The following is a 48,752-nucleotide window of genomic DNA, read 5'->3' as shown; positions in this document are numbered from 1 at the left end:
CGCTGCGAGGGTGTCGGAGCTGAGTGCTGCAGCATTCATACCGATGGCGACAGCCACATCACCGGAGGCCTCGGAGAAGAGACCAAGAGCCATGGCATTGGCACTTGTAGCGCGAGCGGATTGACCAACGGCGGTGGTGTTGCTGGCACTGGCGACAGCATTGACACCAATCGCCATGCTGTCTGTAGCTGAGGCATTAGCAGCTGAACCAAAGGCCATGGCGCCATCACCTGAGGCATTGGCAGCTGAGCCAAAGGCCATGGCGCCATTAGCGGAGGCATTGGCATTGGTGCCAAAGGCAATGGCATTGGTGCCAGATGATTTGGAGAGAACGCCGATGGCCATGGCATCATCGCCTTGGGCATTGGAGCTGCTGGCGATAGCAACGGCATTGACGCCTGATGCATTGGCATTAACACCAAAGGCTTGAGCGTTTTGGCCACTGGCTTTGGAGATCACGCCAATGGCGATGGAATTAGCACCGTTGGCAATGGCACCTGGTGCTACCGCTGTGGCATTGGTGTCTGTGGCTTGTGAGAGGGTGCCAAAAGCCATGGCACTGGTGCCAGTGGCGCTTGCTTGTACGCCAAGGGCAACAGCATTGGTTCCTTGGGCATTGGCTTGGAAGGCTAAGGCGGTGGAATTGGTACCGTAGGCATTGGCGCCAGCACCAGCGGCAAGACTGTTAGCGCCGGTGGCGATGGAATTAATGCCAACAGCGGTGGTGCTTGTACCAATGGCTTGCGCATTGGTGCCAAGGGCCATGGCGCCTGCTTCTTTGGCATAGGCCTCTACGCCAACCGCAGTGGCATTGACGCCATTGGCCTGTGATTTAACGCCAATAGCGATGGAATTGGCTCCATAGGCATTGGCAGCAGCACCAAGAGCACCAGCATTGACGCCACAGGCTTGCGCAGCAGCACCAACAACAAAGGAGTTGGGTTGATCGGCGAGAGCACCAGCACCAAAAGCGAGAGCATTGGTGCCGCTTGAGATGGAATTGGTACCAACGGCAATGGCATTGGTGCCGCTCGCGGTGGCGTCAACACCAAAAGCAGCTGAATCAATGCCAGAAGATGTTGCACCAGTGCCAAGAGCAAAGGAGCTTGTGTTACTGGCAGTGGCGCCAACACCAACAGCCATGGCATCAGTGCCTGTGGTTTGAGCCTTCGTGCCAATCGCGCCAGCATTGACACCTTTTGCGACGGCTTTCGTGCCAAGCACGAATGAATTGGCGTAACTGGCTGCGCTGTCGTATCCAATCGCGATTGCGTTTGCACCGGATGCATTGGCGAGACTGCCTAGAGCAATCGCCCCATTGGCCGATGCATTGGAACTTGCGCCAAGAGCAATGGTATCTGGCGCGGCAGCTCTTGATAATGCACCGATGGCAATTGCATCATCAGGGTCTGCATCGCTTTCTGTTAATGCCTCGACTGTTGCATATTCGCCAATGGCGATAGATCCAGACGCTTGTGATGATGATCGTGTTCCAAGGGCAATAGCATCTGAGCCTGTAGCTTCTGCTCCGGTGCCGATCGCCATGGCTTCTGATGCGCTTGCATTTGCGCCAGCACCGAGAGCAATTGTCTCTGATGCGCTTGCACTTGCTTCAGCGCCAATAGCAATCGCTTCATTTGCAGTCGATGCAGCTGCTTTACCTAAGGCAATTGCACTTTCTCCTTCTGCTTTTGCATCTTCTGAGCCAATTGCAATGGAGTTATCTCCACTTGCTGATGCGCTTACCATCGCCAATGCATCTTTGCCACTTGCTTTGGTATAGGCCCCGATACTTATTGCGCCATCTTTAGTTGAGTTTGAGTTGTCGCCAATTGCAATAGTTGAATCACCTACAACAGCAACATTGTTGCCCATCGCAATTTGATTTTTACCTAGAGTTGCACCTGCACCATTGCCAATAGCGATGCTGCCAGCTGCCTCAACTCCAACACCCGCACCATTCCCCATGGCGATCGCACCTGATGCGCCCTCACCGACTGCAGCTAAATTGCCAATAGCAATGGATGTTGTTGTGGCTCCAACAACAGCAAGATTGCCAATGGCGACATTCATTGCGCCTCCAGAGCCGACTGCGTTGCCTAGAAGTACGTTATAGCTGCCTACATTGAGAATATCATTTCCCATAATTAGGTTGTTGCTTCCAATAGTGTTTGTCACGTTATTTCCCATTAAGATATTTTTATCACCTGATGTATTTGTGACTGTGTTGCCCTGAAGCATGTTGCTATTGCCTGATGTATTTGTAACTGTGTTGCCCTGAAGCATATTGTTGCTTCCAGCAACGTTGTTCACGTTGTTACCTGATAAGATGTTTTGATTGCCTTCCCAATTGTGATTATTGTTGCCTTCAATCAGGTTGAAATCACCTTTTGAATTACTGATTCCATAGCCCGAAGCAAATACGTTTTCTCCGTTGATATACATGTTTTCTCCAATTCCAACCGAATGAGGGCCAGTAATGGAGATGTCGCTGCCAAGAGCCATGCTGCCTATCGATTCTGGATCAATTATTTTTGCGTTAGAGCCAATAGCGATACTTTCTGCTCCCATTGCTGATGATTTCAGGCCTAGGGCAATTCCTGCAGTTCCTCCAGCGTATGAACCCGAACCGATAGCAAGGGCACTTGCTGCACTAGTTGCTGTAACAGCATCTAAGCCAAGAGCAAGACTGCCTGCTCCCCCGGATGCTGCAGAATCACCTAAAGCGAGACTTGATACACCACCAGCTTTTGAGTCAGTTCCAATAGCAACTCCGCCAATAGCATCTAGGTAAGTTTTTGCTTTCACTCCTATCGCAACACTGCCTGAGGCTAATCCTTTCGCTTCTGCTCCTAAAGCAATCGCAAATTCAGCATCCTCACTCGTAAGCGCTTTGTCGCCCACGGCAATGCTTCCACCTCCAGTTGCTTCAGCGGGGCCAACAGCAACCGCCCCCATTCCTGAAAATCCACCAAGAGTTGCGTAGCCGTCACCACTGCCACACTTCGCCATGACAACAGGTTCGGTTCCATCAACCCCTGTGGAAATGCTGAAAGGGCCACCTGGACCTGTGATAATTCCAGCGAGATCTGTTTTTGCAGTCCCTTTTCCTGTTCCTGTTCCTTCCCCTGTTCCTCCCCCTTCCCCTGTTCCTTCTTCTGCTCCTTCGACAGTCACAACCCCTATACCTTCACCAACCGCCTCAACCGCTCCTTCTTCAGCTGTTTCAACTTCTACATCTACAGTTACGTTTACAGTTGTGTTTACTTCTAGCTCGTTGGATTGAGTCCCTTTAAGGGTGAATTCTTCAAAAGTGGTTTTTCCTGCGATTTCAGCTTCGCCAGTGCCACACATTCCATACACTTGAGCAGCAGCTGGATTGCAGGAAAAGAGAAGTAATAAAAAACCTGCATTTTTCAGTAGGAATGCTGGCCTAAGAGTGGTCAGAATATTATTGAGTGAGGCCTTCTCTTGCGGCATCTCATGGGTTGAGCCATGTTGACCCTTGGGATCCTTCTGCTTGTGATCACAATTGCCGCTCATCCTTGTTCCTCTTGATTGCGAAAAGCGAATAGTGACCCTCAAAAATAGCATGATTAATCACTATTCCATTTCTATTGACTGTTTGTAGGATGTTTGTACTTGTGCATGCATATCCCATCACCCAGCCATCCTTTTCACGTTGTCTAATTGTAATTGCTATTAGCATAAAACTGTGATACTGAAGATTGGCTGGAGCTGTTCGGGATGTTCTGCCGTTGAAGTGTATGCATTCAATAGATCCAGCTTTTCTTTGATCGTGATAGCAATGTTCTGCTTTAGCTGTCTGTCGTAGGGCTGTACTAACTGGCCTTGTTGTTTTCAATGCAAGCTAGGTAGAGCAATTTAGGGGTGTCTTGAAATCTGCCAGCATTGTGCTCAGAGATGTTTGCTTTGCCTTGTTGTAGCGAGGAAGTAGGCATCAACTGATGTGTTGCTTTAGGCCTGTTGGTTTTGTCCTGCTGCCTGCATGCGTTCAGTTTTTCCTTCTAGTTTTCCCGGCCGGATCAGCTGATTGGTATCGATTTTGCTGGATGAAGAGAACGCCTGAATGATCGGGCCTGTCTGACAACTCTCTGCCTAGAACTCGCTTGCCTAGGGCTGCTGATCAATAGCAACAGGACGAGCGACTGCTGAAATCTTTTCCTCTTTCCCTTCAGCGATTGGGCTGTTGATTTTGCGCAGCAAGATGTTGATTTGAGCCTGTTGTGATTTGAGGATCAGCCGCTGCTCTTTCAATTCATCACGAGCTTCCTGGCGATCCTGGCGTGCTTCGTTTGTTTATGGCGTGGTTTCTCTTAAATGGCTTTTGTTAGCAATCCTGGCTTGACTTTTGTGTTGTTTAGGATTGAATGTATTATTATTTTGCTGTCTAGAAAGATAAGAAGAGTGGTTAGTTGGTTGCCCCCCTATTAGCCTTATTAGGAAAGTTGCCGCCTTAATTACTGCTCAGTCTATTTAGTGCAGGCTTGCTATTGGGAGATTTTCTTCGAGGCTTGTTTGATTTTTTCGGCGACTTCAAGTTCTGTCGCTGGCAGATTTTTCGGACAAACCGATGAGGCTCTGACGAGAATGTTGCCTGCAATCCAATTCTTTAAGCCTTTGGCTGTGTTCGCAGTCGCAGGCATGCCGCTCACTTTCCCTTTGTAGCGTTCAGTGATCAGCTTTGTCATCGCAGCTACTGATGCTGTAGCTACTGGTTGGTAATCGACTTTCTGCGATAACGAATAGCATAAATTCAAGGTGGTCACATCTCTCAAGTCTCTGAATTCAGCGAGTCCAATTGTTGTTGAGCCAATGCTGCTCAAAGGGCGTGTCTGTGTGATCATCTCCCCACCTTTAATCTTTGCTGCATGGGCACTATTGATTGGAATGAGAAGGGTTGTAAGTGCTAGCGCTGTAAATGTAGATTTGCTTGACATACTTTAGCCTTAGTGTGGGATTGATCTTTTGGGGTAGAGGCTAGCATGAGTCTTATTCGCCTGTTCTTGAAGCATTGCTAATGCTAGCGATTCTGATCAATTGATCACCTTTTTTGCCCTGAGTATTTACCTGGCTTTTTCCATCAGGGCTCTTGTTCTTTTCATCATGCAGCCTGTGGCTTACTTCCAGTATCCTTGAGTTGTTAAACCTTGCTTCTGATGCCCCTCGCTGAGGTCCCTGTTGGTTGGTCTGCTCATAATCAGCCAAGTGCTGGGCTTGATCATTTTTACCAGTTTCTTCTCGAAGGTCAGGCTCAGACAGTTTATGATGAGCTATCGCTTTGTGCACTGCAATCTCTGAATGGGGAGGAGGCTTATCTGCTTGGCCTTTCTTCTCATATTTTAGGTTTTCATCAACAGGCACTTGACTGTTTCGATTTGGCCGAAAAGCAAGACTTTCTATCTAAATTTGTTATCTTTAATCGCGCCAATTCACTGCGTGCAATCAATTCATATGATTTGGCATTAGAGGCTTATCAAGCTGCCTTGAAGATCGATCCTGAATTTGTTGAATGTCGACATAATTATGCCTTGGCATTGTATGAATATGAACAATATGCGCAGGCCGAAGAGTGTATGCGCAACTTGCTTGTTGACGTTCCTGATTATTACAAAGCATCGTTTGCTTTGGGCAACCTACTGCGCCATTTCAATCGCCTTCCAGAAGCTTGCGAGGCTTACCGTCTTTGTCTGCAGGTTCAGCCAGCTTATCCAGATGCCTTAAATAATCTTGGCCTATGTCTTGCGGGCTTAGATCAGAAAGAGAAGGCCATCGCGACTTATCGTTTAGGACTGACTGCAGATGCGTCTTCGGATCATTGCCGCCAAAACCTTGCTCAGGCACTGGTCACTGTCAAAAAACATGACTTAGCTATTGAGGAGTTTGAGAAGTTTCTTGAGCTTCCGATTGACCCTATGCAACGGGCAACAGGCATTCAAGGCTTGATGAGTTGTTATTTGGAACTTGGCCTCCATCAACAAGCCTTTGCGTTTGCAGAAAGTCTTGAAGACAAACGCTTACAGACGATGGTTAGTCTTTATATCTTGCCGATTGTTTATGAATCGGAGCACGACGTTAATCAGTGGAGATCTCGTTATAATGATGTTCTTGATTTACTGTTAGATCAGCTTGATGGCTTCAGCCAAGACGATCCCGTTTACGAGGATATCTATTCCCATTGTTGGGGATTAACGAGCTTTTATCTGTCTTATCAGATGGAGGATGATCTTCCTCTTCAGATCAAGCTTGCAGAGATTTTTAAACGCATTCTTAAACCCAGGCTCGCGTCATACATGCTTCCCCTTGAGCCTCATCAAGGCGATGGCTCAAAGCCTTTACGTGTAGGTGTTCTTTCACCTCACCTACGCAATCACAATGGCACATTCTGGGCGCTTGGTTGGTTGGACCCTCTGCGCGATAACCCTGCTTATGATGTTTATGCCTACAATCTAGGTGACGATGAGGATGAAGTTTCCCAGCGATTTGCTGCTCTTGGTTGTTACCGCAAATTGTCGTTAACACCAGAAACTGCCGAAGCAGTTGTGCAACAGATCCGTGCTGATGATCTGGATTTTCTATTGATTCCAGATGTTGGGATGCATCCTGCTAGTCGTATCGCGGCCAGTGTTCGCTTGGCCCGTTATCAGGCTGTTGGTTGGGGGCATCCGATCACGACGGGATCGGAATGTATTGATTACTACCTCAGTGGCGCGGGAATGGAATCGGCTGATGCCGCCTCTCACTACAGCGAGCGATTGGTGTTACTACCTCGTACTGGTCTGAATTATCCAGTGCCACTGAGTGTGCATCAAGGCGATGACCTTCGTAGCCGTTTTGAGCTTCCAGCAGATCGTCCTTTGCTGTTGAGTCTGCAGAGCACGTTTAAATATCATCCACGCAACGATTGCACGTTTGTTGAGATCTGCCGCCGCTTCCCGGATGCCTTAATTCTGTTTGTCGCTCATATGGGTCATCCCTCCGTTTCCGATCGTCTCTATCACCGTCTCAAGATTCGCTTTGCTGATGTAGGCCTTGATGCGGATCAGCACCTTCGCTTTTTACATCGGCTTGAGTACGCCGATTATGTGGCGTTTTTTGATATCGCTCATCATTCTCTAGACACGATTGATTGGAATGGTGGCAATAGCTCATTTCAAGCATTCTCTAGGGGTTGTCCTGTTGTTTCGATGCCAACAGCTTTTATGCGCGGCCGACACACATTGGCGATGCTCGAGGTTCTTGAGTTGCCTGAGCTGATTGCTTCTTCAAGAGAAGAGTATGTGGAGATCTCTGTGCGCTTGCTTGAAGACGACGACTTCGCCAATCAGATGAGAGCTCTGATCAACGAGCGTTCGCAGCGCTTATTTGCTGATCAAGAGGTAAGCGACTGTTTTGTTGACTTCCTTGCTGCTCTCCCCCAAGAACAATTAGTGAACTGATCCTTGAGGCGGGCTTACTGCTGATGACGGTTTCAGGGTTTGATCCGTTCAGCAGTAGCATCAGCGCAATTCCACCCTCAATCCGCCAGACTTCTTCGTGACTGTTTCGAATTCATGCTGATCAGCATCCTCACGGGCTTCGCTGCTGGAGCCCTTCATGTGGTGGGTGGTGCTGATCATCTTGTTGCCATCGCACCCAGTGCCTTGCGTAAGCCGGCTATGGCATTACGCAGTGGCCTTGCTTGGGGGGTCGGCCATTCAACAGGTGTTCTGGTTCTTTCAACCATTGCCATTGTTTTGAAAGACCTCGTCCATATCGAGCGCATGTCCTCCTGGGCCGAATTCTGCGTGGGAGTGGCGTTGCTTGTGGTTGGAGCGATGGCGATTCGTACTGCTCTTGGCCTGGATATCCACACCCATCAGCACACGCATCAGCAAAACTATGGTCACGCCCATGACCATCAACATGTGCACCTGCATCTGCGAGGGCGACACAAGCACGGGCGACATGCTCATGCAGCAACCAGTCTTGGTCTCCTTCATGGCTTGGCTGGGGCCAGCCATCTGCTTGCAGTTATTCCCGCGCTGGCCTTGCCTCCTCTCGGGGCTTTGATCTATATGGCGGCTTATCTGTTCGGTTCCATAGCAGCGATGGTCGCGGTTGTTTGTGCGATTTCATTAGCCACATTGCGAGTGGGGCGTCGTGCCTTGCCCTTCCTGGTGGGATCAACCGGTGGGCTATCGATCATCACGGGCTTCTTTTGGTTGCAGAAAACATCCCCTCAGCTTCTTTGATTGCCTAATTTGCTGGGCACTTATGCGCTGAAGGGAACACGCCATACGCATTCAGCGATGCCAAGCAGGTTGTCGCGATTCACCAAACCGAAATGCCGGCTGTCTGTGCTTGCGTGCTCGTTGTCACCGCGTAGTTCCAGCCCGGAATTGTTGATTGCAATCAGGCGTTTGATCAGCAGGGTTGCTGGTTGCAACGGATGACGGACAACCACAACACAACCAGGCTTGAGCTGCTTGTCATCGCTGGTGATCGGTTGAAAGATCACCAGGTCGCCAGGGGCAAGGCTGGGGCTCATTGAGTCTCCATCGACACGAGCATGGCGACGAAGACCTGAAAGCAGCAGGAACAGCGAACGCCAGTTCGCTGTTGGCATCATGCTTGTTGGCTTAACTGGCTCTCACCCAGGCGTCATTACGACCCTTGGATTTCCAGAACATCGTGTGAATGGCTTCCACAGCTTTGATCAGTTCATCTGCCTTGGATTGATCGATGTTGACCTTGCAGGCGCTGCATAGCTTGGCCGCTTTCCAGAAGATGTCATGCAGATTCGGGAAAGTTGCCAGATGCTCTGGCTTGAAATAATCCGTCCAGAGGATCAGTAGCTCGTTCTTGGTTTGCTGAGCTTGTTCTTCCTTGATGGCGACGAAGCGGGAGAAGGTGTTGTTGTAAGCCGCCCAAGCAGCCGGATCGTTCCCTGAGGGAGGCTGCAGTTCGAGCAGCTTTTTGGTCATCGATACGACGGCTTCAGCTGAGACTCTTGCCGAGGCGGGATCGTAAACGCCGCAAGGGCCATCACAGTGAGCCTGGACCAAAGAGGCCGGCAGGTTGCTGTGAAGTGTGGAAAGTGCCGAGCGCAACATCTGGCAGGTAGAGAAAGCCAAACTGAGCCTACCCAGGCTGATTGCTAATTGGGTTTGCTTTTGATTTGATTTTCTATTCAGCCTTTAAATCATTTGATGCCAAGTAGTTCGACTTCGAAAATCAACGTTGCGTTGCCAGGGATGACACGGCCTGCGCCGCGGCTTCCGTAGCCAAGCTCTGGGGGGATGACCAGCTTGCGCTTGCCGCCCACCTTCATGCCGGCAACGCCTTCATCCCAGCCTTTGATTACGCGTCCAGCACCGAGGGGGAACTCGAACGGCCCACGTTTGTAGCTGCTGTCGAATTCCTGGCCGTTTTCCAGTGTGCCGCGGTAGTTAACGGAAACGGTTTGGCCTGCTGTGGCTTCCGGGCCATCGCCGATCTTGATCTCAGTGATGCTCAGACCACTGGCAGTCAGTTGGGATGGTTCTGCTTCGATTGGGCCGCCAAGGGCTGAGGCATTGGCTTGCATGGCATCGATTTCAGCGGCATCTGCCTTGGAGCCGTTGATCGCCATCTTGAACAGTGTTGGGTTGGGATCGTCTGGGTCGAGTTCAAGCACTGCCATGTTGAAAGCAGCTGGCTCGCCAGTTCGCACCTCCGCCTGAACGGCATTCACATTGCTGTCGGCGACGACAACTGAGGGTGAAACGATTTGGCTGACAAAGGCCACAATCACGCACACCACAAAGACGGCTGCACTGATGAAGATGTCGCGCACTGAATCTCAATGATCAATCAACATGATTCTGGCAGGAGATGCAGCTTTTGCCTGCGCTTGGGTTATTTCTACTGTTTCAGTTGCCTTTGCTGCTGCTCCAGCTAGTTGAGCCTTCAGTGCAGTTGATCAAAGTGAGGCATGAAATGTTTGCTCGACATTGCAATTAATGCAATAAAATTATTTAGCTCTAACCAATATCGTTATACCCTCAACTAACTCTCAGAACTTGAACTGAATATCATTGTCTCTGATGCCATTAGCCCTACGCAATTACACAGTAACTTGATTCTGCCTCGTTGGCGACATTGCTGAGGAGATCAGCAACCAAACTCGTGCTGTCAAGTCCTCTTAGAAACAGCTGCTAGAGACATTTTGCTGAATTGATCACAGCCTTTTGTCTGTTCGGCAACCGCGTCAAGATGGCTTTGGTGTTTGGTGTTTGGTGTTTGGTGTTTGGTGTTGACCATGGGCAATGACCGATCCCTAGCGCTGTTGCAAGGGGCGGTTGGTGGTGTCTTGGCAGGGATTGCTCTTGCCCAGGGGGGGCTGCTTGTGATGGCACCGGCCCTGGCCTTGCTTTGGTCGACTTGTCGCTTTCCAGTTGCAGCCTCTCTTTGGGGTGCTGTGGCCGTGCTGCTCAGCCATCGCTGGTTGCTGGCGTTGCATCCACTCACTTGGGTTGGCGTGCCTGCACCCCTGAGTGTTCCTGTCGCCGCATCAATTTGGTTGTTTTGCGGTGCAGCAGCAGCAGTGCTTGTGGGGCTTTGGGCTTGGCTGGCAATCTGGCTTGCTCATCTGGCAACGCGCGAAGCAGGCATCCGCGCTCAGGTGTTTCATGCCCTGCTGATGGCCTCGATCTGGGGGCTTGCGGAAGTGCTGTTGGCCCGCTCACCTTTGTTTTGGATTGGCGTCGGCGGCAGCCTTTTGCCCGGTGATCGAGCCTTGGCTGGTTTGGCCCGCTGGTTTGGGGCTGGAGGTTTAGCCACGCTTCAGCTGCTGATCGGTTGGTGGTTATGGCGTACGGCGCTGGCTTGGCGTCGTGGAGTTGGTTGGCGTCGTTCTTTGCTGGTGGGGCTTCTGTGTTTGCTCTTGGCCCATGGTTTTGGCTGGAGTTTGTTGCGTTCATCAGATGCAACCGCACCCATTTCGGTTGCTGCTTGGCAGCCCGCTATCCCTACGCGCAGCAAGTTTTCTGAGGCGCAGCAACGTCGCCTTCCTGAGGCTCTTCAAAATGCTCTCGATCGAGCTGAGGCGCTTGATGCTGCCTGGTTGGTGGCTCCAGAAGGCCTTCTCCCCCCTGATGAGGTGTTGCTCAGGCCTGCTCCGCTTCCCCTGCTCAGCGGTGGTTTTCGCTGGCTGCGCGGTCAGCAACGCAGTGCTTTGTTGGTGGTAGATCGCGGCGAAAGGCAGGCTTCAGCATTCATTGACAAACACCGTTTGGTGCCGCTAGGGGAATGGCTACCGGCTTTGCCTGGTGGTGTTTTTCGTGGTTTATCAGCTGTTGGTGGTCTTCAACCTGGAGCTGCTTCGCGCTTGTTGCAATGGCCAGGACCTAACGCTGCCGTGGCCATATGTTATGAGCTCAGTGATGGGGCTGCTTTAGCCCAGGCCGTCGCAGATGGAGCGCAATGGTTGTTGGCGGTGGCCAATCTTGATCCCTATCCCTTGGCCTTGCAGCGCCAGTTCCTTGCTTTGGCTCAGCTGCGCAGCATCGAAACCGCGCGGGATCTACTCAGCGTTGCGAACACAGGCCCCTCTGCTTTGGTTCTGGCGACAGGCAAGCAGCAGCAACTGCTGGCTCCTTTTAAGGAGGGGGTTGGCCTGGCGGATTTGCATCTCCATCAAGGCATCAGCGGTTACACCCGCTGGCGTGAGGCACCTTTGATTGGCTTGATGCTCTTTGGACTGGTTGGGCTTGGCTGGTCGCGTCTTCGCTCCTAGCTCAGCTTGATGCTGCGTTGATCTGTTGGATCAGGCCGCCGCCGAGGACTGCGTCAGCGGCATAAAACACTGCAGCTTGGCCAGGTGTGATTGAGAATTGCTCTTCGTTAAAGGTCAGTCGGCAGCGGTGAGGACGGTCGCCAGCAATGTCCTCTGCTGTGGCTTCGATAGGGGTGAGCTGGGCGGCAACGGGTCCGCTTCTGTAACGCACTTGCACCTCCACATTGATGGTGCTGCTAGGCGGTGCCATCGAAATCCAGTTCACTGCGCCCACAACGCAGCTGTTTCGCCCCGCCTCTGCTCGAGGGGCAACGATGACGCGATTTGCTGCCGCGTCAAGTTGCACCACGTGCAGCGGCTCTCGCCAGGCCACACCAAGGCCTTTGCGCTGGCCAATGGTGAAATGTTCGATTCCATCGTGTTCACCCACGACTTTGCCGTCTTGAAGCACGATCTCGCCTTGCCTGGCAGGCAGGTAATTGTCAAGGAAGGCTTTCATTGAGCCGTAGTGATCAGCAAGGCAAAGATCCTGACTTTCTGCTTTCTTAGCTGTGCGTAGGCCGTATCGCTCTGCTTCCTTTCTGGTCTCTGCTTTGGTGAGCTCCCCTAAGGGAAAGACCACCTTTGCCAACACATCTTGAGGAAGGTCATAGAGGAAGTAACTCTGATCTTTGTTCTGATCGAGACCACGTAAAAGCTGGTGCCGTCCTCTGGCATCCCCAGGTAAGGCTTGCTGAGATTCTGGATCCTCGCGATGGCGTATACGGGCATAGTGCCCGGTGGCGACACGGTGTAACTGGCGTTCCTTTTCAGCCCAGCTGAGCATTGCCGCAAATTTCACCGAGCGATTGCAGCGTGAGCAGGGTAAGGGTGTCACCCCTTGTTGATAGCCCTGCACGAGTTGGTCGACGATTTCTGCTTGGAATGTGGAGCGCGAATCCACCACATGATGAGGGATTTTGAGTTGTTCGCAGATGCCCGCGGCATCGATAAGCCCATCGCTGCAGCATGCGCCCTTGCCACTCATCAGCCAGAGAGTGAGACCTTCCACCTGCCAGCCCGCTTCTACGAGTAGGGCGGCGCTGAGGGAACTATCAACACCGCCAGAGAGCCCTACCGCCACACGCTGCTCGCCTGGCCAACACTGCAAACGTGTCAGGGCTTTTGCAACTGCTGAGGTGGCTGGTGTTCGAGACACATGCTTAAGGGGGGCTGGGATTGGCGGTTGCATAGGCGTTACCGCAATGATGTCTTCATAGTGAGGTCCCATGCGCTCCAGTCTTGTCCTGGCCCCCATCGAACGCTGATCATCTTTTGGTTACTGCTGCACAGATGGCAGCTCTAGAAGAGGAGATGTTTGCCAGCGGCTTGCCGGTGGCTGCTTTGATGGAAAAAGTAGGCCAGGCGATGGCGGCTTGGTTTCGCCAACAGTCTGAGTTGTTGGCAGATGGTGTGGTGGTGTTGGTGGGCCCTGGCCATAACGGTGGTGATGGATTGGTGGTGGCCAGGGAGTTGCACCTTGCAGGGGTGAAGGTCCAGCTCTGGGCGCCCTTGCCGATCCGTCAACCATTAACGGTCCAGCATTGGACTTACGTTAAATGGCTTGGCATTCAGCAACTAGATAACGCTCCTGATGTTGCTGGTGAGTCTCTATGGATCGAGGCTCTGTTTGGGCTGGGACAATCCCGCCCGCTCCCTGAAACGTTGGCAACGTTGTTGCAGGCGCGCCAGCGCTGCCAGCCAGGCAAGTTGGTGAGTTTGGATGTGCCTGCAGGGCTGTGTTCAGATTCCGGCATCCCTTTCCCAGGCGGCGCCGCCGTGGCGATGACGACACTCACTGTGGGGTTGCTCAAGCAAGGCCTTATTCAGGATGCGGCGATCGATCAGGTTGGCCGTCTGGTGCGGGTTGATATGGGCGTGCCGGAGATCTTGTTGAAGCAGTTGCCAGAGTCGCAACCCCGGCGGATCTGTTCTGCGGATGTGGCCACCCTTCCCTGGCAGCATCCAGCAGCAAGCGCGATGAAATACGAACGAGGGCGGGTGTTGGTGATCGCTGGTAGTGATGATTACCCTGGGGCGGCTTCTCTGGCCATTCAGGGTGCTATCGCTAGCGGTGCTGGCAGCATTCAAGCCGCTGTGCCTGTTGCAGTAGCGGATCAGCTTTGGCAAGTGGCGCCTGAAGTTGTCTTAGCAGCCGCGCTTGAGAGTTCTACGGCAGGTGGCATGGCCGTGGCTAATTGGCTGGCTAGTCATGAGCTCAGCCGGTTCGATGCCGTCTTGATTGGGCCAGGCTTAGGTCGAGGTGGAGAACCTTGGTCATTGTTGGCAGAACCGTTGCAGCGCTTTGCAGGCTTGTTGGTGTTGGATGCTGATGGTCTGAATCGATTGGCGCTGGCCACTGAAGGATGGCAATGGTTACAGCAGCGCCAAGGGAACACCTGGATTACTCCTCATGCAGGTGAGTTCAGGAGATTGTTTCCGCAACTCAAGGATCGGCAACCTCTCGATGCGGCTCTGGAAGCATCCCGGCTTTGTGGGGCAGCTGTGCTGCTTAAGGGAGCACACAGTGTGGTTGCGGATCCGTCTGGTGCCGCCTGGCAGCTAGGAGAGACAGCTAGTTGGGTTGCTCGTACTGGGCTTGGGGATCTGTTGGCTGGTTATGCAGCTGGCTTGGGATCTATGGATGCTGCTAAGGCTCAGGCTTGCCAGGGTGAGTCTTTGGCCGTAGTGGCGTTTCTTCATGCCGAGGCTGCACGTCGATGCCGTCAAGGCAGTTCAGCAGGTTCTATCGCTCAATCCCTTGCGGAACTCACGATTAGCTTGCAATCAAATGAATGTGATTAAGGGCACATCAAACGGTATGAATGCAAACGATAAATACCTAATTATTTCGACTCCTCTGCATAAATCCGAAAGCTTTTTTAAAGCTGCAGGGTTTTGCTGAAATTTGTAGGACAATTTCTGTCCAAATAAATCAGGAGCCGTTGAAATGGTTTCAGCAGCGCCTAAATCAGCAGAAACACAGAGGCGTAGAAGTTCTGATCCTGTCAGCTGGTACCTCACAACGATTGGGCGGATACCTCTGCTTACCCCTGCTGAGGAGATTGAACTTGGCAATCAAGTTCAGACGATGATGAGTCTCACTCAAGACGGCTCAGTTGCGCCTGATGATAAGGAGTTCACGACACATCAGCGTCGCATGATTCGCATTGGTCGTCGTGCCAAGGAACGCATGATGAAGGCCAATCTTCGTCTTGTTGTGAGTGTTGCCAAGAAATATCAAGGCAAAGGACTGGAACTCCTCGATCTCATTCAGGAGGGTTCACTTGGTTTAGAGCGTGCTGTTGAAAAGTTTGATCCAACCCGTGGCTACAAGTTTTCGACCTATGCGTTTTGGTGGATTCGTCAGAGCATGACACGTGCGATTGCGTGCCAGTCGCGCACGATTCGCCTTCCTGTACATCTCAGTGAAAGGCTGACCACGATTCGAAAGGTTTCTCTGGATTTGGCTCACAAGCTTGGAGCGATGCCCAGTCGCTTCGAGATCGCAGAAGCGATGGATATCCCTCTTGATGAACTCGATTCTTTGCTGCGTCAGGCGCTAACAACCAGCAGTTTGGATGCGCCAGTGAATGGCGAAGAAGGACGAAGTTTTCTTGGTGATCTGATCGCTGATTCCTCTCTTGGCGAACCTCTCGACAAGGTGGAGCAGCGTATTCATCATGAGCAGCTCGGGCGTTGGCTCAGCCATCTCAGTGAGCAGGAGCAGCATGTCCTTAAGCTCCGTTTTGGTCTAGAAACCCATGATCGACACACTTTGGCTGAGATTGGTCGCTTAATGGAAGTCTCGCGTGAGCGTGTTCGTCAAGTGGAATTAAAGGCCTTGCGCAAGCTGCGTAACCTCACGCGTAGGGTGCCCAACGGGATCTGAAACTGCCTTACTTTTTTATGTTGTTGCCTCTGCTTGCTTCCAGTACTTAGTGATCAAGACGGGTATCAATCTTCAGCCCAGATGTAGCGAGTGAGTTCCTTGGGATTTGGTTCGGCTGCTGCAAGAGCAAATTCCACGCAGTCATTGATTTCCGCATCGATCTCTTTTTCAATAGCCCGCAGTTCATCAGCACGCACCAAAGAATCAGAGGTGAGATCCTTTTCAAGAGCCTTTATGGGATCTCGTTTTGCCCAGAATTGCTTTTCCTCTTCGGCGCGTAGTTCATCTGGATCAGCAAGAGAGTGGCCACGGAATCGATAGGTGAGGCACTCCAGCAGGGTGGGGCCTTCACCAGCCCTGGCTCTTTTTATTGCTCTCTGAGTGGCAGCTCTTACGGCGAGAACATCCATGCCGTCAACCTCTTCGCCGGCCATCCCGAAGGCAGCAGCTTTTTGCCAGATTTCCGGTTCACTGGTGGCTCGCTCATGGGCCATGCCAATGGCCCATTTGTTGTTCTCGACAACGAAAAGGATTGGCAGCTGCCAAAGCTGCGCCATGTTGAGGCACTCAAAGAACTGGCCGTTGTTGCAGGTGCCGTCACCGAAAAAAGCTGCTGTTACAGCATTGCTGCTGGCATCACCCAGGGCATCCCGCTTATAGCGACTGGTGAAGGCTGCCCCCAGGGCGATGGGAATCCCTTCGCCGATGAAGGCAAATCCTCCTAGGAGGTGATGCTCTTGCGAAAACAGATGCATAGAGCCCCCACGACCTTTGCTACAGCCGGTTTCCTTGCCGAAGAGCTCACTCATTACTTCGCGGGCGGGTACTCCGGCGCTAAGGGCATGAACGTGATCGCGATAAGTACTGCAAAACCAATCGTGCTGGCGTTTCATGGCACCGATCACACCTGTGCTAACGGCTTCTTGGCCGTTGTAGAGGTGAACGAAGCCAAACATTTTTCCCCGGTAGTACATCTCGGCACATTTGTCCTCGAAGCGTCGCCCAAGGGTCATGTCTCGGAAGAGTTCTAGGCCGATCTGACGATCAATCTTGGCGCGTTTGGAGCTGATTAGCGTGGAGATTCTCTCGCCATGGCGGCCGGCTGCCAGGGGTTTTGCCGTGCTTTGGTCTGAGCTCACGGAGGTTTTCTGGCTCATGACAGACGACCGTCATTCGAGTAACGACTGTAATGGTCCGTTGATTAGGAATGGGCAAAATCCCTTCCAATGTCTAGAGTTTTATGCCAATCGCTGAGCAGCTGGTGGACCTGCCAATTGATCATTTCCGCTTGCTGGGTGTCAGTCCTTCGGCAGACAGTGAGGCGATTTTGCGGGCCTTGGAGTTGAGGTTGGATCGCTGCCCTGACCAAGGTTTTACCCATGAGGTTTTAACTCAGCGGGCAGAATTGTTGCGGCTTTCAGCAGATTTGCTGACCGATCCGCCACGGCGTCAGACCTATGAGACTGCCTTGTTGGAGCTCAGTCGTGATCATCCAGGCGAGACCGCCGGTCTTGATGTGTCACCTAGTAGAGAGGTGGCAGGGCTGATCTTGCTGTTTGAAGCTAATTCTCCTCATGAGGTCTTTCATCTCGCCTCTAAGGGATTGCAGCCGCCCCAGTCCCCGGCGCTAGGTAGCGAACGAGAAGCTGACCTCGCTTTGTTGTTGGCGCTGGCCTGTCGGGCTGCAGCCGCTGAGGAACAGGAACAACGCCGTTATGAAGCAGCAGCGTCTCTTCTGCATGACGGGATTCAGTTGCTGCAGAGGATGGGCAAGCTCTCCGAAGAGTGCCACAAGCTTGAGAACGATTTAGATGTTCTTCTGCCCTATCGCATTCTCGACTTATTGAGTCGGGATCTTGGTGATCAGGTTTCTCACCAGGAGGGACTGCGCCTACTTGACAACTTTGTGAGCCAGAGAGGAGGCCTTGAGGGAACGGCCCCATCGCCTGCACCTGGGGGTCTTGATCAGTCCGAATTTGACAACTTCTTCAAGCAGATCAGAAAGTTTTTGACAGTTCAGGAACAGGTTGATCTTTACCTGCGCTGGCAGCAAGCCGGATCAGCAGATGCGGGTTTTCTTGGTGGGTTGGCTCTCGCTGCTGTTGGATTTTCGCGTCGGAAGCCTGAACGGGTGCAGGAAGCTCGGCAGCACTTAGAGAGTCTTGAACTCGCTGGATTCGACCCGTTGCCGATGCTGGGTTGCTTGGACCTCTTGCTCGGAGATGTAGGCCGCGCTCAGGAGCGCTTTCTGCGCAGTACAGATCCTCGACTGAAGGACTGTCTTAACAGCCACCCTGGCGATGAATTGGCTGCTTTTTGCGAGTACTGCCGCTCTTGGCTGCGAGGGGATGTGCTTCCCGGTTATAGGGATGTGGATGCGGAGGCCGTTGATCTGGAGGCTTGGTTTGCTGATCGGGATGTTCAGGCCTATGTCGAACGCCTGGAACGCAGCGAGAATCGTGCTTCGTCTTTAGGTAAGGCCTTTTTAGGTAAGGCCTTCTCAGAATCGTCTTTGAAGCAACCCTTCCCTTGGGCTCCTCTTGATCCCGATGGGATTTTGCCCCTCTCTCTTGGTGGGCCTGAGGTTGGTCAACCTGCATCTGACCCGAGCTCTGATGAGTTTGCCAGCGATGGCATTGCATGGATTGATCGTTTAGCAGATCTGCCACGTCCCACGCGGCCGGTGCTGATCGGTTCTGTTGTCTTTGCGGCCCTGATTGCAGCCTTTGCAGGCTTCAGTTTGTTTGGTCAACGTCCTCGTCCTTCAGTCAGCACGGCTGCTGATCAGCCTCAAGTCACAGCGCCACCCACAGCCACACTGCAAGAGGAGGTCCTCAAGCCTCAAGTCCCTGTCAGCGCTGTGGTTGAGCCGCTTACTTTGGAGCAGCCGAATCAGGCACAGCTCAAAGGCCTGCTTCAGGCCTGGCTCAGCAACAAGGCAGTTGTGCTTGCTGGTGGCAAGAGTGATGCTTTGCCTGAGGTTGCAAGAGATCCATTAGTGCAGCGCGTGACGCAAGAGCGTGCCAGGGATGTTGCTTTAGCTGAGACCCAGAAGGTTGTGGCCAGCATCAGCTCTGTAGAGGTGGTGAGTCGAACGCCGCAGCGTATTGAGCTGAATGCAGTTGTGACCTATCGCGATCAACGCTTTGATGCTGCCGGCAAGGTTGTTGACCAAACGCCGCAAAAGGATCTTTCGGTGACTTACATCCTTGGTCGTGATGCCGATCGTTGGCGCCTGCATGAATACATCAGCGGCAAATAATCACTGTTTTGCCTAAGGGCTAGCCATCGCTTTTTACGATGAGCTCATAGCCCTTGGCACGTTGGCATCATGTTTGAAGAACTTTCAGCCCGCTTTGAAGATGCAGTTAAGGGGCTGAGAGGCCAGGCAAAGATCAGCGATACCAATGTTGAGGATGCTCTTAAGCAGGTGCGACGTGCCCTTTTAGGGGCTGATGTGAGTCTTGAGGTCGTGCGCGAGTTTGTCGACGAGGTGCGGCAGAAGGCGTTGGGTGCCGAAGTGGTTCGAGGTGTGACTCCTGATCAGAAGTTTGTTCAGGTGGTGCATCAGCAGCTGGTGGAGGTGATGGGTGGTGATAACGCTCCCATGGCTGAGGCTGAAGATTCACCAACGGTGGTGCTAATGGCTGGCTTGCAGGGGGCTGGCAAAACCACTGCCACAGCGAAGCTTGGACTTCACCTCAAAGATCAGGGTCAGCGGCCACTGATGGTTGCTGCTGATGTCTATCGGCCGGCTGCCATTGATCAGCTCCGCACCCTTGGCGAGCAGATCGGAGTGGATGTGTTCAGCCTCGGAGACGATGTCAAACCTGAGGAGATTGCGGCAGCAGGACTTGCCAAGGCGCGTGAGGAAGGTTTTGACACCTTGTTAGTGGATACGGCAGGTCGGCTTCAGATCGATACCGAGATGATGGAGGAAATGGTGCGGATTCGTTCTGCCGTAGAGCCCGATGAAGTGCTCTTGGTGGTGGATTCGATGATCGGTCAGGAGGCGGCTGAACTCACTCGGGCCTTCCACGACAAGGTTGGTATCACTGGATCTGTTCTCACCAAGCTGGATGGTGATTCCCGCGGTGGGGCTGCGCTTTCGATTCGCAAGGTGAGTGGTCAGCCGATCAAGTTCATCGGTACTGGTGAAAAAGTTGAGGCTTTACAGCCTTTTCATCCGGAACGCATGGCCAGCCGCATCCTCGGTATGGGCGATGTGCTCACCCTGGTGGAGAAAGCTCAGAAGGAGGTGGAGCTTGCTGATGTTGAGAAGATGCAGAAGAAGCTGCAGGAAGCCTCGTTTGATTTCTCGGATTTCCTGCAACAGACGCGACTGATTAAACGGATGGGTTCCCTCGGTGGTTTGATCAAGATGATGCCGGGCATGAACAAGCTGGATGACGGCATGCTCAAACAGGGAGAGCAGCAGCTCAAGCGCATCGAGGCAATGATTGGCTCGATGACTGCTGATGAGCGCAATCAGCCTGAATTGCTTGCTTCACAGCCTTCTCGTCGTCGTCGTATCGCTGGTGGGAGTGGCCACAGCTCCGCTGACGTGGACAAAGTTTTGGCTGATTTTCAGAAAATGCGTGGCTTAATGCAGCAGATGAGTAAGGGCGGTGGCATGCCAGGAATGCCTGGAATGCCAGGAATGGGTGGAGGGTTGCCCGGTATGGGGGGGCCTGGTGGTGGCATGCCTGGCATGGGAGGCGCAGGCATGCCAGAGCCAGCTTCAGGTGGTCGCGGTGGTGGTTCCCCTAGGCGTCAGCGACCGGTGAAAAAGAAGAAGGGGTTTGGACAGTTGTAATTGGCCGCAGGCTATGGTTGTTGTTTGGCGTGTGTTTAAAACACCGCTGAACAATCCACCTTTTACGAACTTAGGGCCACGATGATCAAGCTCCGCCTGAAGCGGTTTGGCAAGAAGCGGGAAGCGAGTTTCCGCCTCGTGGCCTGTAACAGCACCTCTCGTCGTGACGGTCGCCCTTTACAGGAGCTTGGCTTTTATAACCCTCGCACGAAGGAAACGCGGCTCGACACTGAGGCACTGCGTTTGCGTCTTAGTCAGGGAGCTCAGCCCACTGATGCAGTTCGATCTTTGTTGGAGAAAGGCGGGCTGATTGAAAAGACCGTTCGCCCTGCTGAGGTTGTTGGTAAGGCCAAGCAGGCTGAAGCCCGCAAGGCTGGTGCAAAGAATGTGGCCAAACAAGCTGCAGAAGCAAAGGCTGAGGAAACTCCTGCTGACAACACAGAAGCCTGAGTTGTTGCATGGCCGGAGTCACCTCAGAGGGTCGCTTCGTTCTGGATCTTCCCGATACTGACGCTGCGCTGGCTCTTGCAGGCAACGGTGAACAGACATTGCATCACCTTCAGGCCTTAACCGGGGCTTCTTTGGTGATTAGGGGGCTTCAGCTTGTGATCGGCGGCCGCCCTGCTCAATTGGAACGTGCCGCAGCAGTGGTTGAGTTGATCAGACCTCTGTGGCAAGAAGGCCAGGCTGTTTCAGCTGTTGATTTGCAGGCGGCGCTTACGGCTCTTGATACTGGCCGTAGGGATGCTCATGCTGAATTGGCTGATCAGGTGTTGGCCCGCAGTCAGCGAGGCAACCTGCTGCGGCCGAGGACATTGCGCCAGAAGGCTTATGTCGAGGCTATGGAGCGCCACGATCTCACCTTCGCTCTTGGGCCTGCAGGAACGGGTAAAACTTTTTTGGCCACAGTGTTGGCAGTGCGCATGCTGAGTGAGCGAAAGGTTGAGCGCCTGGTGCTGACTCGCCCGGCGGTAGAGGCCGGTGAACGCCTGGGTTTTCTTCCCGGTGACCTACAGCAGAAAGTCGATCCTTATCTGCGTCCGCTTTATGACGCTCTTCACGCCCTACTAGGAGCTGAGAAAACCACCACATTGCTGGAGAAGGGGGTGATCGAAGTGGCCCCCCTTGCTTACATGCGAGGGCGCACCTTGGAAGAGGCTTTTGTGATCCTCGATGAGGCTCAGAACACAACGCCGGCTCAGATGCGCATGGTGCTCACCCGGCTTGGGGAGCATTCGCGCATGGTTGTCACGGGTGACACCACCCAGGTGGATCTGCCAGCGGGCCAGCTCAGCGGCCTTGTGGATGCTGCTGAGGTGCTCGCTGATATCAACGGTGTCGCTGTCTGTCGCCTCACCTCTGCAGATGTGGTGCGTCACCCGCTTGTGCAAAAGGTGGTTGAGGCTTATGCACGCCGAGATCAACGATAGGGAGACCCGCACTCAAAAAATCAGCAAAACCCCTTTTTTACTGGCAAAGTAACTGGGTTAAATGATCTGGTGAGCCATGCCGGCAAGCAGCAATTTTCAGGAGGCCATTCGCGAGGCGCAATCCAGCGCCTTGGTTGGCCCCAATGTCGTTAACAAGGCCCTGCCCTATGTGGGTGGTGGCATGGTGCTCACCGCCGCTGGCGTGTTGGGAGGGATCGCCACTGTTCAATCCATGGGTTGGCAAGCTTTCCAACCCTTGTCGCTGATTGCGATCATCCCCTGGTTCATCCTTTTCTTTGTTGCCCAGAATGCAGCAAAAAAAGGCAATAACGCCACCGCTCTTCCCCTGCTGGCCACCTTCAGCCTGTTGACGGGTTTCACCCTCACTGGTTTGGTTCTTCAGGCTGTCGCCGTTGCTGGTGCGGCCTCTATCGGTATCGCTGCTTTGGCGACTGGTCTCACCTTTGCGATTGCCTCGGTTGTTGGTAGGCGCATGAGCGACAGCGTCGGTCAGGCTCTTCAAGGGGTGGTTGGTCTTGGTCTGATCGGCTTGATCATCGCCATGGTGGTGCAACTGATTGGCAGCATTTTTGCTCCGCAGGTTTTCGCAATCGGCACCTTTGAATTGATGATCGCCGGCTTTGGCACGGTGCTCTTTGTAGGCATGGCCTTCGTGGACTTCTACACGATGCCTCGCACCTACACGGATGATCAGTACCTTTCAGGTGCTTTAGGGATGTATCTCACCTACATCAATCTGTTCATCTTCATTTTGCGTCTAATCATTGCCATTCAAGGTGGCGGTCGACGTAACTGAACTCAGAAAGAAGAATGCTTCAGCCCCGCTTATGCGGGGCTTTTTTGTTGCTTGATTCAGTTGAGATCTGTTGCGGCACTGGTTGCAGGCTCTTAAATCAGAGTTGCATTGCCGTTAGCAAAGAAGCAGCTTTTGGACCCCTCTAATCAGCTTTCTGATCAGAGAAATAAGAGACGACGTTTACGTTTCATTCTTCAGATTGCAATTTCAGCAGCCTTAGGAGGGTTTCTCTTTGGCTACGACACGGCAGTGATCAATGGAGCTGTCGGTGCGATTGGTACCGCGTTCACCGTCTCCAAGGAAACCCTCGGCTTTGCTGTTGCCTCAGCTTTGCTGGGTTCCGCATTGGGAGCGTTCACCGCTGGATGGCTCTCCGATCGAATCGGTCGTCGCAACAGCATGCTGGTTGCTGCACTGATGTTTCTTGTTGGTTCCATCGGCGCTGCTCTTGCCCCAACGATTACCACCCTGATCATCTGGCGGGTCGTTGGTGGTCTGGCCGTCGGTTTCGCCAGTGTGTTGGCGCCCGCTTATATCGCCGAGATCTCTCCTGCATCAATGCGCGGACAGCTTGGCTCACTACAGCAGCTGGCGATTGTTATCGGTATTTTCCTGGCGTTGCTGTTCGATTACGTCATTGTTCTTTTTACTTCTGATCAGAATCCAGTTTCAGTGATCGGTCCTCTAGCTGCCTGGCGCTGGATGTTCATGTCTGAAATCATCCCCGCAGCTCTTTACGCAGTACTTGTGATCGGCATTCCAGAGAGTCCTCGCTATCTCGTGCAGAAAGGTTTGACGCAGCGTGCGAAGGCGGTGATTGAAAAAACGCTGCATGAACCTGCAGATCAGGTGATTGCCAGGATCCAGAGCAGCCTGGTTAACACCCATCAAGGCAAGTTAAGTGAACTGTTCGATCGCCACACCATCCTGCTGCCGATCATCTGGACCGGAGTGATGCTGGCGATCTTCCAGCAGTTTGTGGGCATCAATGTGATCTTCTATTACTCCAGCGTCCTCTGGCAGGCCGTTGGTTTCAGCGCCGAGGACAGTCTGATCGTCACGGTGATCACCTCGATCACAAATGTCGTTACCACCTTCATTGCGATTGCATTTATTGATCGTCTCGGCCGCAAGCCCCTGCTTTTGGCTGGTTCGGTTTTGATGGCGGTGAACCTCGGCGTGATGAGCTGGGCCTTTGCCGGTGCCCCTCTCGTCAACGGTTCGCCTCACCTTGCCGGGGCAGGAGCCATCGTGGCTTTGATTGCCGCCAATCTGTTCGTGTTCGCCTTCGGTTTCTCCTGGGGACCGGTGATGTGGGTGATGCTCGGAGAAATGTTTAACAACCGCATCCGTGCTGTGGCAATCGGGCTGTGCGCCATGGTCAATTGGATTGCCAATTTCATAATTTCCGACACCTTTCCTGGCTTGCTGGAACGCTCAGGTCCTGCACTCGCCTACGGCCTGTACGCCACGGCTGCGGCGATCTCCTTCTTCCTCGTGCTGTTTTTCGTCAGGGAGACCAAAGGCAAGGAGCTGGAGGAGATGGCCTGATGGTCTGATCAGCAAGGCTCTCTCCAAGGGTCTATTCGCTTTAAGCCTCTTTCTCCCTGTTCGTGATGCGTTCTTTTTGCGTTGGACTACTAAGGGCTATGGCCTGCCTGAGTCTGGTGGCATCGTCATTGGTTGCTGTCCGTGCTGAACCGCTCGAAGACCGCACTGAACTATCCCTTGATGTCGAAAGGCTCGAAGTGATTGCGCAGCCCTGGTTGCATGACTGGCTCTGGCTTCCAGAGTGGATCCGCCTGTCGTTCAACTACACCAACGAGATTGACGCTAACCCGAGTGGAGGCAATCAGCAGACGGGAACCTATACCCACAATGTTGCCATTAATTCGGCCTTCTCAAGCGGCTTCGGCAAGGAGGCGAGCGAATGGCAGGAGATCGACCACTGGACGTTGAATATCACAGCGTCCCAGAGATCAGGCACCAGCCTCTCGCAGAAGATTCCCAACGAGCTCGCCGTTCAGCAGATCTACGGCTATGGGCAGACGTTTCGGTTGGCGGGACTCTGGCTGGAGCGCAATCAAGCTGAGGATGGCCTGCTGAAGATGAAGTTCGGCAAATTCGCCACCTTCGATGACTTCGCTTCATCGCCTCTTTATTGCTTTTACACCAACAACGGTTTCTGCGGGCAGAACTGGGGGATTCCCAATTCCCTACCGGTGATGGCCTATCCGGCGAACCAATACGGGTTCGTGTTTTATCTCGGCGAGGTGGACGGACCTCATGTCCGTTCAGGGACTTACCAGATCAACCCAGATGGGGCGGAACCGGCATTCCATGGCGCTGATTTTCAGATTCGCGATAGCGATGGTCTGGCCCAGTTCGTGCAGTTGAATGTGCCATTCGCTTCCGGGAAGCCCCAGGCGGCAAGACGTCTCGAGGATGGATCCGTGGTAATCGTCCCAGAGGATGAGCTGGAGGTTTACTACGTGTCCGGTCTTCCGCAACCGGGGTTGCAGTTAGGTGGATGGATCGGCAACTGGCAGTTCCCACTGGTGAATGGCAGTGGCAAGATCTCTCAGAGCAACGAAGGTGTCTATGGTCTGGTCTCAGTGCCCTGGGACTTCGGGGGGCTGGTGCTCGATGGCCGGTTGTGGGCCAATGCAACTTATGGATTGACTCAGAGCGTCCAGGATGTTCCCAACACTTATGCCGGGGGCTGGGTCGGCAAAGGTCTGTTCCGCAATCGCCCTCACGATGCCGTTGTGATCGGACTGGCCAATGCCAACTGGAGCCGAGACATCGCTGATGGTCCGATTTGGGAATCAGCCCTGGAATTGGGTTATCAGTTCATGCTCGGCAGCAATGTCTCGATTCAGCCGGGGGTTCAATACATCTTCAATCCGATGGGCAAGGGCGATGTGGATGATCCATTGGTGCTCGGCCTGCAGATGAGCTTTTCCTTCTGATTGATGAATTAGCTCTCAGCGATGGCAACGATGCTGTCGCCGATGGCCTTTCGCTGATCCACGTCGTAGCCCCAGCGATCGAGAAAATTGATATCTTCCCCGCGGTTGTGCTGAACAGCCTCAAGCAGTTGTTCCAGTTTTGTTTTGACGGACTCAGGTTCGAGCCGCAGCAGCAGTTCAGTACAGCGGGATGTCACTTTTTTCGACAGACCACTAAGGACCATGACCTGTTAAACCTTATATCGTTGATGTGATATCGCGTATTTGAATTTATTTACGACTGTGATTTGGGATTGTGTGCAAGTTGCTGTGGATTGCATACCCTTTGATGGGTGGTCATGATCGCCTCTACATCTTGCGATTTCATTCTTCATGCCTAACGGAAAACCAAATGTTCTGATTCTCTGGGGAGACGATATCGGCCAGAGCAATCTCAGCTGCTATAGCGATGGTTTGATGGGCTATCAGACCCCAAATATTGATCGTGTTGCCAAAGAGGGTGGCCGCTTCATCCATTCCTACGCTGAGCAGAGCTGCACCGCAGGTAGGGCCGCCTTCATCTCTGGCCAGAGTGTGTTCCGCACCGGCCTCAGCAAGGTGGGGATGCCAGGTGCAGAGATTGGCTATGCAGCTGAAGACCCCACCATTGCCGAGTTGTTAAAGCCGCTTGGTTATCGCACTGGTCAGTTTGGTAAGAACCATTTCGGTGACCGCGATGAACATCTGCCGACGGCTCACGGTTTTGATGAGTTCTTCGGCAACCTCTATCACCTCAATGCTGAGGAGGAACCGGAGCATGACGACTATCCCAAACCAGAAGATTTTCCTGATTTCCGTAAGAAATTCGGGCCCCGTGGGGTGATGCACTGCTGGGCCAATCCTGATGGCACGCAGCGCATTGAGGACACCGGACCGCTGACCAAAAAGCGTATGGAAACCTGCGACTCAGAGTTCCTGAGGGAAGCCAAGCGATTCATTCGTGATGTGGTGGCCTCAGGCGAGCCTTTCTTCGTGTGGTTCAACGCCACCCATATGCATTTCCGTACCCATGTCCGTCCAGAAGACAAGGGCCGTGCTGGTCGCTGGCAGTCGGAATATCACGACGCCATGCTCTATCACGACGATTGCATTGGCGAGATGCTCGACCTACTGGATGAGCTGGGTGTGACTGATGACACCCTCGTTATGTACAGCACCGATAACGGTCCTCACATGAACAGTTGGCCCGATGGTGCCATGACTCCTTTCCGTAATGAGAAGAACTCAAACTGGGAAGGTGCCTATCGCGTACCAGCATTGGTGCGTTGGCCAGGCAAGATTGCTCCAGGCACCCTCTTCACCGAGATTGTCAGTCACCTGGATTGGTTGCCCTCAATTCTTGCCATTGCAGGGGAGTCGGATATCAAGTCCAAACTCAAGGCTGGGCATCAGGTCGGCAGCAAAAACTTCAAGGTGCATCTCGATGGCTACAACATGCTCGATTACTGGACGGGCAAGACCGACAAGAGCCCCCGCTCGGAATTCTTTTACTTCAGTGACGATGGCGATCTCACGGCCCTGCGTTACGACAACTGGAAGTTTGTGTTCATGGAGCAGCGAGCGGTAGGGACTTTGCAGGTTTGGGCGGAACCGTTCACCACCCTGCGCATTCCGAAGGTCTTCAATCTCAAGACCGATCCCTACGAGCGCGCTGATATCACCTCCAACTCCTATTGGGAGTGGTATATCGATCACATTTTCCTGTTGTCGCCAGCACAGGCTTATGTCGCCCATTTCCTCGATTCATTCAAGGAGTTTCCACCCCGCCATAAGGCGGCCAGCTTCAACTTGTCTCGAGTTCTGGAGAAGATGGCGAGTACATCAGGGCAGTCCTGAGGCTTTCCCAAAGGATGGGCGGCTTGTCTTGATGGACATGCCGCCTGGTTTTATGGCTTGAGCTCTGAATCGGCTTGGCCAGGCTGAGCAAAAGCAGCCATCATCAACCGATTGTGATCAAGCACATTTGCGTAGGGAGTTTCAGCTCTTTCCACCCCGCCCCCTATGACTGCCGCTGATTCTTCCTTCTCTCCTGCTTCCGTCAAACGCCCACCTGGTCGACCACCGGCGCGAGAGATGGTTTGGATTCCCGGTGGTTTGTTCCAGATGGGTTCCAATGATCATTACCCGGAGGAAGCGCCTGCACATCGAGTCGGCGTCGAAGGTTTCTGGATTGACCGTGGGCCTGTCACCAACGGGCAGTTTCGGAAGTTCGTCAAGGCCACGGGCCATCAGACCGTTGCCGAAAAACCCGCTGATCCAGCGGCCTACCCTGACGCCCTGCCTGAGTTGCTGGCTGCCGCTTCGATCGTTTTTGTACCGCCATCCGGGCCTGTCGGAACAGCAGATCCCTATCGCTGGTGGAAGTATCTGCCAGGGGCGAATTGGCGCCATCCTGAAGGGCCGGGGAGCTCGATCAAGGGGCGTGAGCAACACCCTGTGGTGCATGTCACCCATGAAGATGCCCAGGCTTATGCCGCCTGGGCAGGTAAGCAGTTGCCAAGCGAAGCGGAGTGGGAGCGTGCTGCTCGAGCTGAATTAGAAGCCGCCGAGTTTGCCTGGGGGGATGAACTTCATCCTGGCGGCAGGCTTATGGCCAATACATTTCATGGTGATTTCCCCCATTACAACAGCTGCTTAGATGGTTGGGAGCGAACCTCCCCTGTCGGCATCTTCCCGGCAAATGGCTACGGTCTACTCGACATGATCGGCAACGTTTGGGAGTGGACCGACGATTGGTATCACGATCATCAGGCCAGGCTCCAAGTCCATAAGGCTGCGGGAGGCTGTTGCACGATTCAGAATCCGCGCGGAGCACAAGAGCAGGCCAGCATTGATACCAGCTCTCAACACGGTGATAGTCCACGCAAGGTGGTCAAGGGAGGTTCCTTCCTTTGTGCACCAAGCTATTGCCGTCGCTATCGACCAGCTGCACGGATGGCCCAGGGGATCGATACGTCTACCTGCCATCAGGGGTTTCGTTGCATCATTCGTGTGCAATCGCAGGATTGATGGTGAACGTCTTGAAGTTGCCTGGCTCTCTGTTGCAATCCCTGAAGCTGATTTTGTGTACTCCGTTGGCCAACCTTTCGCTGCGAGGTGTCTTGGTTTTGCTTGTTGCTCACACTCGTCAGTCGCTACTGCCTCCGCTTAGCTGGTGCTGAGATTGCTTCCAGCACCAAAGACGGCAATGATGAGAACTTGATCAACCCCACGGCTGTCGCCATTTTTCGCACGTTTCTCAACGTGTCCCTGGTTCGAGTAATCGATGCAGAACAGAAAAGGCCCCCCACCCTCCACGAACGACCACGATGAGTCTCAGCAACGAACTCGCCAAGCAACGCAACAGGGGTGCTGCAGATCGCACACTGATGGCCTGGATACGAACTTGCTTGTCATTGATCAGCTTCGGATTTGGTCTTGACAAGATCCTTGGTGCGATCAAAAGAAGTCGCCTGGGTGAGAGTGCTCACGTTGATCTGAGTGTGCGGCTAGTCGCGATCGGCTTTGTGTTGATCGGCATTTTGGCGATGGCGGCTTCAACACGTCAGCATCGCCTTAATTTGCGCCAGATCAAACGGGATGACTATTTCTATACCGATCAATTTTCGATCACGACGGCTACGGCGACTGCCCTGATCATGATCGGAGCAGTTGCCTTGGTGTTGCTCATTCAAGGCGCTCAGACCGGCTGAATTTGTTCGTTCTTTTGGCTTCTCTTTTGACCTTCAAGACACAACTGTATTGATGAACATACTGATTCCTGGAGCACTATTCCTGATCATGTTCGCGCTAGGGCTCAACCTGCGCGACAACCACTTTGATCTGATCCGAAACCGCTCCGCATTGTTGCTGCGCGTCTTGCTGGGCACCTGTGTGCTGGTGCCGTTGGTAGCGATGATCATTCTCTGGCTTCCGCTCAGCTTGGAGTTGTCTCAGCCTGCGAGATTGTCGATTGCTCTGATGGCGGTTTGCCCAAGTGCTCCGCTCACACTGCGCAAAGCGGGAAAAGCAGGCGGCAATGCTCAGATGGCTGGCTACTTGCAGATGGCTGCGGCGATTGCAGCGATTATTTCAATCCCCCTGATGAATGAGTTGTTCACGACTGTTTTTAAAGGGCAAGGTTGGGACATCAGACCTATGCATGTGGCGATGAATGTGGGCCAGGTTCAGATCTTGCCGTTGTTTTTAGGTCTGTTTCTACGCAGCTGGTTACCAGCTTGGGCCGAACGTGCTGAGCCGTTCTTCAACAAGCTTGCCAATGTGCTGCTGCTGCTGGTCCTGGTGGTGATTCTTGTTAAGGCCTTTCCCTTAATCATTCCTTTTGCCAGCAAGAACCTGCTGGCGTTGGGATTTATGGCCGTCATGGTGATCGCATCGTTGCTGATCGGTTATCTGCTAGCGGGGCCGGATCCCCAAGAGCGAACCACTGTTTCACTGGTGACCTCCATGCGAAATCCAGGCTTGGCACTCTTGTTTGCCCAGATCAATGCCCCGCAGATGCTTGAACTCAAACTCTCGATCCTGACTTATTTATTGCTCACAATTATTTTTTCGACTCCTTTCTTGAATTGGCGCAAGCGGTTGGCGATGGGAACTTGAGCTGTTTATTTTATTTCCACTTTTAATTTCTAATTTTAATTTCCACTGTTTAACTTCCACTGTTTTATTTCCACTGTTTGCTATCAAGCTGAGCTCAACCTGAGTACTAGATCAATAGACAAATCAATAGGCCAGTCAATCAGCTATTGCTAAAGCCATTCATGTTTCTGCGATGGCCTCGATTGAGGCTGTAATGGCTTGCTTCTGCTCGTCGTCATAACCCCAGCGATTGAGGAAGGCGACATCTTCCCCATGGTTGTGCTGAACAGCCTCAAGCAGTTGTTCTAGTCTTGTTTTGACGGACTTAGGTTCGAGCAGACGCAGCAGTTCAGTGCAGCGGGATGTCACTCTTTTCGATCCAGCCTGCTGTGCCATATCGCCTGCGCGTTGATGGTGGATGGCCATCGCCGTGCTCATCGCTAGGTTGCGGACGGTCAGGTCAACGACACCGTCTCCTGCAGCCCTTAATTGCATCACCAGGGCTTCGGGGAGGCGGTCCATCAGTGGGGAATCCCCTGCCAGGCTCACCACAAAGAATCCACGGGCGCCATCACGACTGGCCACCAATTCCTCGACCCGGTCGGCGAGGACTTCATCACTGAGTTCGCCCTCTTCCCATAGCCTCAGCCACTGAGCGGTGATTTCAATCGCTTGTTCAAAGCTTGGCGCTGGGGTGCTCATGGACGTTATGCATGCTTTCAGTCAGGCTATGGGGCCACATTGAGCCAGGTCATGTCACCTGACGCCATGGAGTCTCTCCCTGAGGGATATCGTTCCGGCTTTGTCGCTTTAATTGGCAGGCCCAATGTGGGCAAATCCACCTTGGTGAATCAGTTGGTGGGAGAGAAGGTGGCGATTACTTCTCCTGTGGCGCAGACCACGCGCAATCGGCTGCGGGCCATCGTTACCACCCCCGAGGCTCAGATGGTGCTAGTGGATACCCCTGGGATTCACAAACCTCACCATTTGCTTGGTGAACGGCTGGTGCAAAGCGCCCGTGCAGCCATTGGTGAGGTTGACCTGGTGTTGCTTCTGCTTGAGGGCTGTGAACCTCCCGGTCGTGGCGATGCCTTCATCGTGGAACTGCTACGCCAGCAGGATCTGCCGGTGTTAGTTGCTCTTAATAAGTGGGATCTTGTTGCAGAGCAGCAACAAGAGCCGGCGGAGGAGGCTTATCGGCAGCTGTTGGCAGACTCTGCTTGGCCGCTCATACGTTGCAGTGCGATTAGTGGTGAGGGATGCAATGGGCTTGTAGAAGCTTTAGTGGGGCAGCTGCCACTAGGCCCCCAGCTCTATCCAGCCGAGATGGTGTGTGATCAGCCGGAGCGGGTGCTGCTGGCTGAACTGATTCGCGAGCAGGTGCTGATGCATACCCGTGAGGAGGTGCCCCATAGCGTGGCGGTAAGCATTGACCGGGTTGAAGAGATGCCTGTTGCCAATGGACGGCCAGGCAAACAGGGGAGGACGGCTGTGTTGGCCACCGTGCTGGTGGAACGCAAGAGCCAGAAGGGGATCCTGATCGGCAAGGGAGGCTCGATGTTGAAGACCATTGGTCAGGGAGCGCGCTTGCAGATGCAGACCTTGATCGATGGCCCTGTCTACCTAGAACTGTTTGTGAAGGTGGTTCCTGATTGGCGCTCTAAGCCAGCGCGATTGGCGGAGCTTGGTTATGAGGGCAAGTGATTATTGCCCGTTTCAAATGGGCGACTGAGAGGATTGACGAATGATTGATCTTCCAAACCCCTTTTTAAAGTCTTTTCGGCTGAGGTTATTTCTTCAGGGGTGCGCTGATCAGCGGATGAGCTTGCACAGCGTCTGTGCGCAGATCCTTTGGTTCTCCCATTTGGCGGCCTGAAGGTGATGGCTCCTTTTCGCCTCGATGTAGTGACTTTGGTGCCACAGGCGTTTACTCCTCTTGGTGAACTCGGGGTGATTGGTCGTGCTTTTGCCTCTGGCATCGCTGCCTTGCACACCCATAATCCTCGCGATTACACCACGGATCGCTACCACAAGGTTGATGATCAGCCCTATGGCGGCGGTGCTGGCATGGTGCTTAAGCCAGAACCAGTCTTTGCTGCTGTTGAGGCGATTCCTGTTCAGGCGCGACGGCGGGTGCTGCTTCTGACCCCTCAGGGAAAACCTCTATGCCAGAAGGATTTGCATCGTTGGGTAGTGGATCACGATCAGCTTGTGCTGATCTGCGGTCATTACGAAGGTTTTGATGAGCGGATCAGAATTTTGGCCGATGAGGAGGTGTCTGTAGGGGATTTTGTACTCACCGGTGGTGAGCTACCAGCGATGACGGTGATCAATGGGGTGGTGAGGTTGTTACCTGGAACTGTTGGAACGGCAGAGTCGCTGCAGGATGAGAGTCATAGCGATGTCCTCCTCGAGCATCCTCACTACACAAGGCCAGCGAATTTTCGCGGCATGGTTGTTCCAGATGTGTTGCGCAGTGGTGATCATGGTGCGATTGCTCTGTGGCGACAGCAACAGCGGCAGCTGCGTACGCAGCACCGTCGTCCGGATCTCTATGTTCGCTGGTCTGATCAGCAGCAATCGTCAACACTGACAATGGAGTCCCATGGTTCTGCCTCCATGCAGTTTCGTATCGGCAACGGCTATGACATTCATCGCTTAGTGCCCGGTCGCCCCTTGATTCTTGGTGGAGTGACACTTGATCATCCCGATGGGTTGGGGCTCGATGGTCACAGCGATGCTGATGTGCTTGTTCATGCGCTGATGGATGCCTTGCTTGGGGCTCTTGCTTTAGGCGATATCGGCAAATATTTTCCGCCGGATGATCCACGCTGGAAAGGGGCCGATAGCTTGATGCTGCTTGAGCAGGTTGTAGCTCTGGTAAGGGATCGCGGCTGGCAGGTTTTGAATGTCGATGCCGTGGTGGTTGCTGAGCGACCCAAGCTCAAGCCTCACATCAATGCGATGCGCAGCAACCTGGCGCAACGGTTGGGGGTGGAATTGGATGCCGTGGGTGTGAAGGCCACCACCAATGAAGGCCTTGGACCGGAAGGTCGAGAGGAAGGCATGAGTAGTCAGGCGGTAGCACTGTTGCAGCAGATAGGCCTGACATGAATTGCAGAACCTTGTCTAGGTTGATTTCCTTTCTTCTTAGCTTTCTGGTGATGCTGTCTGGTCATCCTGATGTCGCGATTGCCACTAGTCATGATGACCCTGATGGCGGTTATGACGTTGCTGTCGTAGAGCATCTGCGCATCAAGGTGCCGGCCTATGCACGGGAGGCCTGGCTTAAAGCTGAGCAGGGCAGTTGGGAACCCTGGCTCGCGAAGCAGAGTGGCTATTTGGGGCGGGATATTTTTTGGGACGCTGAACAGGAGGAGGGCATCTTGTTGATTCGTTGGGCCAGTAGAGAACAGTGGAAATCGATTCCACAGGCTGAGGTGGATGCTGTGCAGGCACGCTTTGAACAGCTGGCCCGTGAGGGCACAGGCCAGGCCAGTGGTCATCCTTTCTTGCTGCAATTTGAAGGCGAATTGGTGCCTCAGTGACTGAGTCGCAGGTACGGCTGGATCTTCAGCGGCGGCAGCGGCTTGGCATGGTGGAGGCGATCTTCGGTGAGTACAAGACCAGTGAACAGATCGCAGCATGTCTGAGTCGTTTTCAGGCTGCGGGTGAACTGGCCTTGGTGACTCGGGTTGATCAAGCCAAGGCGGTGGCAGTGGCCGAGCTACTTGGCAATGTGCAGTTTCATGCTCAGGCCCGTTGCCTCACGCTCGGGGATCCGGCGATCTTGTTGCCGGCACTTGGTGAGGTCGTGGTGCTTAGTGGTGGTACCAGCGATCTGCCAGTAGCGGCGGAAGCCGCATTGGCATTGCGTTGGCATGGCATCCAGAGCGAACTCTTGCTGGATGTGGGTGTTGCTGGCTTGCAAAGGCTTCTCGATCAGTTGGTAAGGCTGCAACGAGCCAAGGTGCTGATTGCCTGTGCAGGAATGGAGGGCTCACTGCCGACAGTGTTGACAGGGCTTGTGCCACAGCCTGTGATTGGTGTTCCCGTGTCAGTGGGTTATGGGGTCAGTGCTGGGGGCCGTACAGCCCTTGAGGGAATGCTCGCCAGTTGTGCTCCTGGTCTGGTGGTGGTGAATATTGATAATGGCTATGGAGCTGCTATGGCGGCACTGCGCATGCTCAAGCCAGTCGCGACAACCGAAAGAGCTATCAATTACTAATCAGGATCGTGAGACAGCAACTGGTGAGAGTCCTGGGGGCTGAGCTCAAGTAGCTGTTCAACCCAGAGCCTCATTGATCGTGGCAAGCGGTTCTGTTCGTAGCGCATCAGGGCTTCCACCAAAACGGGTGTATTCACCCAATGCAACGAACGTGAACCCATGCACTTCTCTTGATTGAGCGAACCATGGGCTACCTATTTGATTCGCGCAAGGGGAGCGCCGGGATTCAATCTGATTCTTCGTATTTGGCACCAAGTCGCCATAGTTCGTTGCTGTGACTAGGCAATTCAACATCACGCAAACGGCGAACTAGTTCAAATAGATCACCACGAGCCAATTCACCATTGGTTTGCCATTCCATTGCACGGGGGTCAGGTCGGGACGCGGCAGACAAGGTGGGTGCAGGAATGTGTTCGAATCAAAGTATCAATACTTAGGCCATGTGTTTGGTTCATGACGATCATTCTTTGTGGAAGATTTTGTGAAGACCTGCTTTTAGGCCTTCTTGATCGGGGTAAGTAATCAGAGGTGCTGCAAGTTGGGGTAGGACGTCACAACCTCTTCTGCACTAAGAACATCGCCTCGACCTTCGGGTTGCCAGATCACCTCTAGGGCCATCAAATCAGTTGAAGAGGTGGAGCCAAGGATGCGAAGGCTTTCTCGTAGCTGCTCTCCGCTGATTGATTCGCTCAGCTTGATGCGGCTGCTGGATGCAACCAAAACCGTGACGACGATGTATTCATTTGCTGCATCGGCCTCGCCGGCGCTCTTTTCTGAAAGCTCATCAGTTCGTCGTTCACCGGAAACATTTGAGGTCACCTCCGCGCGCAATTTGCTGCGTTCGGTCATCGAAAGACGGTTAAATGTGGCTTCTGCCGAAGCAAACGGCACGCTGCCGCTTTCTACATTGGCGTAAACCCAGAGCTCTGGCTGACGCAGAAGGGCAAGGGTGGTTTCCTGCAGAACCCGTTGCAGCCCGCTTGAACTGCCTGTTTGTGCTGAGGCCGCAAGTTCGCGCAGGTCTTCCTGCAGAGCCTTGGCGCTAGCCAGAAGTCCTACTTGCAATTGCAGCATGGTGACCGGTCCAGCCGCAGTGGGCCGTTGAGCGAGTTCGCCTGAACCATTGAGGGCGGCATTTCCCCTGCCACCACCACGTACGGCATTGACCAACACGCCCACAATTGACATCAGAATCAGGAAGCCAAAAAGGCCGCCACCACCGAAACCAAATATGGGAATAAGGAAGGGAAAACCGATGCCACCTCCGCGGTAGCCCCCGCCGTACCCTCCATAACCTCCTCCATAGCCGCCGCGCATACCACCGCTGCTGCGTGGCATTGAGGGAGCACGGAAGCTTCCCCCTCCGATGCGTCCACCACGAGCGGCATGGCTTGGCTCGGGTTGAACAAGAATCAAGCCTGCTACCAGGAGCGGCAGCAATAGAGCAGTCAGCCAGCGGCTGAGCGTGCGTCTGGAGGGAAGGTTTGGCAAACGGGCCAAAACGTTGCGGCGGTTGGTCTTAACTCTAGGAACCTCCGCCGACGATAGTGACGATTTCCAGTTGGTCCATGTCCTGCACCAGCTGCTCCTGCCAGTGGTTTGGTGTCAGGATCGTGCCGTTGAACTCCACGACGATAAGGCGAGGGTGGTAGCCCAGCTGTTCGATCACTGCCGCCAGCGAGGTTGGCATCGGTTCTGGCTCGATGTCCCTGATTTCACCATTCACCATCAGTTTCATCTCAGAGCCTCTAGTAGTTGAAGGCTGGTAGCGGCAGGATCTTGGGAATTCATGATCGCTCCGACCACAGCGATTCGTTTTGCTCCGGCTTGACGTACTGCTTCTAGGTTTGAGATGTTGATGCCACCAATGGCAAACCAAGGTAGCTGGGTGGCTTTGGATGCCTCTTTGATATAGGCAAGCCCAATTGGTTGTCGTTCCGGTTTGGTGGCTGTGCTGTTGACAGGCCCCACTCCTAGATAGTCGCAGCCTTCAGCTTCAGCTTTTTGAAGCTGGGCAAGGAATTGGGTGCTTCGACCCAGTAGCCGTTCGCTGCCGATGAGTCCCCTTGCTACGTCTGTGGGGAGGTCGTCCTGGCCGAGATGAACACCATCGGCATCCACCGCAAGGGCTAGGTCGATTCGGTCATTAACGATGAATAGTGCCCCATGCTTTCTGCATAGGCTGGCCAGCTCTTTTGCTTGAGTCAGTCGTTGCAAGTCGCTAGCTTCTTTATTGCGGTATTGCACCATGTCAATGCCAGCTACTAGTGCTGCGCTCACTGTCCTGAGTAGATCGTTGTTGGCTAGATCGGATTGTGATGTCGTAATCAGGCAAAGATTGCAGGTCTGAAGTTGTTGGCGTCTCTTTTTGCCTGTGTTGGCCTGCAACACGGTCACCTCTAGGTCGTAGAGGCCATAGCGGATTTCAGCAGCGCTGGCAGCCAGCTGAGGATCTGGCTGCCGGGCGAACTCTTCCAGCACGCGTAGAGCTTCTTGAACGCGTGCGCAGTTGGCTGCCACAACATGCCATGGTTCGTGCCGCTCTTGCTGAGCTGGATGACTGAGGCCGATCCCTTGATCTGTAGCAGTGGAGCGTGCCTGTTTGTAGCTGTCGTGATGATGGCGACCCAGTCTCTGACGCCAGTCTTTGAGAGTCACCACAAGGTCTTCACGATCTAGGCCGAAGCGGCACCAGTCTTCGACGACGCGCAGTCCTTCTCGAGCTCGATCGAGGTTGGCATCGATCAGCTGAGCCACACGTAGATCTGCGATCGGGGCGACAGGCATCGATTTCATGGCAGTCTTGGCACAATTGCATCCCCATTCCGATCATGGACAACAGTGGTTCAGATAGCACCATGAACGTTCTGATCTGGGGGGTTGTTCTTTTAGGTGGGATCGGGGTGTTCATTGTTTGGGGTTTGACGAATGCTTATCCCACCCCTGCGTGATCTTGCCTTTTGACGATGGCTTATCGGGCCTTCAATTTGGTGCGCGCTAGGTCGGCATCGCGGCCAATCTGGGTACTGAGTTCTTCAAGGTTTGCGAAGCGTTGCTGGCCTCGAAGTCTCTGTAGTGGTTCAACCAACAACTCGCATCCTTCCAGGTCCATTTGCTGATCCAGCAAATGGACCTCTACGGCGGAGGGCGATGTTGGATCCACTGTGGGTTGGGGACCCAAGTTCATCACGGCAGCAAGGGGTTCGCCTTGATCTTCCACTGATACCCAGGCGGCATAGACCCCAAGACCTGGCAGGAATTTGCGACCATCAACTTGCAAGTTGGCTGTGGGCCAGCCCAATTTTTGCCCTAGACCGCGGCCGCGTATGACACGGCCGCGGAAGCAATAGGGTCGGCCCATCAGGGTCGTTGCTGCCTCTAGATCGCCTTCGCTGAGAGCGGAGCGGATGCGGCTGCTGCTCATCCGCCCCTCTGTGTCTTCAAGGATTGGCAACACCATCACTTCCACTCCGGCGGCTGTGGCGAGCTGCTGCAAGGTGGTTGTGTCGCCTTCACGATTCCGTCCGAAGCGGAAGTTGGCCCCAACGGCAATGCGCTGTGCTTTGAGGGTGTGGATCAGCATTTGCTTTACAAAGGTTTCGGCACTGAGGGATGCCAGAGCACGATCAAAGGGCACAAGTACAAGTTGTTCGACACCAAGCGGAGCGAGCAGGCAGACTTTTTCGGCAGGCAGATCCAGTCTGAGTCGCGGTTCGCCATAGAGCACTTCGCGGGGATGGGGCCAGAAACTCACTACCGTCGGCACGCCAGGAGCATTGTTTACAACAGCCTCAATGACGCGGCGATGGCCAGCATGAAGGCCATCGAAACTACCGAGGGCAAGCGCTGTCGGGGTGCGTGCCTGCTGAGGGGGGTAGAGAGGAATCAAGGTGGCCGTGCACATGGCGCGCGTAGATGGCAAGTTTGAACGACCGCCGCAAGAACTTGGATGGCTGACCCTCTCGATCTTCAAATGGTTTCGCTCGGGTTGCGTCGTATGGGATGGATTCGTTTTTGGATACAGACAGTGCTTGGGGTTGTTGTTGTTGGCGTGCTGTTGTTCAACAACATCGGCAGCAGCTTGGCCCGCAACTCGGAGCGAGCACTAGGGCTTGGTCCTGGCTTGTCGCTGACAAGCTTGGCGTTCTTGTTTTTGCTCTACAGCCTTTGGCAGGGTTGGCTGATCGTTCGCCTCGGCAGGGCTCTCAACAGTGCTGTTCGCCCCAGCCGTGGTGAGACCAGTCGTCTGCTCAAGCGGGGCGTGATTGTTGATCTACTGGGGTTGGTGTTCTCCTCCATTGGCTATCAGTCGTTGGCTGGAAGTTTGTTTGTACAGGCGTCGATGCAAGCGCCGGGAATCTCGATTGGTGCAGGGCGTTCCGCATTAGATAATTACCCGATCACCTCCTTGGAGATGCTTTCGGTTCTGAGCAACACCCAGGTGTTATTTGCCCATTTGGTTGGTCTGATCTTTTCGCTTTGGTTGTTGCAGAGGATTTATCGCACTGGTTGATTGGCTACGCATGCTGCTGGTAGAGCAGAAAGATCACCACGCCAAAACAGATCGGGTTGGATGGGTGTCAAGGAGGGGGAATTTGTTTCGATTTGGGCCACGTCGCTGGGCCAGTCGCGTGGACCATCGCCGGCGGTCTCAAGATCTTTAACCACTTCTCCTGCTAACCAGAAGTAGGTGCGGCTGTGCGGATCGACACGTCGACTGAACTGTTCCTCGTAGTGGCGTATTGAAAGGCGAGTCCAGCGCAGTGATCCCATCTGCTCTGGATGGCAGGGGGGAATGTTGAGATTAAGCAGCAGGTTGTTGGGCCAGTGGTCTGCCAATGCATTCTCTGCAACATCCATCGCCAACTCAGCAGCAGCCTGGAAATCCCTCCATTGGAAGCAGGCGACGCTAACCGCAAGCGCCGGCAATCCCTCAAGGGTTCCTTCCATTGCTGCGGCCACCGTGCCTGAACAGAACACATCAGTTCCTAAGTTGGGGCCATGGTTGATCCCGGATAGCACCAGATCGGGCTTCTCTGCCAAGAGTTCCGATAGGGCCAGCTTGACGCAATCTGCCGGCGTGCCACTGCATGACCAAGCCGTCACACCTGGCCCATAGAGCTCATCGACACGTTCTGCTCGGATGGGTGTATGGATGGTGAGGCCATGGCCGGTAGCAGAGCGCTCATGGTCGGGACAGACCACTGTGACCCTATGGCCGCGGCTGGCGGCGGCAGCGGCGAGGCAGCGGACGCCTTCAGCTAAAACTCCGTCATCATTGCTAATCAGAATTCGCAACGGAGTCATCTCCTTGTATCCACTGCGGGGAACTTAATCATGATGACTGCCTAAAGCATGATGACTGCCTAAAGTCAGTGGCTGCGATCTTTTTTCAGTGAGCGCCACTATCTCTTTGCAGCAGCTCACCGACCAGCTTGATGCCCTCGAGGCTGAGGCGGTGTCTGCTATCGCTGCTGCCGCAGATGCGGATGCCTTGGAGCAATTGCGGGTGAGCCTGTTGGGCAAGAAAGGTCGCTTGTCTGGTGTTCTCGGGGCGATGGGAAAGCTCCCTAGTGAAGAGCGACCGCTTGTTGGTCAGCGCGCCAATGTGCTTAAAACACAGGTGCAAAACCTGCTAGGGGAACGGTTGCAGGTGGTGAAAGCGGCAGTCTTGGCTGATCGGCTGGTGCGGGAAACGATTGATGTCACTGCGCCTTCCAGTGGCATTCCTGTGGGCCATCGTCATCCCTTGATTACAACAACTGAGCAGATCGTGGATCTGTTTTGTGGTTTGGGCTATCGGGTGGCTGAAGGCCCGGAGGTGGAGACCGATCACTACAACTTTTCTGCCTTGAATATTCCCGAGGACCATCCCGCTCGGGACATGCAGGACACGTTCTATCTGGGCGGCAATCTGCTCCTGCGTACCCACACCTCGCCAGTGCAGATTCGCCATCTCGAGCAGAATCCTCCGCCGGTAAGGATTGTGGCGCCAGGTCGGGTGTATCGGCGTGATGCAGTGGATGCGACCCATTCGCCTGTCTTTCATCAGGTTGAGGTGTTGGCCATTGATGAAGGCCTTGACTTCAGCCATCTGCGCGGCACGGTGATGGCCTTCCTGAAGGCCTTCTTTGGCGATATGCCGGTGAGATTTCGGGCTAGTTATTTCCCCTTTACCGAACCATCGGCTGAGGTGGATGTGCAGTGGCGTGGGCGTTGGCTGGAGGTGATGGGTTGCGGCATGGTTGATCCTGCAGTCTTAGAAGGACTGGGGCTTGATCCAGAGCGCTGGAGTGGGTTTGCGGCAGGCCTTGGTGTGGAACGCTTCTGCATGGTGCGTCATGGCATCGACGACATTCGCAGGCTTTATACGAGTGATCTGCGCTTCCTTGAGCAGTTTTGAGTCGATAGCCGATCGTGCACTGGATGAAGCATCAACGCGTTGCTGCATCCAAAAACAGCTGAATCCCCATAAAGTGAGGTCGTTGTTTGGTTCATTCGATCGGTGTCCTGTGTCGGACTGATCGTTAATGACGGCAAAGAGTTGGCGGTAGAGACCGCATTGACCCTTCAGTCGCGGCTTGAACAGGCTGGTATCGAAGTGGTCAGAGCAAGTAGTTCTGGCGGAATGGTTGGCTTTGCCAATCCAGATCAGCATTTGCGCCTGCTTGGTTACAACGCGTGCGTACCTGAGGGATTCGATGCCTCGATGGCACTGGCGATTGTCCTGGGCGGTGATGGCACCGTGCTTTCGGCGGCACGTCAGACAGCTCCTGTGCAGGTGCCAATTCTCACCATCAACACCGGACACCTTGGCTTCCTGGCGGAGGCCTATTTGGCTGATCTCGATCGGGTGATTGAGCAGGTGCTTAACAAGCAGTGGACGATTGAGGAGCGTTGCACTCTGGTGGTGAGTGTGATGCGTGGTGATCAGCGCCGCTGGGAGGCACTCTCCCTCAATGAAATGGCCTTGCATCGTGAACCGCTCACGAGCATGTGTCATTTCGAAGTCGCCATTGGTCGTCATGCGCCGGTGGATATCTCTGCTGATGGCGTGATCCTCTCGACGCCTACGGGATCAACGGCTTATGCACTCAGTGCAGGAGGCCCGGTGATTACACCTGAGTGCCCGGTGCTTCAGCTTGCACCGATTGCCCCTCATTCGCTGGCGTCAAGAGCGCTGGTTTTTAGCGACCAGGAGCCAGTGACTGTGTTTCCAGCGACGGCTGATCGCTTGATGATGGTTGTTGATGGCAGTGCGGGTTGTTATGTGTGGCCGGAAGACCGAGTACTGATTCGTCGTAGTGATCATCCTGTGAGATTTGTGCGCTTGGCAGATCACGAGTTCTTCCAGGTGTTGCGCAACAAGTTGGGCTGGGGTTTGCCGCATGTTGCTAAACCTGATCGAGTATGAGCTGCAGGGCCCTCTGCTTGCAGTGGGGGTGGGGAAAGAGATTGCGGTTCCCTCTGCTCTGGGGTGGGCTGGCGGTAGGTCTCAGCGCTCTTTCATCTATTGGAGTGCGGGCAGAGCCCCCGCCTCAGCATCTGCCTCTTGAGGCTCAGTGGTGCCTTGAAAGCGGCTCCTGTTTGCTTTTGGAGGTTGCCGATCAAGCTGAGGAACAGCGCTTGGGATTGATGCAGCGCCCTGCCTTGCCATCAGGCCAGGGCATGTGGTTTCCGTTTCAGCCTGCAAGGCGATTGCGTTTTTGGATGCATAACACCTTGGCTGCGCTTGACATGGTGTTTGTTAATCAGGGTCGCGTGATTGCGATTGAGGCGGCTGTGCCTGTTTGCCCGCATTTGCCCTGCCCGAGTTATGGCCCGAAGCTACCGGCGGATGGAGTAGTGGAGTTGGCGGCCGGGGAGGCAGCACGGCTATCCATCAAGGTTGGTGATGTTGTGCAGATTCAACCTTTGCCGAAGCCTGTTGATTGGCAGCCTTAAGGCATCGTGCCTTTAAGGATCATCACCGGGTTCATCGGCGCCATGCGGGTGCCGTCTGCCAGCGGCAGGCCCCTCCAGGCTTGATGTTGACTCACGTTCACGGTGCAACCGCAATCTTGAAGTAAGGGCTTGAGTTCTGCCATGGCCTCAACGGTTGCCAGTGGAATCACGACGACTCCATGTGGTTGAAGTTTTTGCACAACGGCCTTGAGTAGAGCAGCTCGCTGGCGGCCGCCACCGCCTAGGAGCACCCGATCGGGGTTGCTGAGTTTTGCTGGTAGATCAGTTCCATTGAGCAGGCTGAGGGCCTCGACTTCGAGCACAGCAGCAGGCTGAACAGCAAGCCTGGCAGCATTGGCCTTGATCAGCGCTGCGCCGCCACCACGTTTTTCAACAGCAAGCAATTGCAGTTGTGGGCGCAGGCGTAGGGCCTCTAAGCCAACGCTGCCGACTCCGGCGCCTAAATCCCAGAGCACGCCCTGTTCTGGCAGCTCTAACTCTGCGAGGAGCTGAACACGAAGCTCCCGTTTGCTCATCAGGCCAGGGCGATCGCTGTGCTGCAGGAACAAGCCATCGTCAAGACCGAACAAGGGAAGCTTGGCTGGATCTCCTGGTGGAGCAGCTTGTTCGGCAAGCAGCACAACCATGTGTAGGGGATGAAGATCCGATGGCAAGGCATCCTGTGGCGTCAGCCGTTGCACCCGTTCATTGGCGTGTCCGAGCTGTTCGCAAAGCCAAACTGCATAGGCAGCTTCCAGGCCAGAAGCGCGCAAAATCGTACGCACCTCTTCGGCTCCGCCGCGGCTGGGATCGGTGAGTACAGCTAGAGCTGCGGGGCGTTGTTGCAGCTTTTGAGCCAAGGGGGCCGGGTTACGGCCATGCAGGCTGATCCAGGCGGCATCCTGCCAAGGGCGTCCAAGCCGGGCAAAGGCAAGTTGCAGCGAAGAAGGTGCTGGGTGGAAATGCAGTTGATCAGCAGGACAGGCCTCGAGTAGTCGCCTGCCGATGCCGAACCAGAGCGGGTCGCCGCTAGCAAGCACGACGGCGGTGCCCTGTAGCTGGTGCAACCAGGCGATCAGAGCCTCTGGTTGATCGCTGGCGATCAGTTCTGGCAAAGGCTGATCCGTTTGCTGCTGCTGCCACCAGCTCGGCAGTTGCGGTAACAGGCGACGGGGTGCAGCCACCGCTTCGGCTGAGAGCACTAGCTCTTGCAATGGCGAAGCAAGGTGATCTAAGCCTGCGGCATCGGTGCCGATGACGTGGATCGCTGCGGAGCTGATTGAGGCGGGCATGTTGTCATTCTCGGCTGAGAGGTTGTATGGCTGACTTGTCGTTGCCTTGAATGGTGAACAGTGTGTTGGTGGGCAAGATGGCGGACGAGATAGCGGGCAAGGTGCAGAAAACGGAACAGGAACAGGATGCGTTTGTGCTTGACCGCCGTCGGCGCTTGCATGAGTTGGTGGTTGCTTTGATTCAGCAGCAGGATGAGCTGGAATTGCTTGATGGCGAAGCCCCTCGCCTTGATGTTGCTGCAAGTTCAGCTCAAGCTCATGATCCAGCACGCTGGTTGGATCGCAATCGCCGTGTTCTGCAGCGCTACCAGGCCTTAGTTCGATCTGCCGTCACAATCGATGCTTTGTTAGATGCCGAGTAGGGCGTAAGGATTCGGCAGTTTGTTTTGTCTAGGGGTGTATAAAACCGATCGGGAAATTTGTAGCAAGCTTCTTGGAAGCTGGGGAATTTTTTACTGGATAAGCTTCAAGATTGTTAAGTAAATCATCAAGCGCAGGCATGCTTTTTATAAAAGCTGAGGATAAGTGATATCAATAAATCAAAATCAACTTGATTTAGAATGACTCAGATCCCACCAGCGAGCCAACTCTTACTTGATAGCCTTACAATCAATGGAGGAGAAAATAATTTAAACTATACAATCAGCCGTTCGGGTGTATTGACAAATACTGGTGATTTGGAAAACGCCACGACTTCAAGCTCAGCTACTTTTAATGTAGCCGATGGAGGGAAATTTTTAAACAAACCAGGAGCAACTTTCGCAGACCAAGGAAAAATAAGAGGTACGATCAATGTCCTGCGAGGTGGTTATATATCTAATGCAGGCGAAGATACTCATAATTTTGATGCAACTTTTTTCACTAATGGAAAGCTTTTTTGCGATGAGAGCAGCCAGATTAACAACTGGGGAACTTTTACGGGGGGAATCGATGCAGATATAACTTTAGGGATAACCAATAATTATGGCAAGCTGGACTTTTGGGACGCAAAGGAAATGACAATTGGTGGTGCATTGACCAGTAAAAAATGGACCACGGAATCAAAGGACGCTACGATTGACTTGGCAGGTATATGCTATAATTCGTCAAAAATATTATACTCGGGATCTATCAATGGCCAGCAACTTTTTTACAATTATGGCAGTATTATTGGCTCGGGTAAAATCAGTTCAATAGAAACCTTTTACAACGGCCAGAAGGATAGTACTGGAACTCAGTATGCAGCAAAAGTTACTATTGAATCAAAGGGGGAATATAATAACCAAAATGGGGCAACTCCAGGAGACGGGGGTGAATTTTTCAACTGTAATCAGTCAACTCTAACAATCGAATCAAATGCAACTTTTGACAACTCAAGCGGAGTAGATGATTATTCAAAAGGTGGAGTTTTGACTAACAATAAAGGTGCTAATATCGTCAACAATGGAAATATACTTACCATTGGTGGAACATTCACTAACAATGGGACCCTTAGTGGCACTGGTTTGATAATAGGTGATGTAATAACTCCTGGTACATTAAGCCCGGGCAATTCAGCAGGTGGTCATTTGATTAATGGTAACTTGTATCAAAAGCAAGGCAGTACTAAAGAAATAGAACTAGGCGGCACTTATCACGGCGATGGCGATCGCACCGCTACAGAACACGATTGGATTGAAATTACTGGCAACCTAGAACTCGCAGGAAACCTTGATGTTTCACTGATTGATGGCTTTAAGCTTTCTGCTGGTGATTCCTTTGTGATTGCCAAAGTTGATGGAGATCTCACTGGTCATTATGATGGCCTCAAAGAAGGAGACTCAGTAGGCCGTTTTAAAAGTGAGAAGGGAGGAAAACTTGATCTTTTCTTGACTTATGAAGGTGGTGATGGGAATGATATTGAGCTTTATACCAAGTCTTTCTTTGGTGTTCTCCCTGATAGCTTGAGAGATCCAAGAATCATTGGTTCTGATGATAAGGATTCATTAACTGGAACGTCTGCAGATGAAGTGATCTTTGGTGGTAGCGATGATGATATTTTGCTAGGAGGCGGTGGAGATGATCAAGTCACTGGAGGCAATGGTAATGACACGCTCGATGGTGGCTTAGGAGATGACACCCTTAAAGGTGATCGTGGCGCTGATGATTACATCCTCAGTAGCGGAGAGGATATCTATGAGTCTTTCTCAATCGATGAGAATGATCAGCTTGTCGTGGGAGAAGGTGTTTACTTATCATTCCAGCAAGTTGGTGATAATCTATTAATTAAAGGAATTGCTATTCACACCACATTGCTGGATGTCGATAAAGATGAGTTCCTGGCTGCTGATTGTATTGACTTTATCTGAGCTATAGAAACCGTTGTTATGCCATCAAGGTTCAAACGATGCCTTGATGGCTCTAGCTGAGCGCTTGATCTGCTGACAAGCTGGGCGCATCATTTCTTGCCTCATGGCCCTTGCGGAGTTGAATGTTTGCTAATGCATTCGCCGTCGCTGGGTTCGTTCTGATTGCCTGCTGTTGCCTTCGTTAGCGCCCTTTTTGGTAGTGCCTGGTGCTCGTTGGGGCACTTCTGGGAGGGCAGATACTTCTCAACGCCGATCCACCCCAAAGATCACCGGCGAATGTTGAACACGCTCAGATATATCCATGCCAATCTCAAAGCAGCAGGTGTAAGGAAAGGATTCTTTGATCCCTATAGCAAATTTGGCCACTACAGCAGGTTCACAGCAGATGGCATCAATGAATGGCAGGCAGCCTTTTTAAAGCTATCGACAACGCTTGATCGATGCTCCAGGCGCTATGAGCGTTTCTGTAAGCACTACCGCCATCAGAGTAAAGCTGCTCCTAAGTGCCACTGGGGTAGTCGCATGCTCAAACGACTGGTGAGCAGAGCAAGAACTAGAAGCAAGAAGAAGAGGGTTTCACCAGGCCAACAGCAATTGCCATGGGCTTGGGATATTCGCCTCAATAAAATTCCTGAGGATTGGCATCAAGTTGCTGTGAAGTTCCGCGGGGCAAATGGAATCACAGATGGTGATATTCAGTGGTAATGGTCATTAAGAACATGTTCTGTATCGCCAATCGGGAAGAGCCCATAGTCATTGAAGTTCCAGCTATCAGAGACTGCTTCTAGAGATGGAGCAACCTGCTGAAAGAAGACATCACGGCGATCACTAACAGATTTGGCGTCCCTGATAAAAGCATCAGCATTGCCTGTATTCATTGGCCGGCTGTCATAGCCAGCATTCACCCCATACATCCAGCTGCGATCACCATTCAGCCAGCCGACCCAACTCATTGATAAATTAAAATGAATAATAAGCAGACATGAATCTTGCAGAAAATTGACTGTATACGTACTATCTATATCATAATGAATTTTCAATGGTCAGCCTATGGCTAGGAAGGTGACTCTTGGCTAGCATGTAAATAGTCTATCTTTTGTAAATGGCTAACCAGAACTACCCAAACCCAAATCCAAAAGGTAACACGCTGCAAAGCGTAAAAATTGATGCGACTATGAATTCCTATACTAATAATGGATCAATAATTGACTCCGAAATAGATGTAGGCATTTGGGCGTATAACTCTACGCTAGAAGACTTGACAAATAACGGTCATATTGAGAATACATCTATTAATTTGGTGGGAACATTATACAACAATGGCACTATTTCTGGCACAGAGATTGACGGGGTTGGATTTGAGCTTATGGCAGCTTTGATTAACGCGAATTCGGGATTGATTGATGGAGGAGACTTTGTTAAGGAATATTCTGGCGTGGGAGGTTTGTTAAATCACGGTATTATTAAAAGTTTATCTATTCAATGTAGTGATTATGACCCAAGTATAATGCCTAAAAATGAAAAAGATGGCACTATCTTGGGAGGGGAGATAAAACTTTCTATGGGAAGTCAATTTCAAAACGATGGGACAATTGGTGATTTCGAACACGGTGAGACGTCTATTACTGTTGGAGAAAAAGATAATTATTTGAATAATGACGACAAATTTATCAATAATGGAACTGTAAATTTTAATTCTAGCGCAAATTGGTTATGTTACGGCGCGACTATCGAGAATTATGGGACAATCAACTTGGGTAATCCAGACATAAATCATGAGAATGCTTCGTTTTCTGTACTTGAGGTCGGTACCGCTGACGATACTATATCGCCACTCCATCACTCAACATTTTATAATAACAAAGGTGGAATTGTTGAAAACCATATTTACACAGTTGAAGTGCTCTCTGGCTGCCAATTCATCAATGCAGGGAAAGTTTGCAATTACAGCGCCTTTGTTAACGACGGCAATATTGACACCACTAAAGGAACATTTACAAACTTAAAAGGAGGTGTTCTGAGTGGCACTGGGACTCATGAAGGAAATATAATTAATGACAAAGGCGGGGCTCTGAGCCCAGGCAGTTCCTCCGGTGGTTATTTCATCGACGGGAACCTGTATCAAAAGGAAGGCAGTACTAAAGAAATAGAACTAGGCGGCACTTACCACGGAGATGGCGATCGCACCGCAACAGAACACGACTGGATTGAAATTACCGGTGATCTAGAACTTGCAGGAGACCTCGATGTTTCACTGATTGATGGCTTTAAGCTTTCTGCTGGTGATTCCTTTGTGATTGCCAAAGTTGATGGAGATCTCGCTGGTGAATACGATGGCCTCAATGAAGGCGATTCTGTAGGCCGCTTTAAAAGTGAGAAGGGAGGAAAACTTGATCTTTTCTTGACTTATGAAGGTGGTGATGGGAATGATATTGAGCTTTACACGAAATCATTCTTTAGTGTTCTTCCTGATAGCTTGAGAGATCCAAGAATCATTGGTTCTGATGATAAGGATTCATTAACTGGAACGTCTGCAGATGAAGTGATCTTTGGTGGTAGCGATGATGATGTTCTTCTTGGTGGCGCTGGAGATGATCAA

The 48,752-nt window shown here is 52.9% G+C and carries 49 protein-coding genes and 1 pseudogene; 29 read left to right on the top strand and 21 right to left on the bottom strand.

Annotated features, from left to right (window positions below; genetic code table 11):
* The 4 genes from EV12_RS05135 to EV12_RS14055 all read right to left on the bottom strand — a co-directional run.
* Positions 1-3,543 (bottom strand): hypothetical protein (locus EV12_RS05135; RefSeq protein WP_036912852.1); only part of this gene is annotated, 3,543 nt, incomplete at its 3' end.
* Between the two features lie 591 nt (positions 3,544-4,134).
* Positions 4,135-4,278, bottom strand: coding sequence for a hypothetical protein (locus tag EV12_RS14065; protein WP_193742148.1), 144 nt, complete (start codon positions 4,276-4,278; stop codon positions 4,135-4,137).
* A gap of 233 nt (positions 4,279-4,511) precedes the next feature.
* Positions 4,512-4,847, bottom strand: coding sequence for a hypothetical protein (locus tag EV12_RS14060; RefSeq protein ID WP_152562302.1), 336 nt, complete (start codon positions 4,845-4,847; stop codon positions 4,512-4,514).
* A 166-nt stretch (positions 4,848-5,013) separates the two neighbouring features.
* Positions 5,014-5,385 carry a hypothetical protein gene (locus EV12_RS14055; protein WP_193742147.1) on the bottom strand — a complete coding sequence of 124 codons (372 nt, stop codon included), beginning with the start codon at positions 5,383-5,385 and terminating at the stop codon, positions 5,014-5,016.
* Between the two features lie 14 nt (positions 5,386-5,399).
* On the opposite strand from EV12_RS14055, the gene EV12_RS05120 reads away from it, so the two are divergent.
* A complete protein-coding gene (locus tag EV12_RS05120) occupies positions 5,400-7,460 on the top strand; it encodes an O-linked N-acetylglucosamine transferase, SPINDLY family protein (protein ID WP_275040946.1) in 2,061 nt (686 codons plus the stop codon).
* 114 nt (positions 7,461-7,574) lie between these two features.
* Positions 7,575-8,255 (top strand): hydantoin utilization protein A, encoded by a 681-nt coding sequence (locus EV12_RS05115; RefSeq protein ID WP_036912844.1) that lies wholly within the window; start codon positions 7,575-7,577, stop codon positions 8,253-8,255.
* A 20-nt stretch (positions 8,256-8,275) separates the two neighbouring features.
* On the opposite strand, the gene sodX is transcribed toward EV12_RS05115, so the two are convergent.
* The 3 genes from sodX to EV12_RS05100 all read right to left on the bottom strand — a co-directional run bounded on the left by sodX (position 8,276) and on the right by EV12_RS05100 (position 9,838).
* A complete protein-coding gene (gene sodX, locus EV12_RS05110) occupies positions 8,276-8,632 on the bottom strand; it encodes a nickel-type superoxide dismutase maturation protease (RefSeq protein ID WP_036912842.1) in 357 nt (118 codons plus the stop codon).
* Positions 8,633-8,642: 10 nt separating this feature from the next.
* On the bottom strand, positions 8,643-9,116 hold the full coding sequence (gene sodN, locus EV12_RS05105; protein WP_036912839.1) for a superoxide dismutase, Ni: 474 nt from the start codon (positions 9,114-9,116) through the stop codon (positions 8,643-8,645).
* Between the two features lie 89 nt (positions 9,117-9,205).
* Positions 9,206-9,838 carry an FKBP-type peptidyl-prolyl cis-trans isomerase gene (locus EV12_RS05100; protein WP_036912836.1) on the bottom strand — a complete coding sequence of 211 codons (633 nt, stop codon included), beginning with the start codon at positions 9,836-9,838 and terminating at the stop codon, positions 9,206-9,208.
* Positions 9,839-10,303: 465 nt separating this feature from the next.
* On the opposite strand from EV12_RS05100, the gene EV12_RS05095 reads away from it, so the two are divergent.
* Positions 10,304-11,779, top strand: coding sequence for an apolipoprotein N-acyltransferase (locus tag EV12_RS05095; protein ID WP_036912833.1), 1,476 nt, complete (start codon positions 10,304-10,306; stop codon positions 11,777-11,779).
* A gap of 1 nt (position 11,780) precedes the next feature.
* Here the strand turns inward: EV12_RS05095 and mnmA are convergent, their stop codons facing one another.
* The gene (mnmA, locus tag EV12_RS05090) at positions 11,781-13,010 is read right to left on the bottom strand and encodes a tRNA 2-thiouridine(34) synthase MnmA (RefSeq protein ID WP_036912872.1); all 1,230 of its coding nucleotides are present in this window, start codon (positions 13,008-13,010) and stop codon (positions 11,781-11,783) included.
* 50 nt (positions 13,011-13,060) lie between these two features.
* Between mnmA and EV12_RS05085 the strand changes: the two genes are divergently transcribed.
* Together EV12_RS05085 and EV12_RS05080 are read left to right on the top strand one after the other, a co-directional pair.
* Positions 13,061-14,623, top strand: coding sequence for a bifunctional ADP-dependent NAD(P)H-hydrate dehydratase/NAD(P)H-hydrate epimerase (locus EV12_RS05085; protein ID WP_036912830.1), 1,563 nt, complete (start codon positions 13,061-13,063; stop codon positions 14,621-14,623).
* A gap of 145 nt (positions 14,624-14,768) precedes the next feature.
* Positions 14,769-15,710: an RpoD/SigA family RNA polymerase sigma factor gene (locus tag EV12_RS05080; protein WP_036912827.1), complete on the top strand. Its 942-nt coding sequence runs from the start codon at positions 14,769-14,771 to the stop codon at positions 15,708-15,710.
* 65 nt (positions 15,711-15,775) lie between these two features.
* Here EV12_RS05080 and pdhA read toward each other — a convergent pair whose 3' ends face one another.
* On the bottom strand, positions 15,776-16,867 hold the full coding sequence (pdhA, locus tag EV12_RS05075) for a pyruvate dehydrogenase (acetyl-transferring) E1 component subunit alpha (protein WP_036912824.1): 1,092 nt from the start codon (positions 16,865-16,867) through the stop codon (positions 15,776-15,778).
* Between the two features lie 83 nt (positions 16,868-16,950).
* Between pdhA and EV12_RS05070 the strand changes: the two genes are divergently transcribed.
* The 7 genes from EV12_RS05070 to EV12_RS05040 all read left to right on the top strand — a co-directional run bounded on the left by EV12_RS05070 (position 16,951) and on the right by EV12_RS05040 (position 25,745).
* On the top strand, positions 16,951-18,972 hold the full coding sequence (locus EV12_RS05070; RefSeq protein ID WP_036912820.1) for an IMS domain-containing protein: 2,022 nt from the start codon (positions 16,951-16,953) through the stop codon (positions 18,970-18,972).
* Positions 18,973-19,041: 69 nt separating this feature from the next.
* Complete coding sequence (ffh, locus tag EV12_RS05065; protein WP_036912817.1) at positions 19,042-20,526, top strand: signal recognition particle protein; 1,485 nt, start codon at positions 19,042-19,044, stop codon at positions 20,524-20,526.
* Between the two features lie 81 nt (positions 20,527-20,607).
* Positions 20,608-20,976, top strand: a complete 369-nt coding sequence (gene rpsP, locus EV12_RS05060) for a 30S ribosomal protein S16 (protein ID WP_011826578.1) — start codon at positions 20,608-20,610, stop codon at positions 20,974-20,976.
* Between the two features lie 8 nt (positions 20,977-20,984).
* Entirely contained in the window at positions 20,985-21,956 is a 972-nt protein-coding gene (locus EV12_RS05055; protein ID WP_036912814.1) for a PhoH family protein, read from the top strand.
* A 76-nt stretch (positions 21,957-22,032) separates the two neighbouring features.
* On the top strand, positions 22,033-22,773 hold the full coding sequence (locus EV12_RS05050) for a Bax inhibitor-1/YccA family protein (RefSeq protein WP_036912812.1): 741 nt from the start codon (positions 22,033-22,035) through the stop codon (positions 22,771-22,773).
* Between the two features lie 108 nt (positions 22,774-22,881).
* Positions 22,882-24,324, top strand: coding sequence for a sugar porter family MFS transporter (locus tag EV12_RS05045; protein ID WP_036912810.1), 1,443 nt, complete (start codon positions 22,882-22,884; stop codon positions 24,322-24,324).
* A 65-nt stretch (positions 24,325-24,389) separates the two neighbouring features.
* Positions 24,390-25,745 (top strand): carbohydrate porin, encoded by a 1,356-nt coding sequence (locus tag EV12_RS05040; protein ID WP_241466477.1) that lies wholly within the window; start codon positions 24,390-24,392, stop codon positions 25,743-25,745.
* An 8-nt stretch (positions 25,746-25,753) separates the two neighbouring features.
* On the opposite strand, the gene EV12_RS05035 is transcribed toward EV12_RS05040, so the two are convergent.
* On the bottom strand, positions 25,754-25,942 hold the full coding sequence (locus EV12_RS05035; protein WP_241466474.1) for a hypothetical protein: 189 nt from the start codon (positions 25,940-25,942) through the stop codon (positions 25,754-25,756).
* A gap of 175 nt (positions 25,943-26,117) precedes the next feature.
* On the opposite strand from EV12_RS05035, the gene EV12_RS05030 reads away from it, so the two are divergent.
* Positions 26,118-27,620, top strand: a complete 1,503-nt coding sequence (locus tag EV12_RS05030) for an arylsulfatase (protein WP_036912803.1) — start codon at positions 26,118-26,120, stop codon at positions 27,618-27,620.
* A 50-nt stretch (positions 27,621-27,670) separates the two neighbouring features.
* On the opposite strand, the gene EV12_RS14050 is transcribed toward EV12_RS05030, so the two are convergent.
* The gene (locus EV12_RS14050; RefSeq protein ID WP_152562303.1) at positions 27,671-27,898 is read right to left on the bottom strand and encodes a hypothetical protein; all 228 of its coding nucleotides are present in this window, start codon (positions 27,896-27,898) and stop codon (positions 27,671-27,673) included.
* On the opposite strand from EV12_RS14050, the gene EV12_RS05025 reads away from it, so the two are divergent.
* The 4 genes from EV12_RS05025 (at position 27,888) to EV12_RS05010 (ending at position 30,383) form a co-directional block, all read left to right on the top strand.
* Complete coding sequence (locus tag EV12_RS05025; RefSeq protein WP_241466475.1) at positions 27,888-28,793, top strand: formylglycine-generating enzyme family protein; 906 nt, start codon at positions 27,888-27,890, stop codon at positions 28,791-28,793. The genes EV12_RS14050 and EV12_RS05025 overlap by 11 nt on opposite strands.
* Before the next feature lie 87 nt (positions 28,794-28,880).
* Positions 28,881-29,096 carry a hypothetical protein gene (locus EV12_RS05020; RefSeq protein ID WP_036912800.1) on the top strand — a complete coding sequence of 72 codons (216 nt, stop codon included), beginning with the start codon at positions 28,881-28,883 and terminating at the stop codon, positions 29,094-29,096.
* A complete protein-coding gene (locus EV12_RS05015; protein ID WP_036912797.1) occupies positions 29,093-29,476 on the top strand; it encodes a YidH family protein in 384 nt (127 codons plus the stop codon). Before EV12_RS05020 ends, EV12_RS05015 begins: the two co-directional genes overlap by 4 nt.
* Before the next feature lie 52 nt (positions 29,477-29,528).
* On the top strand, positions 29,529-30,383 hold the full coding sequence (locus tag EV12_RS05010; protein WP_036912794.1) for a bile acid:sodium symporter family protein: 855 nt from the start codon (positions 29,529-29,531) through the stop codon (positions 30,381-30,383).
* A 159-nt stretch (positions 30,384-30,542) separates the two neighbouring features.
* On the opposite strand, the gene EV12_RS05005 is transcribed toward EV12_RS05010, so the two are convergent.
* A complete protein-coding gene (locus EV12_RS05005) occupies positions 30,543-31,064 on the bottom strand; it encodes a hypothetical protein (protein ID WP_036912791.1) in 522 nt (173 codons plus the stop codon).
* Between EV12_RS05005 and era the strand changes: the two genes are divergently transcribed.
* From era to larB, 4 genes are all read left to right on the top strand, one after another.
* Positions 31,035-32,066: a GTPase Era gene (era, locus tag EV12_RS05000; RefSeq protein ID WP_072014280.1), complete on the top strand. Its 1,032-nt coding sequence runs from the start codon at positions 31,035-31,037 to the stop codon at positions 32,064-32,066. The two genes, EV12_RS05005 and era, sit on opposite strands and share 30 nt — an antisense overlap.
* Before the next feature lie 177 nt (positions 32,067-32,243).
* Complete coding sequence (gene trmD, locus EV12_RS13430; protein ID WP_081939851.1) at positions 32,244-33,476, top strand: tRNA (guanosine(37)-N1)-methyltransferase TrmD; 1,233 nt, start codon at positions 32,244-32,246, stop codon at positions 33,474-33,476.
* Entirely contained in the window at positions 33,473-33,910 is a 438-nt protein-coding gene (locus EV12_RS04990) for a TIGR03792 family protein (RefSeq protein WP_036912786.1), read from the top strand. The genes trmD and EV12_RS04990 overlap by 4 nt, the downstream gene beginning before the upstream one ends.
* Positions 33,907-34,590 carry a nickel pincer cofactor biosynthesis protein LarB gene (larB, locus tag EV12_RS04985; protein ID WP_036912783.1) on the top strand — a complete coding sequence of 228 codons (684 nt, stop codon included), beginning with the start codon at positions 33,907-33,909 and terminating at the stop codon, positions 34,588-34,590. Before EV12_RS04990 ends, larB begins: the two co-directional genes overlap by 4 nt.
* On the opposite strand, the gene EV12_RS14045 is transcribed toward larB, so the two are convergent.
* From EV12_RS14045 to EV12_RS04960, 6 genes are all read right to left on the bottom strand, one after another.
* Complete coding sequence (locus EV12_RS14045; RefSeq protein WP_193742145.1) at positions 34,587-34,751, bottom strand: hypothetical protein; 165 nt, start codon at positions 34,749-34,751, stop codon at positions 34,587-34,589. The two genes, larB and EV12_RS14045, sit on opposite strands and share 4 nt — an antisense overlap.
* 65 nt (positions 34,752-34,816) lie before the next feature.
* Positions 34,817-34,984 carry a hypothetical protein gene (locus tag EV12_RS14040; protein WP_193742150.1) on the bottom strand — a complete coding sequence of 56 codons (168 nt, stop codon included), beginning with the start codon at positions 34,982-34,984 and terminating at the stop codon, positions 34,817-34,819.
* Positions 34,985-35,112: 128 nt separating this feature from the next.
* Positions 35,113-36,090: a DUF1517 domain-containing protein gene (locus tag EV12_RS04980; RefSeq protein ID WP_036912780.1), complete on the bottom strand. Its 978-nt coding sequence runs from the start codon at positions 36,088-36,090 to the stop codon at positions 35,113-35,115.
* A 25-nt stretch (positions 36,091-36,115) separates the two neighbouring features.
* The gene (thiS, locus tag EV12_RS04975) at positions 36,116-36,328 is read right to left on the bottom strand and encodes a sulfur carrier protein ThiS (protein WP_036912777.1); all 213 of its coding nucleotides are present in this window, start codon (positions 36,326-36,328) and stop codon (positions 36,116-36,118) included.
* Positions 36,325-37,386 carry a thiamine phosphate synthase gene (locus tag EV12_RS04970; RefSeq protein WP_036912774.1) on the bottom strand — a complete coding sequence of 354 codons (1,062 nt, stop codon included), beginning with the start codon at positions 37,384-37,386 and terminating at the stop codon, positions 36,325-36,327. The genes thiS and EV12_RS04970 overlap by 4 nt, the downstream gene beginning before the upstream one ends.
* Before the next feature lie 175 nt (positions 37,387-37,561).
* Positions 37,562-38,494: a bifunctional riboflavin kinase/FAD synthetase gene (locus EV12_RS04960; RefSeq protein WP_081939850.1), complete on the bottom strand. Its 933-nt coding sequence runs from the start codon at positions 38,492-38,494 to the stop codon at positions 37,562-37,564.
* Positions 38,495-38,539: 45 nt separating this feature from the next.
* Here EV12_RS04960 and EV12_RS04955 point away from each other — a divergent pair, with 45 nt between their 5' ends.
* A complete protein-coding gene (locus EV12_RS04955; RefSeq protein WP_011826561.1) occupies positions 38,540-39,103 on the top strand; it encodes a DUF3611 family protein in 564 nt (187 codons plus the stop codon).
* On the opposite strand, the gene surE is transcribed toward EV12_RS04955, so the two are convergent.
* On the bottom strand, positions 39,088-39,897 hold the full coding sequence (gene surE, locus EV12_RS04950; protein WP_036912770.1) for a 5'/3'-nucleotidase SurE: 810 nt from the start codon (positions 39,895-39,897) through the stop codon (positions 39,088-39,090). The genes EV12_RS04955 and surE overlap by 16 nt on opposite strands.
* An 88-nt stretch (positions 39,898-39,985) precedes the next feature.
* On the opposite strand from surE, the gene pheS reads away from it, so the two are divergent.
* From pheS to EV12_RS04935, 3 genes are all read left to right on the top strand, one after another.
* Positions 39,986-40,993, top strand: a complete 1,008-nt coding sequence (gene pheS, locus EV12_RS04945; RefSeq protein WP_036912767.1) for a phenylalanine--tRNA ligase subunit alpha — start codon at positions 39,986-39,988, stop codon at positions 40,991-40,993.
* A gap of 102 nt (positions 40,994-41,095) precedes the next feature.
* Complete coding sequence (locus EV12_RS04940) at positions 41,096-42,004, top strand: NAD(+) kinase (protein WP_036912766.1); 909 nt, start codon at positions 41,096-41,098, stop codon at positions 42,002-42,004.
* On the top strand, positions 42,001-42,534 hold the full coding sequence (locus tag EV12_RS04935) for a DUF192 domain-containing protein (RefSeq protein WP_241466476.1): 534 nt from the start codon (positions 42,001-42,003) through the stop codon (positions 42,532-42,534). Before EV12_RS04940 ends, EV12_RS04935 begins: the two co-directional genes overlap by 4 nt.
* Here EV12_RS04935 and EV12_RS04930 read toward each other — a convergent pair.
* Positions 42,531-43,826 carry a bifunctional cobalt-precorrin-7 (C(5))-methyltransferase/cobalt-precorrin-6B (C(15))-methyltransferase gene (locus EV12_RS04930; protein WP_036912763.1) on the bottom strand — a complete coding sequence of 432 codons (1,296 nt, stop codon included), beginning with the start codon at positions 43,824-43,826 and terminating at the stop codon, positions 42,531-42,533. The genes EV12_RS04935 and EV12_RS04930 overlap by 4 nt on opposite strands.
* 65 nt (positions 43,827-43,891) lie before the next feature.
* On the opposite strand from EV12_RS04930, the gene EV12_RS04925 reads away from it, so the two are divergent.
* The 3 genes from EV12_RS04925 to EV12_RS04915 all read left to right on the top strand — a co-directional run bounded on the left by EV12_RS04925 (position 43,892) and on the right by EV12_RS04915 (position 46,858).
* Positions 43,892-44,188, top strand: a complete 297-nt coding sequence (locus EV12_RS04925; RefSeq protein WP_193742149.1) for a hypothetical protein — start codon at positions 43,892-43,894, stop codon at positions 44,186-44,188.
* 198 nt (positions 44,189-44,386) lie between these two features.
* Entirely contained in the window at positions 44,387-46,153 is a 1,767-nt protein-coding gene (locus EV12_RS14035; RefSeq protein WP_036912761.1) for a hypothetical protein, read from the top strand.
* 162 nt (positions 46,154-46,315) lie between these two features.
* Positions 46,316-46,858 carry a hypothetical protein gene (locus EV12_RS04915; RefSeq protein WP_052039442.1) on the top strand — a complete coding sequence of 181 codons (543 nt, stop codon included), beginning with the start codon at positions 46,316-46,318 and terminating at the stop codon, positions 46,856-46,858.
* Here the strand turns inward: EV12_RS04915 and EV12_RS04910 are convergent.
* A pseudogene (locus EV12_RS04910) lies at positions 46,855-47,091 on the bottom strand (carbamoyl-phosphate synthase); the annotation flags it as partial. The gene EV12_RS04915 and the pseudogene EV12_RS04910 overlap by 4 nt on opposite strands.
* Before the next feature lie 164 nt (positions 47,092-47,255).
* Here EV12_RS04910 and EV12_RS14580 point away from each other — a divergent pair.
* The coding region (locus EV12_RS14580) for a hypothetical protein (protein ID WP_036912753.1) at positions 47,256-48,752 on the top strand (1,497 nt) is incomplete at its 3' end.

It is taken from the genome of Prochlorococcus sp. MIT 0701 (assembly GCF_000760295.1).
In the GTDB taxonomy this organism is placed as follows: domain Bacteria; phylum Cyanobacteriota; class Cyanobacteriia; order PCC-6307; family Cyanobiaceae; genus Prochlorococcus.
The sequence above is the reverse complement of the archived record's forward strand: the minus strand, read 5'-3'. Positions and strand labels throughout refer to the sequence as shown.

Coding starts and splice junctions, on each gene's coding strand:
- EV12_RS05115 (WP_036912844.1), top strand. CDS start 7,575: ATGCTGATCAGCATCCTCACGGGCTTCGCTGCTGGAGCCCTTCATGTG.
- sodX (WP_036912842.1), bottom strand. CDS start 8,632: ATGATGCCAACAGCGAACTGGCGTTCGCTGTTCCTGCTGCTTTCAGGT.
- sodN (WP_036912839.1), bottom strand. CDS start 9,116: ATGTTGCGCTCGGCACTTTCCACACTTCACAGCAACCTGCCGGCCTCT.
- EV12_RS05095 (WP_036912833.1), top strand. CDS start 10,304: ATGGGCAATGACCGATCCCTAGCGCTGTTGCAAGGGGCGGTTGGTGGT.
- mnmA (WP_036912872.1), bottom strand. CDS start 13,010: ATGCAACCGCCAATCCCAGCCCCCCTTAAGCATGTGTCTCGAACACCA.
- EV12_RS05080 (WP_036912827.1), top strand. CDS start 14,769: ATGGTTTCAGCAGCGCCTAAATCAGCAGAAACACAGAGGCGTAGAAGT.
- pdhA (WP_036912824.1), bottom strand. CDS start 16,867: ATGAGCCAGAAAACCTCCGTGAGCTCAGACCAAAGCACGGCAAAACCC.
- EV12_RS05070 (WP_036912820.1), top strand. CDS start 16,951: ATGCCAATCGCTGAGCAGCTGGTGGACCTGCCAATTGATCATTTCCGC.
- ffh (WP_036912817.1), top strand. CDS start 19,042: ATGTTTGAAGAACTTTCAGCCCGCTTTGAAGATGCAGTTAAGGGGCTG.
- rpsP (WP_011826578.1), top strand. CDS start 20,608: ATGATCAAGCTCCGCCTGAAGCGGTTTGGCAAGAAGCGGGAAGCGAGT.
- EV12_RS05055 (WP_036912814.1), top strand. CDS start 20,985: ATGGCCGGAGTCACCTCAGAGGGTCGCTTCGTTCTGGATCTTCCCGAT.
- EV12_RS05050 (WP_036912812.1), top strand. CDS start 22,033: ATGCCGGCAAGCAGCAATTTTCAGGAGGCCATTCGCGAGGCGCAATCC.
- EV12_RS05040 (WP_241466477.1), top strand. CDS start 24,390: ATGCGTTCTTTTTGCGTTGGACTACTAAGGGCTATGGCCTGCCTGAGT.
- EV12_RS05030 (WP_036912803.1), top strand. CDS start 26,118: ATGCCTAACGGAAAACCAAATGTTCTGATTCTCTGGGGAGACGATATC.
- EV12_RS05025 (WP_241466475.1), top strand. CDS start 27,888: ATGGGTTCCAATGATCATTACCCGGAGGAAGCGCCTGCACATCGAGTC.
- EV12_RS05015 (WP_036912797.1), top strand. CDS start 29,093: ATGAGTCTCAGCAACGAACTCGCCAAGCAACGCAACAGGGGTGCTGCA.
- EV12_RS05010 (WP_036912794.1), top strand. CDS start 29,529: ATGAACATACTGATTCCTGGAGCACTATTCCTGATCATGTTCGCGCTA.
- EV12_RS05005 (WP_036912791.1), bottom strand. CDS start 31,064: ATGAGCACCCCAGCGCCAAGCTTTGAACAAGCGATTGAAATCACCGCT.
- trmD (WP_081939851.1), top strand. CDS start 32,244: ATGGCTCCTTTTCGCCTCGATGTAGTGACTTTGGTGCCACAGGCGTTT.
- EV12_RS04990 (WP_036912786.1), top strand. CDS start 33,473: ATGAATTGCAGAACCTTGTCTAGGTTGATTTCCTTTCTTCTTAGCTTT.
- EV12_RS14045 (WP_193742145.1), bottom strand. CDS start 34,751: ATGGGTTCACGTTCGTTGCATTGGGTGAATACACCCGTTTTGGTGGAA.
- thiS (WP_036912777.1), bottom strand. CDS start 36,328: ATGAAACTGATGGTGAATGGTGAAATCAGGGACATCGAGCCAGAACCG.
- EV12_RS04970 (WP_036912774.1), bottom strand. CDS start 37,386: ATGAAATCGATGCCTGTCGCCCCGATCGCAGATCTACGTGTGGCTCAG.
- EV12_RS04960 (WP_081939850.1), bottom strand. CDS start 38,494: ATGTGCACGGCCACCTTGATTCCTCTCTACCCCCCTCAGCAGGCACGC.
- EV12_RS04955 (WP_011826561.1), top strand. CDS start 38,540: ATGGCTGACCCTCTCGATCTTCAAATGGTTTCGCTCGGGTTGCGTCGT.
- surE (WP_036912770.1), bottom strand. CDS start 39,897: ATGACTCCGTTGCGAATTCTGATTAGCAATGATGACGGAGTTTTAGCT.
- EV12_RS04935 (WP_241466476.1), top strand. CDS start 42,001: ATGAGCTGCAGGGCCCTCTGCTTGCAGTGGGGGTGGGGAAAGAGATTG.
- EV12_RS04930 (WP_036912763.1), bottom strand. CDS start 43,826: ATGCCCGCCTCAATCAGCTCCGCAGCGATCCACGTCATCGGCACCGAT.
- EV12_RS14035 (WP_036912761.1), top strand. CDS start 44,387: ATGACTCAGATCCCACCAGCGAGCCAACTCTTACTTGATAGCCTTACA.